We start from the raw sequence: 57,671 nt of genomic DNA, 5'->3' as shown, positions 1-57,671 counted from the left end.
CCGTTCAGCAGGGCGAGATCGGTGCCGGGCCGGATCCGCAGGAAGAGGTCGGCCTTGTCGGCGGTGGCGTTGCGGCGCGGGTCCACGACGATCAGCTTGGCGCCCGACGACTTCACCCGGTCCATCATGCGGAGGAAGAGGATGGGGTGGCAGTCGGCCATGTTGGCGCCGATGACGAAGAACGCGTCCGCGCGGTCGAAGTCCTGGTACGAGCCGGGCGGGCCGTCCGCGCCCAGCGACAGCTTGTAGCCGGTGCCCGCGGAGGCCATGCACAGACGGGAGTTGGACTCGATCCGGCTGGTGCGCACGAAACCCTTGGCCAGCTTGTTCGCCAAGTACTGCGCCTCCAGGGACATCTGCCCGGAGACGTAGAAGGAGAGCGCGTCGGGACCGTGCTCGTCCAGGATCGCCCGCAGCCGCCCCGCCACCGAGGCGACGGCCTCGTCCACGTCCGTCTCGACCGGCTCGGCGCCCCGATCGGCCCGGACCAGCGCCCTGCCCACCCGGCCGGGCGCCGACATCAGGTCGGCGCTGGTCGCCCCCTTGGTGCAGAGCCGGCCCGCGTTGGCGGGGTGCGCCTTGTCCCCGTACGCCTTGGCCACCCGGCGGCGGCCGTCGGCCGGGTCCCGTACCAGGTCGAGCACGATCCCGCAGCCGACGCCGCAGTACGAACAGACCGTACGGACGCTGCCGTCGTCCGAGCCAGATGCCACCGAACCCCCACCCCGCGGTGCGTGCCTTACCGGGCGGGACCCTCCGCCGAAGAACTGTCCCGAGGCGGTGATCCCGATGACAGCACCGTAGGAAGGGCGAATTTCCGGACGGTGACGCGCCGGAGGCTCGGGCGGTTACTCCCCGCGCACACGCCCGGGGCGAGAGGTGTGAGGCGGGCGGGGCGGGCGGCGGGCCGCGTCGAGGGCATCGCCCTCGACGCGGCCCGGGCGGAGGGCGGGCCCGGGCCCACGCTCACCCGTGCCAGGACCGCCAGAGCGCCGCGTAGGCGCCGTCCGCCGCGACCAGCTCGTCGTGGCTCCCGAGCTCGCTGATCCGGCCCTCCTCCACGACCGCGATCACGTCCGCGTCGTGCGCGGTGTGCAGCCGGTGCGCGATGGCCACCACCGTGCGGCCTTCGAGCACCCGGGCCAGCGACCGCTCCAGATGCCGGGCCGCACGGGGGTCCAGCAGCGAGGTCGCCTCGTCGAGCACCAGGGTGTGCGGATCGGCCAGCACCAGCCGCGCCAGCGCGATCTGCTGGGCCTGCGCCGGAGTCAGCGCCAGGCCACCCGAACCCACCTCGGTGTCCAGGCCGTCCGCCGTCGCCCTCGCCCAGCCGTCCGCGTCCACCGCCGCGAGCGATGCCCACAGTTCGGCGTCCTCGGCACCGTTCCGCGCCAGCAGGAGGTTGTCGCGGAGCGAACCGACGAACACGTGGTGTTCCTGGTTGACGAGCGCGACGTGCTGCCGTACCCGCTCCGCGGGCATCCGGGACAACTCCGCGCCGCCCAGTGTCAGCCCGCCCGTCCTCGGCGCGTAGATGCCCGCCAGCAGACGGCCCAGCGTGGACTTGCCCGCCCCCGACGGGCCGACCAGCGCGAGCCGGGTGCCCGGGGCCACCTCCAGCGACACCCGGTGGAGCACGTCCACCCCGGAGCGGTAACCGAAGTTCACCTCGTCCGCCCGGACCTCCCGGCCCTCGGGGCGTACCGACTCGTCACCGGCGTCCGGCTCGATGTCGCGCACCCCCACCAGCCGCGCCAGCGACACCTGGGCCACCTGCAACTCGTCGTACCAGCGCAGGATCAGCCCCAGGGGATCGACCAGCATCTGCGCCAGCAGCGCGCCCGTCGTCAGCTGACCGACGGTGAGCCACCCCTCCAGCACGAACCAGCCGCCCAGCATCAGCACGCTGCCGAGGACCGTCACGTACGTCAGGTTGATGACCGGGAAGAGCACCGACCGGAGGAAGAGCGTGTATTGCTCCCACCGGGTCCACTGCGAAACACGCAGCTCCGACAGGGCCACCCGGCGCGCGCCGAGCCGGTGCGCCTCCACGGTCCGTCCCGCGTCCACGGTCTCGGCGAGCATCGCCGCCACCGCGGCGTACCCGGCGGACTCCGAACGGTACGCGGACGGGGCGCGCCGGAAGTACCAGCGGCAGCCGGTGAGCAGCAGCGGCAGCGCCACCAGGACGGCGAGCGCCAGCGGCGGCGCCGTCACGGTGAGCGCGCCGATCAGCAGTCCGGACCAGACCACCCCGATGGCGAGCTGCGGCACGGCCTCGCGCATGGCGTTGCCCAGCCGGTCGATGTCCGTGGTGATCCGGGAGAGCAGGTCACCCGTGCCCGCCCGCTCCAGAACGCCCGGCGGCAGGCCCACCGCCCGTACGAGGAAGTCCTCGCGCAGGTCGGCGAGCATCTCCTCGCCGAGCATCGCGCTGCGCAGCCCCATCGTCCGGGTGAAGAGTGTCTGGACCACCAGCGCGATGACGAAGATCGCCACCGTGCGCTCCAGGTGCAGCTCGGTGACCCCGTCCGCGAGATCCTCCACCAGCCCGCCGAGCAGGTACGGCCCGACGACGGAGGCGATCACCGCGACCGCGTTGGCCGCGACGAGCACGGCGAAAGCCCTGCGGTGACGCCGCAACAGGTCCCGGACGTAGGCCCGCACGGTCGCGGCCGAACCCACCGGCAGGGTGGTGGCCGTCGTCGGTGCGGCCGGGTCGTACGTCGGTGGTGCGAGGCCGATCATGCCCTCTCCTCGATCTCTCCGGCTTCCCGGAGGCTGTTCAGCTCGTCCACGACACTGTCCGCACCGGCGCCGGGCGCGGGCCCGGTCCCTACGGCCGTCGTCGCCGCCGTCTCGTCCTCGGTCTCCCGGGTGACGACCGAGCGGTAGAGCGGGTCGGTGCGCAGGAGTTCGCGGTGTCTTCCGGCCGCGACGACCGTCCCGTCGTGGACCAGCACGACCCGGTCGGCGAGGTCGAGCAGCAACGGCGACGAAGCGAACGTCACGGTCGTCCGGCCCTGGCGCAACTCCTTGATCCCGGCGCCGACCCGGGACTCCGTGTGCGAGTCCACGGCCGAGGTCGGCTCGTCCAGGACGAGCACATCGGGGTCGGTGACCAGGGAACGGGCCAGCGCGAGCCGTTGCCGTTGTCCGCCGGAGAGCGAACGCCCGCGCTCGGTGATGTGGGTGTCCATCGGGTCGCCGTCCGCGTCGACGGACGCCTGGGCGAGCGCGGCCAGTACGTCGGCGCACTGGGCGGCCGCCAGCGCGTCCTCGGCGCGCACCGCTCCCGACGCGGGCACGTCGAGCAGCTCCCGCAGCGTGCCGGAGAGCAGCACCGGTTCCTTGTCCTGGACCAGGACGGCGGTACGCGCCCGCTCCAGCGGCAGTTCGTCCAGTGCGACACCGCCCAGCAGGACGGACGGCGCGGCGTTCCCCTCCGGCGTGCCGTCCGTCTCCCCGTCGGCCGGGGCGTGGCCGCCGAGGCGCTCGGCCAGCCGTCCGGCCTCGTCGGGATCGCCGCAGACCACCGCGGTGAGGAGGCCCTCGGGGGCCAGCAGCCCGGTGACCGGGTCGTACAGATCGCCCGAGGGGATCACGTCTCCGGCATCGACGGCGGCGGGACGCGTGTCCCGGCGCAGCGCCAGCACCCGGACCGCGCGTCGTGCGGAGGGACGGGAGAAGGAGTAGGCCATGGCGATCTCGGTGAACTGGCGCATCGGGAACAGCAGCAGCACCGCCGAGTTGAACACGGTGACCAGCTGCCCCACCCGGATCTCGCCGTCCCGGGCTAGCCCGGCGCCGTACCCGACCAGCGCGATCAGCAGCGCGCCGGGCAGCAGCACCTGGACCGCCGAGATCAGCGACCACATACGGGCGTTGTGCACGGCCGCGCGGCGGACCTCCTGGGAGGCGCGGCGGTAGCGGTCGAGGAAGAGGTCCTCGCCGCCGATGCCGCGCAGCACCCGCAGCCCGGCGACGGTGTCCGACGCCAGCTCGGTGGCCTTGCCCGCCTTCTCCCGCTGGAGATCCGCCCGCCGGGTCGCCCGGGGCAGCAACGGTATGACCGCCAGGGCGAGTACGGGTACGGAGAGCGCCACCAGGACGCCCAGCGACGGCAGGTACACCACCAGCCCCACGCAGATCAGCACCAGGGCCGCGGCCGCGGCGGCGAAGCGGGAGAGCGCCTCGACGAACCACCCGATCTTCTCGACGTCGCCGGTCGAGACGGATACCACCTCGCCCGCCGCCACCCGCCGGGTCAGCGCCGAGCCGAGCTCGGCGGTCCGCCGGGCGAGGAGCTGCTGCACCCGGGCGGCCGCGGTGATCCAGTTGGTGACGGCGGTGCGGTGGAGCATGGTGTCGCCGAGCGCGATGCCGATACCGAGGAGCAGGATCATCGCCCCGGAGAGCACGAGCCGGCCGCCGGACCCGTCGATGACGGCCTGGACCGCGAGTCCGGTCGCCAGCGGCAGACCGGCGAGGGCCAGTTGGTGGAACAGCCCCCAGGAGAGCGCCTTGAGCTGCCCCTTGAGCTGATTGCGGCCGAGCCAGAGGAGGAAGCGCGGGCCGGACCGGACATCAGGATCGCCGGGGTCCCGGTACGGAAGATCACGAATCTGCATGAGGTCCCAAGAATCGGAAAGGACGGAGTCCACCGGCGACGGGCCACAGGCCGTCCCGCCAGGAAGAGCGGGACAGCCTTGACCGAAGTGGTGAGGGGCAAACAACAAGGCTTGCCTCTCCTTCCGCTCCGGGCAAATGGTTTTCCGTGGATCGGTGCCTTTTCGCCCGATAGCCCGATTGCCCGACGGCCGAATCTCCCGATGGCCGAATCTCCTGGGAGCCGAATCGCCCGGCAGTCGAATCGCCGGAGACCTCGCGACCCGGAGCGCCTCAGACGGCAGCCGTGGCAGCCGTGGTGGCCGGGTCGCGGACGGGCGGTCGCGTGAGGAGCCGTGCCCCCGTCGCGGCGCGGACCTCGTCCTCGGTCACGCCCTCGGCGCACTCCACCAGGACCAGCCCGTCCCCGGTCACGTCGACGACGGCCAGATCGGTGATGATCCGGTGGACCACGCGGCGGCCGGTGGCGGGCAGCGTGAGCTCCTCGACGATCTTCGGGCTGCCGTCCCTCGCGGTGTGCTCCATCACCACCAGGACGCGCCGGGCCCCGTGCACGAGGTCCATCGCCCCGCCCATGCCCTTCACCATCCTGCCGGGCACGGTCCAGTTGGCCAGGTCGCCCCGGGCGGAGACCTGCATGCCGCCCAGCACGGAGACGTCGATGCGGCCCGCGCGGATCATGCCGAAGGAGAGTGCCGAGTCGAAGTAGGCGGCGCCCGCCAGCACGGTCACCGTCTCCTTGCCCGCGTTGATCAGATCCGGGTCCTCGTCCCCGGCGACCGGGTACGGCCCGACGCCCAGGATTCCGTTCTCGGAGTGCAGCACCACGTGCACGCCGTCCGGGAGATGGCCGGGGACCAGGGTGGGCAGGCCGATGCCCAGGTTCACGTAACTCCCGTCCAGGAGTTCACGGGCGGCGCGGGCGGCGAGCTGGTCGCGGTCGAGAGGCATCGTCAGTTCTCCGTCCCCGCCGGGGCGGCGGTCTCGTCGGGGTGCGGGGCGGCCCCGTCGGGACCGGCGGCCGTGGCGGCGGGCGTGCGGGCGCGGGACGGCCCGCCGACGGCGGGGGCCGGGACGCGGACCGTACGGCGTTCGATGCGGCGGTCCTCCGGATCGGCGGCGACCACCATGTCCACGAAGACGCCCGGCAGGTGCACCGAACCGGGGTCCAGCTCACCTGCCTCCACGATCCGTTCGGCCTCGACCAGGGTGACCCGGCCGGCCATGGCCACGAGCGGGTTGAAGTTCGAGGCGGCGGCGTGGAAGACGCAGTTGCCGTGGCGGTCGGCCACCGCGGCACGCACCAGGGCGAAGTCGGCGGTGATCGCCTCCTCCAGCAGGTAGCGCCCGCCGCGGAACTCCCGTACCTCCTTGGGCGGAGAGGCCACCGCGACCGTGCCGTCGGCGGCGTACCGCCAGGGCAGGCCGCCCTCCTCCACCTGCGTGCCGACGCCGGCGGGGGTGAAGAACGCGGGGATCCCCGCCCCGCCCGCGCGCAGCCGCTCCGCCAGAGTGCCCTGCGGGGTGAGCTCCACCTCAAGTTCCCCGGAGAGGTACTGACGGGCGAACTCCTTGTTCTCCCCGACGTACGACGAGGTCATCCGCGCGATGCGGCCGGCCCGCAGCAGGAGGCCGAGGCCCCAGTCGTCGAGGCCGCAGTTGTTGGAGACGACCCGCAGGCCCCCGGTCCCCGCCCCCACGAGCGCGGCGATCAGCGCGGACGGGATGCCGCACACGCCGAAGCCGCCGACGGCGAGCAACGCGCCGTCGGGAACGCCGGCCACCGCCTGCGCGGCGGAGTCCACCACCTTGTCCATGTTCTTGTGCCTGCTTTCCATGAGGGGGAGAGGGGCCCGGGCCGGCGGCGTCGGCGTCGGCGCGGTTCACGTGAGCGGGACGGCCCCGCGGCGGACCGTCGGCGCGGTCCTCACCGGGCGCACCGAGCACACCGGGCGTGCCGAGCACACCGGGCGTGCCGAGCACACCGGGCGTGCCGAGCACACCGGGCGTGCCGAGCACACCGGGCGTGCCGAGCACACCGGGCGTGCCGAGCACACCGGGCGTGCCGGGTCGGGTGACCGGGCGGCGGGGAACGCCGTGCCCGGGGCCGCCCGCCGTTCACGATCGCCGCCCCCGGGACGGAGCCGCCATGTGGGCCGGGCACATGAGTGGGGCCACAGGTGCGGTGCACGGCACCATGTCGGCGCCGGTGGCCAACTTTTACCGTCCCAACCGTCGGAAAACCGCGCCGCCACCGCCGTCCGCGCAGAAGTGCCCCGCCCGAAGGGAGCACGACCGGGACAGGACCGGTGCGGCCCCCACTTCCCCAGGAGCCGGTCCCATGCCTGCCAACCCAGCCCGCCCCCGCCGCACCGGAACCCTCGCCGCGCTCGCCGTCCTCGCGGTGTCCGCCCTCCTCGTCCCGGGCTGCGCCCGGGCGGGCACGGCCGGCTCCGACACGTCGGACTCCGGCGGCTCCAAGACCGTCGACGTCGGTCTCGTCTACTCCAAGACCGGTCCGCTCGCCGCCTACGGCAAGCAGTACATCGAGGGCTTCAGAGCCGGACTGGAGTACGCGACCAAAGGCACCGGCAAGGCCGGGGGCCGCACCATCGAGGTGACCGAACGCGACGACGCGGGCGACGCCTCCAAGGCGGTCGCCGCGGCCAAGGACCTCATCGGCAAGGGCACGAAGATCATCGCCGGCTCCACCGACTCCGGCATCGCGCTCCAGATGGCCCCGCTGGCCGCCCAGAACAAGGTGCTGTTCATCGACGGACCCGCCGCCACGGACGCGGTCACCGGCATCAACGAGTACACGTTCCGGTCCGGCCGCCAGTCCTACCAGGACACCCTGACCGCGGCGGCGATGCTCGGCGACGCCAAGGGCAAGAAGGTCACCGTCCTCGCCCAGGACTCCACCTTCGGCCAGGCCAACGTGGCCGCGGTCAAGGCCGTCCTCGGCGGCGAGGGCGCCCAGGTGTCGGCGGTGCTCGCACCGCCGAGCGCCACCGATCTGACCCCCTTCGCCCGCCAGGTCAAGTCCGCAGGGCCCGACCTGGTCTTCGTCGCCTGGGCCGGTGCGACCGCACCCGCCCTGTGGACCGCGCTCGACCAGCAGGGGGTCCTCTCCTCGTCCACCGTCACCACCGGACTGGCCGGCACTGCCTCGTACCCCGTCTTCGGCACCGGCGGCGAGAAGATCACCTTCCTCGCGCACTACTTCGCCGGAGCCGCGGGCACCGGGGCAGAGAAGGCCATGACCACCTCGGTCGAGAAGGCCGGCGGCACCCCCGACCTGTTCACCCCCGACGGGTTCAGCGCCGCGCAGATGATCGTGCGCGCCGTCGAGGAGGGCGGCGACGACGTGGACGCCATGGTGAAGGCCCTGGAGGGCTGGACGTTCGAAGGCGTCAAGGGCGAGCAGCGGATCCGCGCCGAGGACCACGCCATGCTCCAGCCGATGTTCCAGGCCAAGCTCGTCGGCAGCGGTGCCACCGCGGTGCCCGAGCTGATCAAGAAGCTCCCGATGGGCGATGTGGTTCCCCCCGTCAAGCCGCTGGCGGGCTGATCCATGACCGCAGCACCCCGGAGCACCGGGCGGGGGCCGGACGGGACCGCGACCGGTGCCCCCGTCCTCCGCCTGGAGTCCGTCGGCTGGACCGTCGGCGGCGCGACCATCCTCCAGGACGTCTCCCTCGACGTCCACGAGGGCGAGTTCCTCGCCTTCATCGGCCCCAACGGGGCGGGAAAGACCTCGCTGTTCAACCTCATCAGCGGCCTCGTCCCGGCGACCGCCGGCCGCGTCCTCCTCGACGGGACCGACATCACGGGCGAGGCTCCGCACGCCCGGGCGCGGCGCGGACTCGGCCGGACCTTCCAGACGTCGAGCCTGTGGCCCGCGATGAGCGTCGCCGAGCACGTCCGGCTCGCCGCGCAGGCCGCGGGCGGCGGCTCGTACCGCATCTGGCGGCGGGCCTCCCGCTACCAGGCACAGGTCGACGGGGTGCTGGCCCGGACCGGCCTGGAACACCGGGCCGACGCCCTCGCCGGCTCCCTCTCGCACGGCGAGAAGCGGAAGCTGGAACTCGCCGTCCTGCTGGTCGGCGAGCCCCGGCTGATGCTGCTCGACGAACCGATGGCGGGCGTCAGCGCCGAAGAGGTCCCCGCCCTGACCGAGTTGATCCGCGGCCTGCACCTGGACGAGGGCCGCACCGTACTCATGGTGGAGCACCACATGGACGTCCTGCTGGGCCTGGCCGACCGGCTCGCCGTGATGCACCACGGCAGCCTCCTCGCGCTGGACACCCCCGAAGCCGTGACCGCCGACGCCACCGTGCAGCGGGCCTACCTGGGAGCGGCCCTGTGAGCGCCGGCCGGAACACCCGGGGGCCGCTGCTCACCGTCCGCGGCCTGCGGGTGCTGATCGGCGGCCGGCACATCCTGCACGGTGTCGACCTCGACGTCGCGGCCCGGGGCGTCACCGCCCTGCTCGGCCGCAACGGCGCGGGCAAGACCACCACCGTGCGCGCCGTGCTCGGCCTGGTGCCGCGCACCGGCAGCGTGCTGCTGGACGGGGACGAGACCGTGGGCCTGCCCACGCACACCCTGGTGCGCCGCGGCATCGGCTACGCCCCCGAGGACCGGGGGGTGTTCGCCGGGCTGACCGTCGCCGAGAACCTCCGGCTGGCCGAACGCCCGGGCGGCGAACCGGACTACCCGCTCGTCCACGAACTCTTCCCCGAACTCCGCGTCCGGGCGAAGCAGTTGGCCGGAACGCTCTCCGGCGGCCAGCAGCAGATGGTGGCCATCGGCCGCACCCTGCTCAACAGCAACCGGCTGATCATCGCCGACGAGCCGACCAAGGGCCTCGCGCCGAAGGTCGTCACCGAGGTCACCGAGGTCCTGGAGCGCGCCGCCGAAGCCGTACCGGTCCTGCTCGTCGAGCAGAACCTCGCCATGGTCCGGCGGCTCGCCGCGCACTGCACGGTGCTCGCGGACGGCCGTACCGCCCACCAGGGGCCCGCCGCCGGACTGCTCGGCGACCCGGAGGCCACCCGCCGCCTGCTGGGCGTCGGCCGCGCGCCCACGCCCGCGACCCGGACCGCCGCACCCGGCATCCCGTACGCCGCACCCAGCACCCCGTCCGCCGCACCCGGCATCCCGTCCGCCGCACCCGGCATCCCGTCCGCCGACGCCGCCGCGTCCGCGCCGGTGCGGCCCGACCGTTCGGAGGCCGACGCCTGATGGACACCGTCGTCCTGCTCACCCTGACCGGCCTCGGCCTGGGTGCGCTCTACTTCCTCGTCGCCTCCGGGCTCTCGCTGATCTTCGGCCTGATGGACGTGCTGAACTTCGCCCACGGCGCGCTGCTGTCGATCGGCGCCTACGCGACCTGGTGGGCCGCCTCCGGCAACCTCCCCGGCGCGGGCTCCGGCGGATTCGGCTTCGTGTGGGCCGTCGTGTTCGGCGTCCTCGTCGGAACCCTCGCGGCGATCGTGCTCGAACTCGTCGTCGTGCGCCCCCTCTACACCCGTCCGCGCGAGCAGGTCCTCGCCACGGTCGGCGTCTCGCTCGGCGTGCCCGCCCTGCTCTCCGGCATCTGGGGCACCGACCCGCTGACCTTCCCCGGACCCGACGCGCTGAAGGACACCATCGGTGTACTCGGCGCGCACGTCCCCGCCAACCGGCTGCTCCTGATCGGCGCCGCCGTACTCGTCTGGGCGGGCCTGAAACTCTTCCTCGACCGCACCCGGCACGGGCTGGTGGTCCGCGCGGGCGTCGAGGACCGGGCGATGGTCACGGCGCTCGGCATCGACGTCCGCAAGGCGTTCACCCTCGTCTTCGCCATCGGCGGGGCCGCCGCCGCGCTCGGCGGCGCGCTGGGCGGCCTCTACTTCGGTTCGGTCGACCCCCGCCAGGGCACCTCGCTGCTGATCTTCGCCTTCGTGGTCGTCGTCACGGGCGGCATGGGCTCGGTGTCCGGCGCGTCCGTCGCGTCCGTCGCCATCGGACTCATCCAGCAGTTCGCCAACTACTACACCACCGCCGGCCTCGGCGACCTCGCGGTCGTCGTGCTGCTCGCCGCCCTGTTGCTGGTGCGCCCGCGCGGTCTCACCGGGAGGCTCGCATGAGCACCGTCACCGCCACGGCAAGCGCCCCGGCCCGCCGCCTGCTGCGCTGGTGGCCCGCCGGACTCTTCGTCCTGCTCTTCGTCCTGCCCTACGGCACCGTCGACGTCCCCGGGCTGCTCGACGGGCCGGTCGGCAGCGCGGGAAGCCTCCAACTCATCGCGCTCTGCCTGCTGTTCGGTGCCCTCGCCACCGGCTACGACCTGCTGCTCGGCCGCACCGGACTGCTCTCCTTCGGTCACGCGCTGTACTTCGCGGCGGGGAGCTACGCCACCAACACGATGATGCAGGAGGCCGGACTCTCCTTCGGGCTGTCCGCGGTGCTCGGCCTGGTCTTCGGCCTCGTCCTCTCCGTGCTGCTCGGCTCGGTCAGCCTGCGGGTCACCGGCATCGGCTTCTCGATGGTGACGCTCGCGTTCGCGCAGGCCGGCTCGATCGTGGTGGCCCGCGACCCCGGCGGCGTCACGGGCGGTGAGGAGGGCCGCGCGGTCGCCGCCGACGTCCTGCCCGCCGGACTCGTCGGCATCCAGAACACCGCCAACCTGTACTGGATCACCCTCGCCTTCCTCGGCCTCACCCTCGTCGTCGTGCACTGGACCACCCACTCCCCGACGGGCCGGGTCTGGGAGGGCATCAAGGAGAACGAGCGACGGGTCGAGGTACTGGGCCTGCGCCCGTACGGATTCAAGCTGGTCGCCTTCACCGTGGCGGGCGGCCTGGCCGCGCTCGGCGGCATCGTGCACCTGCTGCTGACCGGCGGCTCGACCCCGCACACCACCAGCTCCGAATTCACCCTGTCGCTGCTGGTCATGGTCGTCCTCGGCGGTTCCGGCACCCGCTGGGGCCCGATGCTCGGCGGCATCCTCTACACCTGGGCCGACCACCGCCTCGGCGACGTGGCGAACTCCGCCGCCGTCGCCGACCTGCCCGCCGTCCTGCGGGTGCCGCTCAGCCAGCCGCTGTTCCTGCTCGGCGCGCTCTTCGTGATCGTCGTCAACGTCCTGCCCGGCGGTCTCGCCGCACTGCCCGGCCGGGTCCGCGCCGCACGCACCGCCCGAAGCGGCGCCGGCGACCGCGCTCCCGGCGCCCGCACCCCGGTGGGCGCCCGCACCCCGGTGGGTGCCCGCACCGAACCGCACCACGGCGGCCCGGACACCGGAGGCGTTCCCGACGGGTCCGCCGTCCGGCAGAGTACGGCTCCGGGGGCGTCCGTCGAGGCGGCCCCCGACCCCGCCGGTCACGCCGATGCCGCTGCCGGCCCGAAAGAGAGGAACCTGTCGTGACCCCCGCCGAAACGGCGCCCGCCGCCGCACCCGCCGGCCCCGGCCCGCTGCCCCACGACGAACTGCGCGTCCCGGTCGACGGCGGTGACCTCGCGGTCCTGCGCTGGCCCGCCTCCCACCCGCAGGCACCGACGGTGCTGGCCCTGCACGGCATCACCGCCAACGGCCTCTCCTGGGGCGCGGTGGCACGCCATCTCGCGGGACGCGCCACCCTCGTCGCCCCCGACCTGCGCGGCCGCGCGGGCAGCGCGCACCTGCCGGGGCCGTACGGCATAGCAGCCCACGCCGACGACGCCGCGGCGGTCGCGGAGGCCCTCGCACCGGACCGGCCGGTGCTCGCGGGGCACTCCATGGGCGCCTTCACCGCAGCCCTCGCCGCGGTGCGCCACCCCGCGCTGTTCGGCCCGCTGCTCCTGGTGGACGGCGGGGTCGGCTTCCCCGCCCCCACCCACCTCTCCCCGGACGAGCTGATGACCGCCGTCATCGGGCCGGCCATGGACCGGCTGACCATGACGTTCCCGGACCGCGCCGCGTACCGGGCGTTCTGGCAGGGGCACCCCGCGTTCGCGGACCGGTGGACTCCCGAGGTGGACGCGTACATCCAGCGCGACCTGACGGGCCGCGAGCCGGACCTGCGGTCCTCCTGCCGCCTGGAGGCCGTCCGCACCGACGGCGTCGGCCTGTTCGACGAGGACGTGCTGGCCGCCGTCCGCCACCTGCCCGGCCCCGCCACCCTGCTCTGGGCGGACCGCGGCCTGATGGACGAACCCCAGGGGCTCTACGACCAGGACCGCCTGGACGCCGCGGCGCTGGGCGGCACCGGACTCACCACCCTGCGCGCGCCGGACACCAACCACTACACGGTGCTGACGGGCGAGGCGGGCGCGGCACGCGTCGCGCGGCTGCTGCTGGACGCGGCGGGCCGCGACGGCGCGGGCTCCGCCTGATCCGCCGTACGCTCCGGGGGCGGCGCTCCCGAAGGGCCCGGGTTCCGGAAGGCTTACGCTGAGGAGGCCCGGGCCCTGGAAGGCTTCTGCCTCCTCGCGCCTCACCTGCTCAACCGCGCCAGCCGCAAGGCGAGTTGCAGCTCCAGCGCGCGGTCCGGGTGGTTCCAGTCCGCGCCGAGGAGCGCTTCGATGCGGTCGAGGCGCTGCACGACCGTGTTGACGTGGACGTGCAGCGCGTCCTTGGCGCGGGTCAGACTGCCGCCCGCGCCGAAGTAGGCGGCGAGCGTGCGGACGAGTTCGGTGCCGCGCCGGGCGTCGTAGTCGAGCAGCGGGCCGAGCGTGCTCCGCACGAACCCGCCGACGTCCTTCGCGTCTCCCAGCAGCACCCCGAGGAAGCCGAGTTGGCGCGCGGACGCCCCCTCACCCTGCCGGCCCAGCACGTGCAGGGCGCGCAGACAGCGCACCGCCTCCCCGTGCGCCGTCGCGAGGGCGGCGGGCCCCGAGGCCGGACCGGCCGCGGCGACCGTGACCGGTGCCCCCGTGAGGTGGCCGAGCTGGACGGCCGCGCCGCGCGCCGCCTGCTCCGGGGTCTGCCGCCCGTCGGCGGTCACCAGCAGCACCACCGCCCCGGCGTGGTCGGCGCTCGCGCTCCCGCCCGGCGAGCCGAACAGATGGCGGGCGACGGCCGAACCGAGCCGGTCCCGGGCCTCCGGCACGGTGTCGGCGACCAGCACCAGATGCGGCTGGTCCAGGTCCACGCCCAGCCGACGGCCCCGTTCGGCCAGCAGCGCCGGATCGCGGCCCGCGTCGGTCAGCAGGTCGGTGACGAGCTCGCCCCGCACCCGGTTCTCCGTCTCGGCCACGGTGCGCCGCAGCAGCATGAGCAGACCGGTCACGACCCCGGCGCGTTCGAACATCCGCCGGTCGGAGTCCTCCAGCGCGACCCGCCGGTGCAGCACCATGATGGCCAGCAGCTCCTGACCCGCCAGGACCGCGCAGATCCACCGTCCCGAACGGGCCACCGCCCGGGCCGCCGTACGCGACTCCTCGGCCGTGTCGACCAGCCACCCCGCGTCCATCGAGTCGGCGGCGAAGGGACCGCCGTCCTGCCGGACGGCCGCGAGCGGGCGGCCCGCCGGATCGTGGACCGTGAGTGCCCCGTCGAGCAGTCCCGCCACGGCGGCGGCCACGTCCCGGACGTCCCCGCCGCGCAGCACGAGGTCGGTGAGCCGGTCGTGCGCCTCCTCGGCCCGCTGCACGGCGGCCGAGTGGGCCCGTACCAGCTCGTTCACCTCGGCGAGTTCGGCGAGCGCGGCACGGGTGTCGTGCAGGGCCCGGGCCGTGTCGATGGCGATGGCGGCGTGCGCGGCCAGGGAGGAGAGCAGCGCCACCTCCTCGGGGCCGAACGCCCGTGGCGTGCGGTCGGCGGCGAACAGCACGCCGATCACCTTGCGGTCCTCACCGTGCACCGAACCGAGCAGCAGCGGTACGCCGAGAATGGCGACCAGGCCCTCCTCGAACACCCCCGCGTTGATGTTGCGGGTGTGCCGGAACCGGTCGTCGGTGCGGTAGTCCGGGGTCGCGTACGGGCGGGTGGTCTGCGCGACGAGACCGCCGAGCCCTTCGCCGAGTTCGAGCCGGAGGTTCTGGAAGACCGGTGACACGGACCCGTCCGTGACCCGCATGTAGGTGTCCCCGGCCTCCTCGTCCGGCAGGGTCAGATAGGCGGTGTCCGTGCCGAGCAGCATCCTGGCCCGTCGGACGATGGCCCGCAGCACCTCGTCGAGGTCGTGGGAAGCGGCGAGGTCGCCCGCCGTGTCGAAGAGAGCGGTCAGTTCGAGCTCCCGGCGGCGGTGCGCACGCAGCGAACCGCGTACCCGCAGTGCCGTGGCCACCGCCCGCTCGGTCTCCGCGAGGTCGGCGCCACGGACGCCCGCCCGCCGCGCCTCCCCGGTGACGGCGCCCAGCGCCTCGGCGGGCGCGTCGTCGGCCAGCATCTCCAGCAGCCGCCGCAGATGAGGGGCCGCCGACGATTCCGCCGCCGCACCCGGCGCGGTCACCGGCACGGCGCCCGAGTGCGGGGGAGAAGGGTCGGCCTCGCGCCGTGGCGCACCGCCTGCCGTGCTGGTGTCCATCTCGGTCTCCCTGCTGTTCCCCCGCCCTTCCACCGGTCACCGGTCCGCGACGGAACCGGTACGGCCCGCGGAGGGGAGGGGGCGGGGCCGCGCCGGTCGGGGTGCGCGTCCCATGATGCGGACACCCTGCCAGCCCGGGCCCTCCGCGTCACCCCCTGCGAACTGGCCTTTCACCGACGGCCGCTCGCGTGCGGCGGACACCGTCGGCCACCTGGGGCCGCTTGATGCCCGGACACCGCTCAACGGGCCGTCCAGGCACCGTCCATCGGCAACGACGCCCCGCTCATCGACCCCGCGTACGGGCCGCACAGCCACAGCACGGCCGCACCGACCTCCTCCGGTTCGATCAGCCGCTTGACGGCGCTGCGCTCCAGCAGCACCCGCTCCAGCACCTCCTCCGGAGGAATGCCGTGCGCACGGGCCTGGTCGGCGATCTGGCCCTCGACGAGTGGCGTGCGGACGTACCCGGGGTTCACGCAGTTGCTCGTCACTCCGTACGGCGCGCCCTCCAGGGCGACCACCTTGCTCAGGCCCTCCAGACCGTGCTTGGCGGCGACGTACGCGGACTTGAAGGGACTGGCCCGCAGCCCGTGCACCGAGGAGATGTTGACGACCCGCCCCCAGCCGCGCGCGTACATCCCCGGCAGGGCGCGGCGCAGGATGCGGAACGGGGCCTCCAGCATGACCCGTTGGATCAGCGCGAAGCGGTCCGGCGGGAACTCGTGCACCGGTGCCACGTGTTGGAGACCCGCGTTGTTGACGACCACGTCCACCGCGTCGACGGCCAGCGCGTCCACCTGCTCGGGGTCGGACAGGTCGGCGGTCACGGCGGTCCCGCCGACGAGCCGGGCCACCTCCCGTGCCCCCTCGGCGTCGATGTCCACCACGAGGACGTGCGCGCCCGCCGAAGCCAGTGCCACCGCGCAGGCCCGGCCGATGCCGCTCGCGGCTCCCGTGACGAGAGCCGTGCGACCGGTCAGGAACCGCCCGTCGGGTGATGCGGGTCCGGTGGTCCGGTGGGGCCCGCCCGTGGCGGCGACGCCGGTGGGGGGTGGGGCCGGGGCGTCAGTCCGGCGGCCGGCCGCGGGACGCGAAGTGCTCTCCATGGGCGTCACCGTAGGAAGGCGGACGGGCCGCTCACACGTGGGCGGCCCACACAGTTCCCTCCGCCGTCATGGTGTCCCCCTCCATGGGGCCCGGCCGGACCACCGCGCGCCGCACGCGGGCGGGTCGCCGGCCCGGTGCAGGCCCGGCACCTCCCCGTACGCCGGTCCGGACAACGGTCCGCACGCACACATCCCGGAGTTCCGGATGGGGCGCGTCCACATGTCGGGCCCCCCGGCGCCACGCCTAACGTCCCCCCACGGCAGGCGACCGGCGCCCCTCGGACACGGACGGGGCCCGCACCGCCGGGACCGGGCGGGACCCGGGGCCCGGCGGGCCGCCCGCCGCACCGACCGCCCAGAGCCGCGTCGCCCGGTCACCCGGCGACGGCTCGCGCACCCCCGGAGGTACCCCGTGCGCCGCCCCACTCCTCTCGGCCGCCTCGCGCGGCGGATCGGACGCCTCGCCGTCTCCGGTCTGCTCCTCGCGGCCGCCGGCACCACCGTCCTCGCCCACCCGGCCGCCGCCGCCGGTCCGACACCGGTCACCGGTTTCGGCTCCAACCCCGGCAACCTGTCCATGTACACCTACGTCCCGGCGGGACTTCCGTCCGGCGCGCCGGTCGTCGTGGCGTTGCACGGCTGCGCCCAGACCGCCAACGACTACTACGCCAACAGCGGTTGGACCAAGCTCGCCGACACCTACCGCTTCGCCGTGGTGTTCCCGCAGACCAGCTCGGCGAACAACTCGCTCTCCTGCTTCACCTGGTTCAGCCCGGCGGACACCTCACGCGGCCAGGGCGAGGCGGCCTCCCTCGCCCAGATGGTCACCAAGGCCGAGTCGCTGTACGGCTCGGACGCGGACCGCGTCTACATCACCGGCCTCTCGGCGGGCGGCGGCATGGCGGCGAACATGCTCGCCGCGTACCCGGACCTCTTCGCGGGCGGCTCCATCGCCTCGGGCCTGCCCGCGCAGTGCGCGACGAGCCAGACCGCCGCGTCCACCTGCCAGTACGGCAGCCTGAACCTCACCCCGGCCCAGTGGGGCGACAAGGTCCGCGCGCAGTACCCCGGTTACGCGGGTCCGTGGCCGCGCGTCGCGATCTGGCAGGGGACGTCCGACTACACCGTCTACCCGGTCAACGCGACCGAGCTGCGCGACCAGTGGACCAACGTCCACGGCATCTCCCAGACCCCGTCCAGCACCGCGTCCCTCCCCGGCAGCACCACCCTGACCAGCTACGACGACGCCTCCGGGAAGCCCGCCGTGCAGCTGTACCAGATCAGCGGGATGGGCCACGGCCTCGCCGTCGACCCGGGCTCCGGCGCCGAGCAGTGCGGCACGTCCGCCGCCTACTTCCTCGACACCATCTGCTCCAGTTACTGGACGGCGAAGTTCTGGGGGCTCGACCAGGAGGGCGGCGGAACCGACCCCGGCCAGGGCGGCGAGAAGCTTCCCGCACCGGCCGGACTCGCGGCCGGCACGCCGACCGACACCTCGGTCCCGCTGACCTGGTCCGCCGTCTCCGGCGCTTCCTCGTACCGCGTGTACCGGGGCGGCACCCAGGTCGGCACGCCCACCGGCGTCTCGTACACCGACACGGGGCTGACCGCCGCCACGTCGTACACGTACACCGTCGCCGCGGTCGCCGCCGACGGTACCGTCGGTACGGTCTCCGCCGCGGTCACCGCCACCACCTCCGGATACACCCCCACCTGCACCACGGCCAGCAACTACGCCCACGTGACGGCGGGCCGGGCCCACACCAGCGGCGGGTACACCTACGCCAACGGCTCGAACCAGAACATGGGGCTGTACAACGTGTTCGTCACCCACACGCTGAAGCAGACGGCTCCGGGCACCTACGTCCTCGCCGACACGGGTTGCTGACACGGGTCGTCGGCACCGCCTGCTGACGGCGGTTGCTGACGCGGGTTGCCGGCACCGCCCGCTGACAGCGCGCGCCTGCCCGGCCGACCACGTCCCGGGCCCGGGGCGTCAGCCGGACGGGCGGGTCGCCCGCTCCAACTCCGTCAGGACGGAGCGGTACGGGCGCCCGGTGGCCCGGGTCATGCCGATCTCGCACATCCGGTTGGCCGAGAGATGGGCGCCGTCCTCACGGGAGCCGACCTCGGCGGCCTCCTTGGCCGTCGCCGAATCGGTCAGCTCCTTGTGGAGCATCCCGCGGTCGCCGGCGAACCCGCAGCACTTCGCGTCGTCCGGCAGGAACACCTCCTGGGCGCACGCCCCGGCCAGAGTTCGCAGCCGGTCCACCACGTCCAGATGCTCCATCGAGCACGTCGGGTGGACGACGGCCGTCGTGGTCCTGCGCTCCACCGTGAGACGGGGGAGCAGCTCGTCGGCCGCCCACACGAGGGAGTCCACCACCGTCAGTTCCCGGTGCAGGGCGCGGTTGTCCTCGGTGAGGTACGGGACGACCTCCCGCGCGATACCGAGGGTGCAGGAGGAGGCGTCGACCACCAGCGGCAGAGCGCCGCCGCCGGTCCAGCCCCACGCAGCCTCCACGATCCGGTTGGCCATCACGGCGTTGGCGGTGTCGTACCCCTTCGAGTGCCAGATCGTCGCGCAGCAGGTCCCGCCCACGTCGCCCGGGATCCACACCGGCCTGCCCGCGCGGGCGGAGAGGGCGACGACGGAGTGGGCCAGTGACGGCTCCCGGTCTCCCTCGGGACCGGCGAAGATGCGGTTCACGCACGCCGGGAAGTACACCGCGTGCGCTCCGGCACGCGCGGTGGGCGGGAGCCTGCGGGAGGCCGCCGGGGGGATCTCCGGCAGCCACTCGGGCACCAGGTCGGGGCGGACCACCTTGCGGGCGAGCCGGGTCACCGCCGTCAGCAGCGGGTCCCGTACCCGGTCGCCGAGCCCGTCCGCCACGGCCACGGCGAGCCGGGCGGCCGACTCCACCACCCGGAAGTGCCGCGCGGTGAGCGCCGCGATCCGCTCCTCGCGGGGCGAATGCCGCAGCGAGCGGAAGCCCTTCATCATCGCGCCGGTGTCGATGCCGACGGGGCACGCCAGCATGCAGGTGGAGTCGCCCGCGCAGGTGTCGACCGCGTCGTAGCCGTACGCGTCGAGCAGCGCGTCCTCGACGGGGGAGCCGTCCGGCTGGCGCAGCATCTCCCGCCGCAGCACGATCCGCTGGCGCGGCGTGGTGGTGAGGTCCTGGCTGGGGCAGGTGGGTTCGCAGAAGCCGCACTCGATGCACGGGTCCGCGACCGCCTCCACCGAGGGGATCGTCTTCAGACCGCGCAGGTGCGCCCGGGGATCACGGTCGAGGACCACGCGGGGGGCGAGCACCCCGTCCGGATCGATCAGCCGCTTCGTCCGCCACATCAGCTCGGTCGCCCGCGGGCCCCACTCCCGCTCCAGGAACGGGGCGATGTTGCGGCCGGTGGCGTGCTCGGCCTTCAGCGAACCGTCGAACCGGTCCACCACCAGCGTGCAGAACGCGTCCATGAACGCGGCGTACCGCTCGACGTCGGCGGGGAGGCCCGCGTCGAACGCCAGGAGGAAGTGGAGGTTGCCGTGGGCCGCGTGACCGGCCACCGCCGCGTCGAAGCCGTGGTGCGCCTGGAGCTCCAGCAGGGCCTCGCAGGCCTCCGCCAGCCGGGACGGCGGGACCGCGAAGTCCTCCGTGATCAACGTCGTGCCCGCGGGGCGCGAGCCGCCGACGGCGGTGACGAACGCCTTGCGGGCCTTCCAGTACCCGTTGATCGTCCCCGGGTCCCGGGTGAACGCATTGGTGACCGAAGCGGCCGGAGCGACGAGGGAGAGCCCCGCCACCACCTCGGCCGCCGCCCGCTCGTACGCCTCCTGCGCGGCCTCGTCCGGGGCCCGGAACTCGACGAGCAGGGCCGCCGTCTCCCGGGGGAGGGCCGCCCAGTCCGCCGGTACGCCCCGCACGCTGACCGAGGCGCGCAGGGTGTTGCCGTCCATCAGCTCCACGGCGAGGGCACCGGCCGCGTTGAACAACGGCACCGCCGCGGCAGCGGCGGTCAGCGAGGGAAAGAAGAGGAGCGCCGTGGAGGTCCGCCGGTCGAGCGGCAGCGTGTGGAAGACGACCTCGGAGAGGAAACCGAAGGTGCCCTCGGAGCCGACCATCAGCCCGCGCAGGATCTCCACCGGCGTCGCGCCGTCCAGGAACGCGTCCAGGCGGTAGCCGTTGGTGTTCTTGATCTCGTACTTGGCGCGGATGCGGGCGGTCAGCGCCTCGTCCGCCTCGATCTCCGCCTTCAACGCCATCAGGCCCTCGCAGAGGTGGGGCTCCGCGTGCGCGAGGAGTTCACCGGCGGCCGGGTCGGCGGTGTCGACCATCGTGCCGCCCGGCAGGACGAAGGAGAGCGAGGAGACCGTCCGGTAGGAGTTCCGGGTGGTACCGGCGGTCATTCCGGAGGCGTTGTTGGCGACCACTCCGCCGACCGTGCAGGCGATGGCGCTGGCCGGGTCGGGGCCGAGCACCCTGCCGTACCGGGCGAGGGTGGCGTTGGCCCGGGCGATCGTGGTGCCGGGGCGGATCCTGGCCCGCGCGCCGCCGTCCAGCACGGTCACCCCGCTCCAGTGGCGGCGCACGTCGACGAGGATGTCCTCGCCCTGGGCCTGGCCGTTCAGGCTGGTGCCGGCGGCCCGGAAGACGACGTTCCGCCCCTTGCCGTGCGCGTACGACAGCACCGCCGAGACGTCGTCGATGTCCTCGGCGACCACCACGACCCGGGGCAGGAAGCGGTACGGACTCGCGTCGGAGGCGTACTTCACCAGGTCGGAGACCTTCCAGAGCACCTTCCCCGCGCCCAGCAGGGCGACCAGCTCCGAGCGCAGGGGCTCCGGGGTGCCCGCCGCGCTCCGGTCGGACACGCGGTCGGGGGCCTCCTCGCGCGCCCGGCCAGGACGGAGGGCTTCCGGCTCCGGCTCCAGCAGCGGGAACTCCGGCAACTCCGGCAACTGTGGCATCTCGGCATCCCCTCGGGCGGCGGACGCGGTCCTCCCGCGTCCGGGTGCGACGGCTCAGCAGTGGCGCCCCGGCAGTCCGTCGACCAGGGCGGCCAGCAGCCCGCCGAGCACCTCGCGCTGATCGGCGGTCAACGGAGCCAGGATCTCCTCCGCGGCGGCCCGGCGCGCGTCGCGCAGCTCTCCGAGCGTGGCCCGGCCCTTGTCGGTGATCTCGATGCGCACCACGCGCCGGTTCGCCGGATCCGGGGCCCTGCGCACCCGCCCGCCCGCTTCCAGGCCGTCCACCAGGCTGGTCACCGCGCGCGGGACGACGTCCAGCCGCTGCGCGAGATCGGCCATCCGGGGCGGGGAGTCGTACTGCGCGACCGCGCGCAGCAGACGGAACTGCGCGGGCGTGATGCCGATCGGCTCCAGCTGGCGGCTCTGGATGCGGTGGAGCCGGCGGGTGAGCCGCAGGAGCTGTTCGGCGAGGTGGCCGTCGGAATCGGGGGAGTCCATGCCGGAACAATATCAGGACCAGGTTCATTGTGAGTATAGGTAACAGTGAGGTACGCTCTTCACGGTTCGGATCGCCCGGCTTTTTTTGGGTGGCGCCGGACCGCTGCCCCGCTGCGTACCGGCGCGTACCGCTCTCCTGAGGGTCGGACCGCCAGGACGCCGCACGGGCCGGACCCGGCCTTCCGCACTTCCACAGCCCCCATGAAGGAGCACATGAAACCCGACGAACCCACCTGGACGCCCCCACCCAAGGACGGCACGCAGCCGCCCCCCGAGGTGCGCCGCATCCTCCGCCTCTTCCGTCCCTACCGGGGCCGCCTCGCGCTGGTCGGGCTGCTGGTCGGCGCCTCCTCCCTGGTGTCGGTCGCCTCCCCCTTCCTGCTCCGCGAGATCCTCGACACCGCCATACCGCAGGGGCGCACCGGCCTGCTCACGCTGCTCGCGCTCGGGATGATCGCCACCGCCGTGATGAACAGCGTCTTCGGCGTCCTCCAGACCCTGATCTCCACCACGGTCGGCCAGCGCGTCATGCACGATCTGCGCACCGGCGTCTACACCCAGCTCCAGCGGATGCCGCTGGCCTTCTTCACCAGGACCCGTACCGGTGAGGTGCAGTCCCGCATCGCCAACGACATCGGCGGGATGCAGGCGACCGTCACCTCCACCGCCACCTCCCTGGTCTCGAACCTCACCGCCGTCGTCGCCACCGTCGTCGCGATGGTCGCGCTCGACTGGCGGCTCACCCTCGTCTCGCTGCTTCTGCTGCCCGTCTTCGTCTGGATCAGCCGCCGCGTCGGACGGGAGCGGAAGAAGATCACCACGCAGCGGCAGCGGCAGATGGCCGCGATGGCGGCGACCGTCACCGAGTCCCTCTCCGTCAGCGGCATCCTGCTCGGCCGCACGATGGGACGCTCGGACTCGCTGATCAAGGGCTTCGCCGAGGAGTCGGAGCAGCTGGTCGACCTCGAAGTCCGCTCCAACATGGCGGGACGCTGGCGGATGTCGACGATCGGCATCGTCATGGCCGCCATGCCCGCCGTCATCTACTGGGCCGCCGGCCTGACCCTGAGCTCCGGCAGCACGGCCGTCTCCATCGGCACGCTCGTCGCCTTCGTCTCGCTCCAGCAGGGGCTCTTCCGGCCCGCGGTGAGCCTGCTCGCGACCGGCGTCCAGATGCAGACCTCCCTCGCGCTCTTCCAGCGCATCTTCGAGTACCTGGATCTCAAGGTCGACATCACGGAGCCCGCGAGCCCCGTCCGCCTGGACCGTATCCGCGGAGAGATCGCCTTCGAACACGTCGGCTTCGGCTACGACGAGAAGAGCGGGCCCACCCTCGACGACATCGACGTGAAGGTGCCCGCGGGCAGCAGCCTGGCGGTGGTCGGCCCCACCGGATCCGGCAAGTCCACCCTGAGCTACCTCGTGCCCAGGCTGTACGACGTCACCTCCGGCCGTGTGACGATCGACGGGGTCGACGTACGGGACCTCGACTTCGACTCCCTCGCGCGGGCGGTCGGCGTGGTCTCGCAGGAGACCTACCTCTTCCACGCCTCGGTCGCCGAGAACCTCCGGTTCGCCAAGCCCGACGCCACCGACGAGGAGATCGAGGCAGCGGCGCGCGCCGCGCAGATCCACGACCACATCGCGTCGCTCCCCGACGGGTACGACACCCTCGTCGGCGAGCGCGGTTACCGCTTCTCCGGCGGTGAGAAACAGCGCCTCGCCATCGCCCGTACGATCCTGCGCGACCCCCCGATCCTGGTGCTCGACGAGGCGACCAGCGCCCTCGACACCCGTACGGAACACGCCGTGCAGGAGGCGATCGACGCCCTCTCGGCCGGCCGCACCACGCTCACCATCGCGCACCGCCTCTCCACCATCCGGGACGCCGACCAGATCGTCGTACTGGAGGGTGGCCGAACGGTCGAGCGGGGCACGCACGAGGAACTCCTCGCGCAGGACGGCCGCTATGCCGCCCTCATCCGCCGGGACACCCGCCTGGAGCCCGCGGCGGGGTGACCGTCGGCCGTACCGGCTGCCCCGGACGGGATTGGCCCGGACGGGATTGCCCCGGACGGGATTGGCCCGCTCGTCACCCGGCCGCAGGGTTCCTGGGTGTCGAGCGTCGTTCCGCAGATCCGGGGCATTTGTACGGTTATCGTGCCCGCATGGTGCGTGCCCGCATGGTAAACGAGCCCGATTCCCTCCGATACCGCCGGAGGCTGCGCCCCACGCGGCGGGGCAAGGCGATGCTGCTCTTCGGGGGCGCGCTCGTGGCCGCCGCCACGGTCGCGGCCCCCCTGCTGGTTCCGCGGGGCGCCCCCGAGCCGGGGACCGAGGCGACCGCGTCCCTGGTGATCCCCGAGGGATGGCGAGCGGGGCAGATCTACGCCGCCGTCGACCAGGCGCTAGGGGTTCCGCCGGGCACCACCGAGAAGGCCGTGCCCGAGGCGCACCTCCCGCTGCCCGAAGCCGCGCACGGCAATCCGGAGGGGTATCTCTTCCCGGCGACCTACCCCATCCGCCCCGGCACGACCCCCCGGAGTCTGCTCCGCTACATGGTGGACACGGCGGCCCAGAGGTTCGGGGGCGACCGGATCACCGACGGGGCGCTGCAGCACCACATCTCCGCCTATCAGACGGTGACGCTCGCCAGCGTCATCCAGGCGGAGGCGGACACCGCCTCCGACATGGGGAAGGTGGGCCGGGTCGTCTACAACCGCCTGCATCAGGACATGCCCCTGCAGATGGACTCGACGCTCAACTACGCCCTCAGGCGCTCCACGCTGGACACCACCACCGAGGACACCCGGATCGACAGCCCGTACAACACCTACCGCCGCAAGGGTCTCCCGCCCACTCCGATCGGCAACCCCGGCGAACAGGCGATGCGGGCCGCCATCGGCCCCACGGCGGGCCCGTGGCTGTACTTCGTGACGGTCCGGCCGGGGGACACCCGCTTCACCGAGAACTACGAGGCGCACCGGCGGAACGTCGCAGAGTTCAACCAGAGCCGGGAGAACGCGGTCGCGGCTCCCGGATGAAGACGGGATACGGGAGGCGGGATACGGGAGGCGGAACGCTCGGACGGTTCGGGCCGGGATCACGCCGGCAGGCGGGCGTCCACCGGTGCGGCGGAGGTCTCCGCCAGCAGCCGCACGACCGAACGCACCGCGGTGCGCCCGGCGCGGTTGGCGCCGATGGTGCTGGCGGAGGGGCCGTAGCCGACCAGGTGGACGCGCCCGTCCCGTACCGCCCGCGTGTTCTCCACCCGGATGCCGCCGCCGGGCTCCCGCAGCCCCAGCGGCGCCAGATGGTCGATGGCGGGCCGGAATCCGGTCGCCCAGAGGATCACGTCGACGTCGATGCCGGAGATCCGCCCGTCGTCCCAGGCCACCCCCGTCGGGGTGATGCGGTCGAACATCGGCAGCCGGTCGAGGATCCCGCGCGCCCGCGCGTCGCGGACGGCCTCGTTGAGGGGAAGACCGGTCACGCTCACCACACTCTGGGGCGCCAGCCCCCGTCGCACCCGTTCCTCCACCAACGCGACGGCGGCGCGCCCCTGTTCGGCCCCGAACGGGCCCTCGCGGAAGACGGGCTCGCGCCGGGTCACCCAGTACGTGGCCGCCGCGACGTCGGCGATCTCCATCAGGTGCTGCGTACCGGAGGCGCCGCCGCCGACCACCACCACCCGCAGCCCGGCGAACTCCTCCGGCCCCGGGTAGCGGGCCGTGTGGAGCTGCCGCCCGAGGAACGTCTCCTGCCCCGGATACCGGGGCCAGAACGGCCGGTCCCAGGTGCCGGTCGCGTTGATCACCGCCCGCGCCGCGTACGCCCCCTCGGACGTCTCGACCAGCAGGCGCCCTCCGCTCCCCTCTCCGGCCGCTTCCCTGACCGCCTCGACATCCACCGGCCGGTGCACCCGGAGCCCGAAACGGCGCTCGTACGCGTCGAAGTACGCGCCGATCACCTCGGAGGAGGGCCGATCCGGATCGGCGCCGGTCAGCTCCATGCCCGGCAGCGAGTGCATCCCGTGCACCTTGCCGTACGTCAGCGAGGGCCAGCGGAACTGCCAGGCGCCACCCGGACGCGGTGCGTGGTCGAGGACGACGAAGTCGCGGTCCGGCTCCAGGCCGACCCGTGCCAAGTGGTACGCGGCGGCCAGCCCGGCCTGCCCCGCACCGATCACCACCACGTCGGTGTCCCGCACCGCCTCAGAATCGTTCACGCTTCTACCAACTCCGGAAGCGCGGCGCCTCTTCCCGCGCGTCCGGCCGGCCGCCGCGTCCGCCGATGCGGTCGGGCATCCTGCGGCCGGGCATCCTGTGGCCGGGGGCGGCAAGATGGCGGCATGCCTGATTCCTTCACCACGCACGTCCTGCACCTCACCACCGGAAGGACGGAGACGGTCACCGACCTGACCGGCGACTGCGAGCAGTTCCTGTCCCGTGCCGCCGCCGGCCGGGACGGCCTCCTCAACATCTTCGTCCCCCACGCGACGGCCGGGATCGCCGTCCTGGAGACCGGAGCCGGCAGCGACGACGACCTGCTCGCGACCCTCCACACCCTGCTTCCCGCCGACGACCGCTGGCAGCACCGCCACGGCACCCCCGGCCACGGCCGCGACCACGTCCTCCCCGCCCTCGTACCGCCCCACGCGACCCTGCCGGTGATCGCGGGCCGCCTGGAACTGGGCACCTGGCAGTCGGTGTGCCTGGTGGATACAAATCGCGACAATGCAAACCGTCAGGTTCGGCTGAGCTTCTTCGGTGGGTGAGCCGATCCGGTTGCACGATAGGCGGGAAGTCCGGCCGCACCAACCGGACGCTCGGACCGTGTGTCCGAACCTGTCACGCAGGCCTGCATAAGCCCTCGACGTGCATTCGAAGCGCTGCTCCGCACACGCTTGTTCCGCCTCCCTGCTGCTCATTTTTTTGGGGGTAGCTTCTGAAGATCGTCGATCGGTTGACCAGTAAACTTCGTCACCGGCTCCCTCGGCAGGTGCCCGTGATGTCGGTACACCATCTCGTCGGGATGTCGTTTCACCCGTGCGAGCCGCCACGCCGCGTCGTAGGACATGCGGCGCGGTTCTTGAGCACGTAACCGCAGAGCTAGGAGGCTGGTTGCCTGGTCGAGGAGCCAGCGTGGGGCGATCGGCTTCATTGTCCTACGCCCGTCCCAGCGGGGGGGATCGGGCGTACCCCCGCCGCCACCGCTGTCAGATACGTCTACGGTGGCCATTTCGTCCGATGATGGCCAGGGAATATCGGCCCATGCCATAACCGCAGGCGGGCGTTGGTGCGGCCCTGTACGGTCGCGACATGGAAAAGTGGGTGGTCCCCGAGAACTCGAAGAAGCGCGTCCAACGCGCGAGCCGGACGATCGGGAAGGGGACGGGCACCCCCGAGGAGATCCGTGAGGCGCGGGACGTCCTGAGTAACTACCGTCTCGCCCATGCATTTCCTCTGAACGCGGTGACCGTGACCGTGCGGCTGCGAGCGCTCGACATCAACCCAAACGCCGTCGTGGCCCAGCGCCGGAAGCGCCTGCCCACGATCCTGGACAAGCTGAAGCGCCACCCCACAATGAGCGTGACCACCATGCAGGACTTGGGGGGTTGCCGGGTGGTCTTCGACACCGTTGCCGAGGTGGACGAGTTGGTCAGTGTCCTGAGGGACTTGCCACGGAGCAAGAACCGCGTCAACAAGGTCTACGACTATCTACGTGATGACCCGGGGCCACGCGACTCTGGCTACCGGGGCGTTCACCTGGTGTACGAGTACGGAGCCTCAAAAGAGGAATACCACGGCCTGCGGATCGAGTTGCAGGTGCGCACGCAGCTCCAGCACGCCTGGGCGACCGCCGTCGAGACCATGGATTTGTTCTCGGGCAGTGAGTTGAAGTACGGGAAGGGCGACGCGGACGTGCTCAGGTTCTTCGTCCTGGTCGGCTCGCTGATGGCGTACGAGGAAGGCACCACCCCGGTGCCCGGAGCCCAGGGGACGCGAGAGGATCTGGCGGCCGAGTTGGCACGCCTGGAGGCGAGCGTCGGCGTTCTGGAGCGGCTACGGGGCTACGCGGCGATCGTGGGCGAGCACGCCAAGACGGACCGCCGGAACACCCTGACCCTTGAGCTCTGGCGGACCAAGGGACAGCTCGCAGTGACGGTACACGAGACGCTGGCCGCCGCCGAGGCCCGGATCACTGAGTTGGAGGCATTGGACGACGAGGACTTGGACGCGGTGCTCATCAACATCGCCCGGATCAGCCAGCTGCGTGACGCGTACCCGAACTACTTCGCAGATACCGGCCGTTTCGCCGACTTCGTCATGGCGTGTCTTAAGGGCAGTTGAGACGGGCGGGCACAGTGTTCCCGGTCGACTGTGGGGTTGGATTCGCGAAGGCGCAGGTCCGAGTGCCGCGGTGTTCCTGAAGAGTAGCTGCCCGCCCCGCTACCTCAGGGGTGGCCGATCGGGGCGGGCAATGATCCGATACCTGTCTGAAAGACGTCGTAGCTGAGGTTTGCCACATTGCCTAACTCGTAGTGCTCATGGACCCTGGAAGGCTTGCCACGGTGGCGGGCGTTTGGGGGATGTGATGGTACGCCCGGCAGTACGCGACGGCAGCGATCCCAAGGCTGTCCGTGACACGCGCGTGTTGGTCGACTGCCTGCAGGAGCTGGTGCGAGGCGCTTACCGGCCTGTCAGGAACTGCAGCAAGTACCCCGAAACGGTGTGGCTTGCAGATGTTCCAGAGGGACTCGTCCGGCCCGTAAAGGACGCCGACTCCCGCATCATGGTGGTGAAGCACCGTCCACCCCTGGACGCGCCCCGGCTGCCAGCAGTTCTGCAGGGACGCGTATCAGTCGAGGCCACAGCGACCGCCGCCGCAGAGCCTCCCGAGCTGCTCGACGACATGGCAATGTTCAGTGAACGGACAGACCCCTTCAATGACGAGGCCGATGATCCGAAGGCATTGGATGTCGGCAGCTCAGATGTGCGTAAGGCCTACGAGGGCTGGGTCGGCCGATGGAAGCGATGGGCGCGGGAAGAGCTAGCTGCTGCGTCGCACCGCCGTCTGCACCAGCAGCTGTATCGGATTGCCAAGAAGATCCAACAGGACGGTGACTCCTTCGAAACCGTCCTGGCCGTAGGCCTCCTGCAAGTAGGAGCCGAGCGAGCTTCGGCTCGGGTACGCAGGCACATTGTGACGGTTCCTGTCACCCTTACGGTTGATCCGAATTCAGTCAACATCACGGTGTCTTTGGTGCCGGGTCAGTCAGGTCGCCTGGAAGATACCGAGTTTCTCAGCGAGTCCGATGGCTACACCTCGGAACTACTGGGGGTCGTACGTTCTGAGGTGGAGGAAGCCGCCTTCCACCCCTTGTCAGACCGGGCGTCTGAGGCCGTGCGCTCATGGGCCCAGCGTGCCTTCGGTGTCGAGCGAACACTTCCGTTCGACTCCGGCAGCGGGCACCCTGACCTCACCGCCGACCCCCAGGCACGGTCACTGCATCATGCGCCGGCGATCATCCTGCGCGAACATGGCCAGCGCTCGGTACTCGGTTTCTTCGAAAGTATCGCGCGAGTCTTGAAGCGTCCCGGAGCGCAGGCGCCTTTGGGGCTGGCACAGCTGCTGTACGACCTCGAACCCGAGCAACGCACCGCCTGGGAGAGTAGTAAGGGTCCCGTCCCTCCGGCACTGGGCCCGGAACCGCTATTCCCCATGCTCACCAACGCGGCCCAGCTGGACGTGCTGGACAGACTGCAGCACGACACCAGCGTGGTGGTCCAAGGCCCGCCGGGCACCGGAAAGACCCACACGATCAGCAATCTCATCGCGGCGCTTCTCGCGGATGGCAAGAGAGTCTTGGTCACCAGCGAAAAGGGACAAGCTCTCAAGGTACTGATCGACCAACTACCGCCCAAACTGCGCAGCATGTGCGTGCTCCAGCGCGATCAGTGGCAGGGCGGCAGCTCCGATCTGCGCCAGTCGCTCGGAGCTCTGGCCCACCTGAGCGCGACCACGAACACTGCGCGGCTTCAGCAGCACATCGAGACCCAGCAGGCTCAGCGACACCAACTTTTGGCTGAACGGGCCATGCTGCGAGAACGTCTGAGAGCGGTACGGGAAGTGGAGTGGTATGAGCACCCCGAGATCGCACCGGGATACCGCGGCCGCCTCGACGAGATTGTACAGACGGTCGAACGGGGCAATGCTGACTACCAGTGGCTGCCGCCGCTGCCTGCACAACCAGGGCAACTGCCACCATTGGATACTGATGAGGCTCAGCGGCTATGGCTGCTGGTGACCCAGCACGGCCCAGAGATCCTCGATGCTCACATTCAGTACTGCCCCGATCCAGGCACCTTGCCCGACCCCGAAGAGGTCTCAGGCCGCATCAGGGACATAGAGGCAGCGAACACAGCCCTCGGGTTGGAGCCCGCAACGCCACTTGCCCAGGCCCTGGCCGAACACGGGGAAGTGGAGCTTGCAGTGACGGAAGGCCTACTGGAGCAAGCCCAGCAGGCCCTTCAAGACATGGGGATGTCCGCAGACCCTGCAGCGTGGCAAGAGAAGAGCTGGCCCACTCGCGCGCTTGAGGACGGCATCGCACGACGCTCGCAACAGATGTGGGACAGCATCCGCAACGCCTCAAAGCGAGCCCAACAGACCCAACAAGAGATTGCGAACGCCTCCTTCCTGAATGTGGAAGTGCCCCAGCTACCCGAAGGCGAAGAACGAGAACTACTGGTAAGCAGCCGGGACGTTGAGAAGTACCTCCTGGGAAACGGTCAACTGAACAAACGATGGCCCCGGCCAGCTGTCCTCAAACAAGCCCGGGTCCTACTCGAACAATGTCGAGTCGAAGGCATGGCCCCAACCAACCGAGAGCAAGTTACCGCGGTGGTGCGCCATCTGGAGATGCGCTCCCACATCCGTACTTTGCGCAGCCGCTGGGCAGGGGTCGGATGGGACGTCGAGAAGAACACACCAGAATTGCTGTTCTCCGAACTCCTGGACAGAGCCTCCTTGCTGCAGGCCATCGACTGTTGCGTCGCGGCAATCCGCCAAGTCCACACGAGGCTGCTCACCAACGGTATCCCAGTACCTGTCACCACAATCGATCAGTGGCAGAACGTCCGACGAGCTACTTCACAGGCCAGGAACCTGTTACGGGTCAAGGCAGCAGACCGCCAGCTCAACGAGCTTCTCACTAGCCTTCCTCAGCCACAAGCTCAAGGCGTTCAGGAGCTTCGCCAGGCAGCTGATGCCGTAGCTGCCCGCGACGCCCAGGCCTATGCCAACGCAGTGCAAGCATTGACGCTGGCGTACCAGCGTGAAGCGGACCGTCGAGAGACAGGAAAACTGTTCCAGCGCCTGAGCGAAGCTCACGCTGAGTTGGCGCAGGTGTTCGCCTCCGACCCTCTCGCAGGACACTGGCGTGACCGATTCGCTGCATTCCCCCACGCGTGGGCTTGGCGGCAAGCACAGGACTTCCTCGACACCGTTCTCCTCCCCGGTCGTGAAGAACAGCTCGAAGGGGAGCTGGCGCAGATCGAAGGCAGACTCCACGAGATTGTAGAGGGCCTGGTGTGCGACCGAGCGGCCCTGCACTGCGTGAGCCGCATGACCACGAAACACAAACAAGCCCTGGCCGCTTACGCCAGCGCCATAGCCAATGCCGGCCAAGGGACAACGGACTACGGAAAACGCCACCAACGACACGCACGCTCAGCCATGCAGACAGCTCAGGGCGCGGTCCCCGCATGGATCATGCCGCTCAGGCAGGTAGCCGAGACGATTAGCCCGGAACCAGACTCCTTCGATGTTGTGATCGTCGACGAAGCCAGCCAGGTCGGTCTGAACGGCCTCCTGCTGCTGTGGCTCGCCCCGCGGATCATCGTCGTCGGGGACGACCGCCAGTGCGCGCCCTACTACACCGGCAGCAAACATGACCGGATCACCCAAATTTTCGACGAACGCATGGATGCACTTGAACCCTGGCAGCGCGAAGGTTTCGACCCCAAATCCAACCTGTACGAGCTGCTTTCCTCACGCTTCACCGAAGTGGTCCGTCTCACCGAACACTTTCGCTGCATGCCCGAAATCATCAAGTGGTCCTCAATGCAGTTTTACCCCGACAACGAGCTCATCCCGCTGCGTCAGCACGGCTCGGACCGGCTCTCCCCGCTGAAAGTTGTCCACGTACCAGAAGGCCACTGTGAAGGACGCAGAGATAAGCTGATCAACCGCCCCGAAGCAGAGGCAGTCGTTGACCAGCTCTGCCGCCTCACCCAAGACCCGGCCTACGCCGACCGCAGCCTAGGTGTCATCATCCTGCGCCAAGGCGCCCAGAGCCGGCTCGTACAAGACCTCGTTGACCTGCGCATCGACATGCCGGCCCGCGAGCGCCACAACATCCTGGTCGGTACTCCTGAGGAATTCCAAGGCGACCAACGCGATGTCATCCTGCTCGCCATGGTCGTCGACGGCACCAACGTCATCGCGGCAACTGGGCGCAGCCATGAACGGCGCTTCAATGTCGCAGCCAGCCGAGCTCGCGACCAGATGTGGCTCTTCCACTCGATGACCGTCGACCAACTGAGCAGCAAAGACCTGCGCCGCTCCCTGCTCACCTACATGCAAAACCCGCCCCCGCCCTACACCCACGCCCGCCAGCCGGCCAACGTCACCCCAGACCAGCTATGCGCCCCCTTCGACTCGCTCTTCGAGCAACGCGTCTACCTACGCATCAAGGAACGTGGCTACGACGTAGTGCCGCAGTGGGAAGTCAACGGCAAGCGCATCGACCTAGTCGTCACCGGGGGCCACGGACGCCTCGCCGTCGAGTGTGACGGAAGTCCCCACCACTCCACGAGGCAACAGATCCACGACGACGCGGAGCGCGAACGAGAACTACGCCGCGCAGGCTGGACCTTTTGGCGCGTGCGCAGCAGCGCCTTTGCTCTGTCGCCGGAGGCCGCCCTGGCCCCTCTGTGGAAACGCTTGACCGACCTCGGAATCTACCCGGATACCGCATCAGACGGAGGCGCAGATGGCACAGAACCTCTGGCGGTGTGGGCGCCGGTCGGTCTGGCTGAAGCCGAGACCGCAGAGGAAGAGGCAGACCCCTATGACGGTGAACTGGACGACGACAGTGAGGCAGTCTGACATGGAAAAATTCGACGAAAGCACTCTCGAAGAGCTGGCTGCCTTGATCAGCGGAGATGAGGCCGGCATGAAACGTCGCGGTGGCTGGGAGCTGGCGCCCTTCCTCCGCCGCGCTGGCTGGGAAGATGTTCCCGATCACGACGGCAGCCCACGACACACATGGCTTCTGGACCTCCTGCGTGAGCGTAAGGAAGACGACGCCGGAGACATCGAGCGTGTCGTACTGCGCCTGGCCGACCGGCGTGAGTACCAGCAACAAGCCAGTGAGTACACACCTGTCATCGAACGGCTCCAGGAAGTCCTGGCCCTCGAAGGCCTACGCGTCGACTATCGCAACGGGCATCCCAACCTCGTTGCGTACGATCCTGACAACCCACCCCGGCCACAGCGAGTTGAACTCAAGGTCACGATCACCGACATCGTCGCTGATCCCGACTTGGCCCGCGCCGTCCAGTTGCGTCTGGATGAGGCGCACACATGTCAGGAAAACGGCGCTTACACCTCTGCGGTCATCATGCTCGGCAGCCTCCTCGAAGGCGTGCTCGTACACGCAGCCGAAGTCAGGCCTGCCGCCACGCCACTTTCCAAGCCGCTCCGCGCGGCTGGCATGCAGGACCTTGTTCAGCATGCCCATGTGAATGGATGGATCGACCAAGACGCGAAAATGGCGTCGGAACTATTGCGAACCTACCGCAATCTGGTTCACCCGCTCGCGGAGAAGCGAGCGAAGCACAGCGCGGACTTCGACACAGCCGATCTGTGTTGGTCCACCGTGAACGCCGTCCTCAATGACCTGGCGGCCAGTCGCGTCTGACTACCTTCCCAAAGCCTGGCTGCGCCTCGGCGCTGCCGCGCAGCCCGCCACCAGGGCGCAGCCAGGCAGTGTCCAGGTTCAGTTCGTAGTGGTCACCTTCGTGTCCGGAGGGAGCCCGGCCACTTCTGGGAGCGGGTCCGCCGATCGATCCGTGGGGACGCGACCAAGTAGCGTGAGTTGCCTTAACGGAGTTTGGTGGACACGAATCGCGACAATGCAAACCGTCAGGTGCGTCTGACTTCCTCGACCAGTGAGCCGCTCTGGTACGACTGGAGAACCGCCCCTGCGGATCAGGCCGTAGCTTTTTGCTCGCGAAATCCAAGAGCCTTGCGGCGTCCTCCACGCTCCCCATTCCGTCCACATCTCAGAGAGTTGCTGGCCGAGCACGGTGAGGTCTGGCCCCAGCGATCGTGGATCGCTGGTGACGAGCGGGCACTTCCGGCGGGTGCTGGCCCCCTGGAGGTACAGGGCCGATCTACGGTTGCGGCCTGCCGTGGCAGCTCGGTGGCGCCGCATACCGCACACACCGGGGCTCCTCGCAACCGCGAGGAGCCCCGGCCCGCTTTTCACGTCAGGTCATTGCCCTATGGGTAGGCGACCACATTGCTGGGAGTCGTGTCCGAGGCGGTCACCGCCCCCACGTCGTTGATGACGTGGGTGATGGTGCCCACGCCGCCGAGCGAGACCGTCAGAGCGTTGTGGAACTTCACGCCGGGAGTGTTGGGCACTTCGAAGGCGTGGTAGCTGTTCACCGCGGGGTTGACGTTGAAGTAGCAGTAGCTGCCGAGCCCCCACGCCTCGTGGGTGGTGACGCCCGCGCCCACCTTGTAGGCGGCGTATCCGTTGACCCCTGCCGCGCTCATCCACGCGGCCTGATTGGGCACGTCGTACGGCATCTCGTTCTGGAAGAAGATCGTCTTGCCGTTCTGGCCGTTCCAGATGACTTCGTGCTTCTGGTAGTGCTCGACGAAGAGACCGGTCGCAAGAACGCTGTTGCCGTTGACGATCACGCCGGTGTCCGCCGTGTTGGTCGTCCAGCCGAAGGATCCCGCCTTGCCGTGGTCGGCCCGCCAGGCCCAGATGTGGTCGATGATCACGTTGTTGCTGTTGACGATCAGGCTGGTCGTCGCCTTGCCGGCGATCTGGCCACCGATCCGGAAGAACACGTCCTGGATGGTCGTCGGGTTGCCCGCGTGGCTCGCGGACGATCCGGACGGGCCGACGGTCAGCAGCGCCGCCGAGTTGGTGGTTCCGGCGTCGATCAGCAGGCCCTTGAGACGGACTCCGTCCACGTCGGCGACCTGGATCGCGTTGACGCCGTTGTCCGGGACGAAGGTCGGGTAGCCGATGCCGAGGACGACCGTGTTGGCCCGGGTGACGTTCAGCGTCTGGTTCAGGTGGTAGACGCCCGGCGTGACGAACAGGTTGCAGCCCTGAGACAGGGCGTTGTTGATGGTCGCGGCGGTGTCGCCGGCCTTGACCACGTAGAACTGGCTCATCGGCTGAGAGGTACCGGGAGTGCTGCCGTTCGCCCAGCTCGCCCCCGATGCGTCGGTGCGCAGCGACGGAAGGAACACCCGGTATTTTCCGGCGCCGTCGACGTACAGATACGGCACGTCACGGGAGACCGGGGTGGTGGCCAAGGTGGTTTCGGGCGGGTTGGGGAAGGTGTTCGCGGGAGCACCGGCGGTGCCGGAGAAGACCATGTTCCACACGCCGCCGGCCCAGCTGCCCACGTTGCTGTCCCGGGTGTACCACTGCTGCTGCGAGATGGACGCCGCCTGGCCGCTGACTTTGGTGTCGGCGATGTAGCCGCCGCTCGCCCAGCCGTAACTGGCCGGGTAGAGCTGCAGGTCGCCGCGGACGTCGATGCGGCGGAACGGGGCCGCCTGGGCCACGGCCCAACGGTTCCCGCCCACCGGATTGATGGCCAGATTCTCGGCCGAGCGCCAGAAGTTCTGCGTCGCGTTGCCCGCGTCCGAGGCGTTGAAGGCGTCCACGGTGACGTGTCCGTTGATCGTCACGTCGCCCGGATTCTGCCCGAGACCCGCCACCGAGGTGTAGTAGCCGACATTGTCGTCGACGGCGTACGTACCCGGCTTGAAGAGCTGTGCCACCCGGTTCTCGCTGAACTGCGCGGAGGCGGTGTCCTTCATCTGGGCGAACTGCGCGTCGAGCTGCGCCTGAATGGTGGCACTCGACATGCTCGGGTCGTAGATGTGGACGTTCGGACCGAAGTCCGGCGTGTCCGACTGGGCGGGGCAGCTCGCCGCTGCGCCGATCGTGTAAGTCGCACTGGCGACGGCGGAGTCGGCGAGTCCGGACTTGATGGCGATGGCCTTGATGGTGGCGGTGGCCGTGACGCTGATCGGCGCGCTGTACAGAGTGGACGCCGCGGTGGGGGTGGAGCCGTCACGTGTGTAGCGGATGCTCGCGCCCGCGGTCGCGTCGGCGAGCGTCACGCTCTGGGCCGATGCGTAGGTGCCCGCTGCGGGAGTGAAGGTGGGTGTGGCGACCGTGCCGGTTCCACTGCCGCCCTGGGTGTACGTGAAGTGGGGCGTGTCGTACTGCGGCCCGCTCTTCTCGTAGGTGAACCAGTACTCCAGGACCGTTCCGTTGGCGAGCGAGCCGACGGTCTGAGTCCACGTGCCCGCATTGTTGGTCATACGGACGTTCTGTTGGTTGGCGCTGTTGACCAGGTAGTGCACATCGACGTAGACCGCGGACGTGGTCGGTGTGAACGAGATCTGAGCTTGCGTGGAGCTCAGTTGAGTGACGCTCTGGGTGTAGTCAGCTGTGGCTGCCGAGGCGGGAGCGGCGCTCTGATCGAGGCCGAGCAGTCCGACGAGCGCGAGGAGGAGCGCACTCAACAGTGCGATGACGCGGTGCTTCGGACCTGGCAGGCGTCTCGTGCGGCCGGGCGGGACGGTAGTGCGCATGGGGGGAGTCCTTTCACCTGGTTTCGTGAAGTGAACACCGGATCAACGCGGAAAAATGGGTGCAGACGGTCTCGACGCTGTGCAGTGCATAGCCTTGACAACTCTGCAGACCTTTGAATGAACCTCTTGGAAGCGCTCTCAATCTGCGGATGAGCGAGGTGCTGGGGTCGTCAAGGAAGTGTTGAGTGACAACGGTGAACCGTCAAGAAGATGCACAAGCTTCAAGTCTTGAACGCTTGTTGCGTGCCAAGTCGCATCCAAGTTCGGTCACAAGATGAGGTGAGTTCGCGAGTTGTCGCACCTGGCCTCAGGGATCGACTTCCAGGATTCGGGCCCTGCGCGGAAAGTGCTCTTTCAGGACGGGGACAAGCTGCTCGTGGTCGGTGTCGGAGTCTTCCTGGACGAGGACCGTTCCCGCGCCCGGTCAGGTGCGAGGCAGGGATCGCTCTTCCGCGTCCCGGGTTCGCCGTACGTCGCGAGCATGCGCAGGCTCGGTTTCCCCGACGACGAGCTGGGAGCCGAACCGTCGGACCGGGTGTTCGACGCGATGTTCGCCTGCGGTGACGAGCAGGTCGTCGCCGCACGTGTCCGCGAGCAACTCGACGCGGGCGCGGATCACGCGGTGGTGCAACCGATGGGCGTCGGCCTCGGCACGCTGGTCGGCCATCTGGAGCGCATCGCGGTCGAGCTGACGTGAAGAAGGCGGGCCCGGGGCTCGCGCCCCGCGCCCGCCCGAGGGTATTACGGGACCAGGAGGACCCGGCCCAGCGCGGCCCTGTCGTCGAGCAGCCGGTGCGCCTCGGCCGCGTCGGCGAACGGCACGGTGGCGTGCACGGCGGTGGTGAGCTTGCCCGCGGCGAAGTAGCCGGCGAGCTCGTCCATTTCCGCGCGTGCCTGCTCGGGCCTGGTCATCCGCCATGCCGTCAGATTGAAGCCCGCCAACGACTTCAGCGCGAAGATGCTCGTGACCGGTACGGAGATCAGGTCACCGCTGGCCGCACCGTAGGTCACGGCCCGGCCGTACGGTGCCAGCACCTCGAAGCTGCGCTGCAGGATGTCTCCACCGACCGCGTCGAGCACGACGTCGATCCCGTCCGGCACCGCCGCGCGCACCTGGTCGGTCCAGTTCTCCTCGGTGTAGTTCACCGCGACGTCGGCGCCGTACTCGCGGGCGAACTCCAGTCTGGCGTCCGAGCCGGCGGTGGCGACCACTGTGCCGGCCCCGAGCAGCTTCGCGATCTGTACGGCGAGGTGCCCGATGCCGCCTGCCGCGGAGTGCACCAGTACCGACTCGCCGGCGGTGAAGTTGCCCGTCCGCAGCGCGCGCAAGGCGACCGGCGCACCCATCGGCAGCATGGTGGCCGAGCCGTTGTCGATTCCCTCGTCCACCTTGACGGTCCACTGCGCCGTGGCGAGCACGTAGTCGGCGTAAGCGTCCTCCGCCGCAAGGGCCGCGACCCGTTCTCCGACCGTGAACCCCTCGACACCCTCGCCGACGGCCTCGATCGTGCCGACGACGTCGCCGGTCGGCTTGCCGGGCAGCGGTCGCTGGAAGATCGCTCCCGCCCCCGGCCCCTGCCGGTACTTGGTGTCGACGAAGTTGGCGCCGACCGCCTCGGTCTTGATGAGCACCTGCCCCTCACCGGGAACCGGTACTTCGGCCTCCTCGATCTGCAGGACCTCAGGTCCCCCGTATGCGTGGTAGCGGACGCGCCGCATGGCAACCCCTCTTTCCCAGCTAAAGTGGACTACCAGTCAAGTTGCGGCAACGTACTGGACCGCTGGTCCAGTTGTCCAGGAGGTTCCCCCGATGGCGGAAGTCCGACGTGAACGCGCCGACGCGGCCCGCAACCGCCGCGCGATCCTGCGCGCCACCGAGGAACTCCTGGCCCTGCACCGCCCGGAAGAGATCTCGATGGAGCAGGTCGCCGCCGCAGCCGGCGTCGGCAAGGGCACCGTGTTCCATCGCTTCGGCAGCCGCATGGGCCTCATGCACGCCCTGATTCAGGACCGTGCGCTGGCCCTGCACGACGCTGTCGTCTCCGGCCCGCCTCCGCTGGGTCCCGACGCCGACCCGCGGTCGCGCCTCCTCGCGTTCCTCGACGGCATCGTGGACGTGGTGGCCCGCAACAAGGGACTGCTCGCGGCCCTGGGCCACGCCGGCACCACCGCCCAACGCCCCAGGGCGGACGAAGGCCATCCTGTCTACCGCTTCTGGCACAGTCACCTCAGCACGCTGCTTGCCGAGCTGCGCCCCTCGCTGGACGCCGAGCTGATGGCACACGTTCTGTTGTCGACTCTGAGCAGTGAGGCCATTCTGCGACTCCTGGAGAAGGGAGAGGGAGAACGGCTGGCGGTCACGTTGCGGCTGATGGCGGTGACCCTGCTGGACGCGTGATCCGGCCGGCCTTGGTCCCCCTTCGCGGCCCCTCCGACGCGGGCTCACGCCGTGTCGCTCACCCCTCGTCGGACAGCGGCACCTCGGCCCGGACGGTTTTGTCCCGTGCTTTCGGCCGGGTGCCCCAGCGGGTGCTGATCTGCGAGGTGATGGAGAGGCCGCGCCCCGGAACCGCACCAGCGCGGCCATGCCGTGGTCGGCTGCGCGCTTCCGGTTGCGCCGACCGCCGAGGAGATCGCTCACTTGCTGACGTCCGTGGACGAGAAGCCGCTGCTGCTTGCTGAGTGGGCTGATTCGCACGTGGGAGCAGTGCTCGCAGGGACGGCCATGGTGGTGACCGAACGCTGCGACTCGTGATCCGGTCGGCAAGGAAGCCGTGACGCCGGCGTGGTGGGACCGGGAACGGCCCTCCACCGCATGCCGAGTGGGTGCTTCAGCCGTGCGTCGCCATCCGGACAGGCTGGGGTTGTCTTGACGGATGTTGGTGGACACGAATCGCGACCATGCAAACCGTCAGGTCCGTGCGGAGGATGTGGGCCCTGACCTGCGCGTGCGATTCCGTCGTCGGCTGCGGCCGCGTTGGTCCGGCCCTCTCGCGGGCGGGTGCGAGCAGTCGATCGGATCGCTCAATTCCGTTCGTGAATAAGGAAGTTGTATTGACTCGCACGTGTGCTGTTCATAACATCGAAACATCTGAAGCCAGGTTTGGCTTGATCTCGTCGGCTTCGACGTCGCCGGATCCCCAAGTGCCTTCGTACCACCTGGCTCCCGCTCATCGTTCGTTCTGCTCGATCTTCAAGCATCCGCTCATCACGCCCCGCGGCGTGCGCGCCCGGGGGAGCCCGATGAGTGTTCCAGTTCTGTGTCCGGACATGACCCATGGTCAGAGACGGCTGTGGTTCCTGCACCAGATGGAGCCGGACGACCCCTCGTACAACATCCCCCTCGTGCTGCGGCTGACCGGTGACCTGGAGCAGTCGGCCCTCGGGGCCGCGTTCGACGAGGTGGTGGCCCGGCACGAGTCGCTGCGCATGCGCTTCCCGGACGAGGACGGCGCCCCCGCCGTGGTGGTCGGCGCGCCCGCTCCGGTGGCCATCGAGCACCTCGACCTGAGGGCCGGGAGCCACCGGCTGGAAGCGTTGCTGGCCGAGCGCACCAACCGTGGCTTCGACCTGGGGCAAGGGCCTCTGCTGCGGGTGTCCCTCTTCCGGACGGGCGACAGCGAGCACATCCTGTGTGTGGTCCTGCACCACATCGTCGCCGACGGCTGGTCGCTCAACATCCTCCGCGACGAACTGGCAGCGCACTACACCGCCCACCAGCAGGGTCGTGCCGCCGGCCTGCCCGTGCCGCCCCCCTACCGTGCGCAGGCCACCGCTGAGGCACGGGAGGCGGACGGTCCGCAGACGCGCGAAGCACTCGCCTACTGGCAGGAACGCCTTGCCGACGCCCCCGCCCTGGAGCTCCCCCTCGAACGGCCGCGACCCGAACAACCCTCCACGCACGGCGCTTTCCACACGCAGGTGATCACCGGCGCCGGGCCCGTGGTGGACGCGCTGGCCCGTGCCCGGCGCTGCACTCCGTTCATGGTCCTGCTCGCCGCCTACCAGGCGGTCCTCCACCGCTGCACCGGGCAGGAGGACTTCTGCATAGGCGTGCCCACCGCAGGTCGCACCGAGCCGGAGACCGAGCAGGTCATCGGCTACTTCTCGCGGACGCTGGTGCTGCGCTCCGACCTCTCCGGCGACCCGGGGTTCGCCGATCTGCTGCGCCGGGCCCGCAGCACCGTCCTCGGGGCCTTCACCCACGAACGGATCCCCTTCGAGCGTCTGGTCGAGTCCCTGGGCCTGGACCGTGATCCGGGGCGGACGCCTCTGTTCCAGACCCTGTTGACCGTGCACACCCAGGACGCGGGTCTGCTGCGTGCCACACCGTTCGCCGACCTCTCCTGCACCGAGCTCGACCCGGGCATGGAGGCCTGCAAGTTCGACCTCACCCTGGACGTACGGCGGGACGGCGAGGACGTCGTCGCCGTTTTCGGCTATCGGACGGACCTCATCGACGCCGCATGGGCGGCCCGGCTCGGCCGGTGGTTCGAGACGCTGCTGCGCGCGGCGGTGGCCGACCCGGACACCCGGGTCCGCCGGCTGCCGATGCCGGACGCGTCGGAGCTCGCGGCCCTCCGGGAGCGGGGCCGGGGACCGGTCCTGGCCGCAGGACCGCCGACCGTGCTCGCCGCCGTCGAGGAGGCGGTGCGCAACGCACCCGACAGGACCGCGGTTCGGGGGCGCGACGAGTCACTCGACTACGCCACCCTGTGGTCGCAGGCCGGCCGGCTGGCCGTGCGGCTGGCGGCCCACGGGATCCGGCAGGGGGACACCGTCGGCGTTCTCCTGCCGCGCGGCCCGCGCGCGGTCGTGGCGATGCTCGCCGCCTGGCGGGCCGGTGCGGCGTACGTGCCGCTCGATCCCGACTACCCGCCGGCCCGGATCGCCTTCATGATCGAGGACAGCGGAACCCGGCTCGTCCTCACATCCGGACGGGCAGGATCGCGCCAGGTTCCGGAAGGCGTGCGGACGCTGACCACCGACGGGCAGGACGCCTTCGGTGATCCTGTGAGCACAGACCCGGCCCGCGGTGGCGAACGGACCGGTGCTCCGAATGGGTCCGGCGGTTCCCCTGCCGCCGTTCTTCCCATTGCCCACCCCGACGACCCTGCCTACGTCATCTACACTTCGGGTTCGACCGGTACCCCCAAAGGCGTCCTCGTACCGCACCACGCACTCGCCGAACGGGTCCGGTGGATGCGTGAGGGCTACGGCATCACGCACACCGACCGAGTCCTGCACTGCGCCTCGCTCAGCTTCGACACCAGCGCCGAGGAACTCTTCCCGGCGCTGGCCGCCGGCGCCACCCTGGTCGTCGCCGAAGCCGGTGCCGCCCTGCCGGACCAGCTCGGCCACGCCTTCACCGCCGACGTCACGGTCATGGACCTGCCCACCCCTTACTGGCACCAACTGGTCGGCGACCTCGACGCGGTGGCATGGCCCGACTCGCTGCGGCTGATGATCCTGGGCGCCGACCAGGTGAAGTCCACCGCGGTCGGCGCCTGGCGGGCCCGGTTCGGGGACCGGGTCCGGCTCGTCAACTCCTACGGCCCCACCGAGACCACGGTCATCGTGACGACCGCCGACCTCGCGGCGGCCGACAGCCGCACCCGCCCGCCGATCGGCGCACCGGTCGGCGGGGTCCATGTGGTGGTCTGCGACGCGCGGGGCGGCCTTGTCCCGCCAGGCACCCCCGGGGAACTGCTGATCGGCGGCGCGGGGGTGAGCCACGGATACACCGGCAGACCCGGCGCCACCGCCCGTGCCTTCGTTCCCGACCCCGACGGACCGCCCGGGTCCCGCCGCTACCGGACCGGTGACCTCGTCCGGCACCGGCACGACGGCGCGCTGGAGTTCCTCGGCCGCCTGGACGGCCAGGTCAAGGTGCGCGGCTACCGGGTGGAGCCGGGCGAGGTCGAGAACGCGCTGATGCGGCAGCCGGGGGTCGCGGAGGCGGTGGTCGTCGCCCGTGGGGACGCCCTGGTGGGATACGTGGTCCCGGCAGCTCCCGCCGAGGGCCCGCACGCTCCCGGTGCCGGCCTCCGCCCCCGGGCGGACACCCGGCCCTCCGGTCCCGCAGTGCCCTCCGGTCCCGCAGTGCCCTCCGGTCCCGCGGGCGCGTACGCGGGCACCGCTCAGAGCGACCCCGCAGCTGTCGCGGACACCGGCCCCGGCAGCGAAATCCTCGACCCTACCGCCCTGCGGGCCGCGCTCGCCGCGTCCCTCCCCGCACACCTGGTGCCCAACGCCGTACTCGTCCTGGAGCGGCTGCCGCTCACGCCCAACGGGAAGCTCGACCGCGCCGCCTTGCCCGCCCCCGACCAGCGCCCCGCGCTGCGCGAGGCGTACGTGGCCCCGCGCACCGAGGCGGAGGAACTCGTCGCGGACATCTGGCGCGAGGTCCTCGGCATCGACCGGGTCGGGGCGATGGACGACTTCTTCGACCTCGGCGGGCACTCGTTGCTCGCCACCAGGGTGATCGCCCGGATCCGGGCGACCGTCGACCTCACCGTCCCCCTGCGCACCCTGTTCACGCACCGGACGGCCGCAGCCTTCGCCGAAGCGGTGGAAGCCGCCCTGGTGGCCGAAATCGACGCACTCTCGGACGACGAGGCCGCGAGCCTCCTGTCCGCCGGTGACGACTCCCTGGAAGGAACCGGTTCGCCGTCATGAGCGAAACCACCACATCCTCCGCAGGTCTCTCGGAGGCCAAGCGTGCCCTGCTGAGCCGCCGGCTGCGGACCGGCCTCACCACCGCGCCCCGGCCCGTCGTCCCCCGGCGGAACGACGGGGAGGTGCCCCCGCTCTCCTTCGCCCAGGAACGCCTCTGGTTCATGGAGCAGTTCGCACCGGGCACCGCCGCCTACAACATCCCGGTGGCCCGGCGGCTGCGTGGCCCACTGGACCACGCGGCGCTGGAGCGCGCCCTGGACATGGTGGTGGCCAGGCACGAGACCCTGCGCTCCCGGTACCCGGCGACCGACGACGGCAAGCCCGTCCTGGAGATCGCCGAGCCCGCGCCCGCTCCGCTGCCCGTGGCCGACGCGATCGACGAGGCGCACGCGGCACGGCTGGTGGACGAGGCGGGAGCCCGGCCCTTCGACCTCGTCGCGGGCCCCCTGCTGCGGACCCTTCTGGTGCGGTGCGCACCCGAGGAGCACATCCTGCTCCTCGTGGTGCACCACAGTGTCAGCGACGGCTGGTCCAGCGAGATCCTGATATCCGAGATCCTGCGCTGCTACACCGCCCAGGTCGCCGGCGGCCCGGATCCGCTGCCCGAACTCCCGGTCAGATACGGAGACTTCGCGCTGTGGCAACGCGACCGGCTGAGCGGGGACGCGATGACCGCGGAGGTGGCCTACTGGGCTCGGGAACTGGCCGGCGTGGAGCCCCTCGTGCTGCCCACCGCCCGGCCGCGGGCCGCCCGGCAGACGTTCGACGGGGCCGGATACGGCTTCCAGGTGGACCGAGGGCTGCTCGACCGGCTCACCGCTCTCGGCAAGGCCCACGGCGCCACCGTCCACATGGTGATGCTCGCCGCCTTCCAGGTGCTCCTCGCCCGCTTCAGCGGACAGCGCGACTTCGCGGTGGGCTCACCGGTGGCCGGCCGGACGGAGCCCGAACTCGAAGGCCTCGTCGGCATGTTCGTCAACGTGCTGCCCCTGCGGGCCCGGCTCGACGGGGATCCCGGCTTCGCCGCGCTGCTGGAGCGGACGCGGGAGACCTGCCTGGAGGCCTACGCCCACCAGGAACTGCCGTTCGCCCAGCTGGTGACCGAACTGGGCGTCGAGCGTGACGTCTCCAGGCCGCCGGTGTTCCAGGCCGTGCTCGCCGTACAGAACTACGCGACCGCACAGCAGCGGGACGCGAAGGGGGCGCTGGACGCGGAGACCTACGGCCTGCGGGCCGCCGGCACGCGGTTCGACATCGAGCTGTTCCTGATGGAGTGGCCGGACGGGCTGCGGGGAGCCTTCAACTACAACACCGACCTCTTCGACGAGGCGGACGTCGCCCGCATGGCAGGACACCTGGACCGGCTGCTGCGCGCGGTGACCGAGCACCCCGACGTGCCCCTGTCCGAACTGGACGGCCTGTCGGGCGCCGAACGCGGGCTGGAGCTGGAGGAGTTCAACGCCACCGACGTCACGATCCCGGCCGACGCCACCCTGGTGTCCCTGATCGACGAGCAGATCGCGCGTACCCCCGAAGCGGTGGCGGTGACCGGCGACGAGGGGACGCTCACCTACGCGGCACTCGACGAGGCCGCCGACCGGATCGCCGGCCGGCTCGTCGCGGCCGGAGTCACCCGCGGTGACGTGGTCGCCGTCGGCGCCGAACGCTCGCACGCCCTGGTCACGGCGCTGCTCGGCGTGATGCGTACCGGCGCCTGCTACACCCCGCTGGACACCGAGTACCCGGCGGAGCGGCTGCAGTTCATGCTCGCCGACAGCGGAGCGCGCGTCCTGCTCACCCGGCGCGGTCTTCCCGTACCCGAGGCCTGCGATGCGGCTGTGCTGTACCTGGACGACGACGCGCATCGTGGGAGCGCTCCCGCCACGGGTCGGGGTGCGGGGCCGCAGCCGGACGATCCGGCGTACCTGATCTACACCTCCGGCTCCACCGGCCGCCCGAAGGGAGTGCCGAACACCCACCGTGCCCTGGTGAACCGGCTGCTCTGGATGCAGCGGAGCTACCCGATCGGCCCCGACGACCGGGTACTGCAGAAGACTCCGGCCGGGTTCGACGTGTCGGTCTGGGAGTTCTTCTGGCCCCTGATGACCGGGGCGCGTCTCGTCCTGGCCCGCCCCGGCGGACAGAAGGACGCCGCCTACCTCCAGGAACTGATCCGCTCGGTCCCCGTCACCGTCGCCCACTTCGTCCCCTCGATGCTGCCGCTCTTCCTCGCCGAGGAGGGAGCCGGCCGGTGCACCGGGCTGCGGAGGGTCGTATGCAGTGGCGAGGCGCTGCCACCGGACACCGCACGTGCTTTCCGCGCCCTGCTGCCGGACTGCGCGCTGGCGAACCTCTACGGCCCGACCGAGGCGGCCGTCGACGTCTCCTCGTGGGAGTGCGAGGGGATCCTGGACACGGTGCCGATCGGGCGGCCGATCGACAACATCAGGCTGTACGTCCTGGACGGAGCGCTGCGGCCGGTACCGCCCGGCGCCCCTGGCGAGATCCACATCGGGGGGACCGGTGTCGCCCTCGGCTACCACCGCCGACCCGGCCTGACCGCGAGCCGCTTCGTCCCCGACCCCTACGGTCCGCCCGGCTCACGGCTCTACCGGACCGGCGACCTGGGCAGGCGCCGCCCAGACGGGACGCTGGAACACCTCGGCCGGATCGACCAGCAGGTCAAACTGCGCGGGCTCAGGATCGAGCCCGGTGAGATCGAGTCCGCCCTGCGCGCGCTGCCGGCGGTGACCGAGGCGGCCGTCGTCGTACGCGAGGACAGTCCGGGGGACAAGCGGCTGGCGGCCTACCTCGTCACGGAGGACGGACCGGACGGCCTCGACGCACAGGCGCTGCGGACACGGCTCAAACTCGTGCTCCCCGACTACATGGTGCCCGTCTCCTTCACCGCCCTGCCCGCCCTGCCGCTCACCCCCAACGGGAAGCTGGACCGCCGGGCGCTGCCGAAGCCCGAGCTGCACCGGGCCCCGGGAGCCGCCCTCGCACCCGAGAGCCCCGCCGAGCGGGTGCTCGCCGCGATCTGGGCCGAGGTGCTCGGACTGGACGAGGTCGGGGCGGACGAGGACTTCTTCGACCTCGGCGGGCACTCGCTGCTCGCCACCCAGGTTGTGGCCCGGGCACGGACCCTGCTGCCGGAGGCCGGGGGCCGCCCGGTCAGCGTGATGGACCTGTTCACCTGCCGGACCGTCAGAGACCTGGCGGCGCTGTCGGAACTGCCCGAGGACGCCCGGGGCCCCCGCAGGCTGCTGCACCGGCTGACCCCCGAGGTCCCGGCCGGGCGCCGGCGCGCCACCGTGGTCTGCGTGCCGTACGGAGGCGGCAGCGCGGTCGTCTACCAGCCCGTCGCCGACCTGCTTCCCGACGACCACGAGCTCTGGTCCGTCGCGATACCCGGTCACGACGTCGGCGTCACCGAGGAGCACCTGCCGTTCGGAGAACTGGCCGGGAAACTCGCCGCCGAGATCGAGGAACGTGTCGAGGGCCCCCTGGTCGTGTACGGGCACTGCGGCGTCGGCACCGCGCTGGCGGTGGCGACGGCACGCCTGCTGGAGGCGTCCGGCCGGGAACTCGAAGCGGTCTACGCCGGAGCGCAGTTCCCCTTCGCGCGGCCGCGCAGCCGCGTGCTCGGCGCGCTGAGCCGGATCGCCTCCCTGGAGGCCCTGCTCGGAAACCGGGTCTACGTCAACTGGCTCACCGGGATGGGGGTCGACACCTCCCAGCTCGACCGCGAACAGACCGCGTTCATCGTGGGCAACATGCGCCGCGACTCGCAGGCCGCGGAGGAGTACTTCACCGGCGCGATCGCCGATGTGGAGGCGGGGGCACCACGGCTGCGCGCACCCCTGGTGTCGCTGGTGGGCGACCGCGATCCGGCTGCCGACTTCTATCCCGAGCGCTACCGGGAGTGGCTGCTGCTGGCCGAGCGCTCGGCGGTCGCGGTGATCGACCAGGGCGGCCACTTCTTCGTCAAGTACCGGGCCACGGAGGTCGCCGAGGTGGTCACCACGGTGCACCGCGCCCTGCGCGAGGAGGCCACCGCGTCGCTGCCGGAGCGGACCCCGGACGCGGCGTGGTGGTTCCACGGGGAGACGGGACCTCCGGAGCAGGTCGCCGGTCCGTCCGACCGGACCGGCGCCCCGGCGCGGGACACGGCCGGGCCGGACGGTGCGGACCCGAAGCAGGCCGCCGGCCAGGAACCGGACGGCGCCCCCGGCCCGCGCCGGCCACGCGCGGGCGGTAGCCCGTCCGACCGGACCGGCGCCGCGGCGCGGGACACGGACGGGCCGGAACCGGGCATGGCCCGCTTCCTCACGGTCGTGCTCGGCCAGCTCGCCTCCATCATGGGGTCCGCGCTCACCGAATTCGCCCTGCCCATCTGGATTCTGCTGGAGACCGGGTCGATGACCCGGTTCGCGCTCTACTCCGTCGTCGCGATGCTGCCGGGCATTCTCATCGGTCCGCTGGCCGGAGCCGTGGTCGACCGCTTCGACCGCCGCAAGGTCATGCTGGCCGGTGACCTCACCGCCGGACTCAGCCAGGTCGCCATGCTCGCCCTCCTGCTGGCCGGGCGACTGGACACCTGGTACCTGTACGTACTGCTCGCCGTGCTGTCCGTCGCGCTGACCTTCCAGCGCCTCGCCTACAGTTCGGCCGTTCCGCAACTGGTCCCGAAGCAGTACCTCGGACACGCCAACGGAGCCGTACAACTCGCCTTCGGCGCGGCGCAGTTCGTCGTACCGCTGGTGGCGGTCGCACTCATGGCGGGCATCGGGCTGCGCGGCGTGCTCATCCTCGACATCCTCAGCTACGTCGTCGCCGTGGGCGTGCTGCTGTGCGTCAGATTCCCCCGGACGCTGCCGTGGAGCCGCCGGGAACCGGTGGTCGAGGAGATCAAACACGGGTTCACGTACACCTGGCACAACCGTGGATTCCGCTCGATGCTGCTGTGGTTCGCCGTCCTGAACCTCTTCCTCTCCCCTCTCTTCCTGCTGGTGACACCGCTGGTGCTGTCCTTCGGCACCCTGGACGACGCGGCCGGGGTGGCGATGGCGAGCGGCGCCGGAGCTGTCGTGGGCGGACTGCTCATGGGGGTGTGGGGCGGACCCCGCAGACACCGGGTGCGCGGCATGCTGGCGCTGGCCGCCGTGTTCGCCCTGGCGAGCGCGGTGACCGGACTGCGCGCCGACCTCTGGGTGATCGGCGCCGGAGCCTTCGGGATGGCCTGCGCCATCTCGATGGTCAACGGGGTGTACTCGACGATCGTGCAGGTGAAGGTGCCGCAGCGGTTCCACGGCAGGGTCTTCGCACTGAACACGCTGGTGGCCTGGTCCACACTGCCGATCGGCCACGGCCTCATCGCTCCCCTCGGCGTCAAGCTGTTCGACCCGCTGCTGGCCGAGGACGGGGTGCTGGCGGACAGCGTCGGCCGGGTGCTCGGGACCGGCCCGGGACGCGGAATCGGCCTGATGTACCTGCTGTTCTGCCTCGTCATGCTGGTCCTGGTGGCCTTCGCCCTGCGCTGGCCGGTGCTCGCCCGCTTCGACCGGGACGTGCCGGACGCCGAGCCGGACGACCTCATCGGGCTCAGGGAGCGTGCCCAGGCCCTGGCGGCGGCGAAGAAGAAGCGCGAAGCGTCCCCGGAGGCCGACACCGCTCCGGTGCCGGCCGGGGCACAGCGGTGACCGCGCCCCGGCGCGCGGCCGCCGCGCCGCCTCCCGGATCCCTGCTGGAGGTGCTGGCCCACCGCGCCGCACTCCACCCCGACCGCACCGCGCTGCACAACGGCGGCAGCAGCCTCGACTTCGGCAGCTGGCAACGCCGCTCCGCCGCCCTCGCCGCAGGCCTCCTCGCGCGCGGGCTGAGCCCCGGGGAGCCGGTGGGGCTGTGGTACGGCAGTACCCGCTGGACGGAGTACGCCGTCGCCTACTGCGCGGTCCTGCGGGCCGGCGGGGTCGCCGTACCGCTCAGCGACCGCATGGCACCGGCCGCCGCCGCGCACGTCCTGAGCGACTGCCGGGCGGTCGCCGTCCTGCACGCACCGGACGGACCGCCGCCACGGCTGCCCGAGGGGGTGTGGGCGGCGCCGGGCGACCTGATCGAGGCCGAGGGCGGCGAGGAGGCGCCGGACATCGCGCTGCCCGCTCCCGGCGCGCCCGCGCAGTACCTCTACACCTCCGGCACCACCGGCCTGCCCAAGGGGGTCCGCGCGACCCACGCCAACCTGGCCCACGGGTGCACCCTCGACGAACGACGCAGGCCGCTGAGGCACTCCCGTACCTTCCTGCACAGCTTTCCCATCGGTACGAACGCGGGCCAGACGATGCTCGTCAACTGCCTGAACGCGGCGGCCGCCGGTGTCGCGGCCCCGCAGTTCACCCCCTTGCGGTTCGCCCGGCTGATCGAGGAGCACACGGTCGGCAGCGTGTTCCTGGTGCCGGCGACCGCCATCGAACTGCTGGCCTCCCCGGCCCTGTCGCGCTGCGACCTGAGCTCGGTCCGGCTGGTCGGCTCCACCGCCGCCGCGCTGCCGCAGCCCGTCGCGCTGCGCCTGTCGCAGGTCTTCGACGGTGCGCAGATCGTCAACTACTACACCTCCACCGAGGCCGCGCCCGCACAGATCACCCTTCTCTTCGATCCCGGCCGTCCGGGCTCGCCCGGTCTGCCGGCCGCGCTCGACCAGCTGCGGATCACCGACCGTGACGGCCGCCCCGTTCCCGCCGGTGAGGCCGGTGAGATCTGGCTGCGCTCTCCCGCCTCGCCCCGCTCCTACCTCGGACCGGAGGAAAGCGGCACGGACGTCTTCCAGGGCCGGTGGGTGCGGATGGGCGACCTCGGGATGCTGGACGACGACGGCTACCTCCACCTGCTGGACCGGGAACGCGACGTGGTGAAGTCCGGGGCGTACAAGGTCTCCACGATCCAGGTGGAGAACGCGCTGCACGCCCATCCCGAGATCGCCGACGCCGCGGCCTTCGGGATCCCGCACCCGGTGCTCGGCAGTGTGGTGGCGGCCGTCGTGGTACCCCGGCACGGCGAGCCCGACGTCCCCGGTCTGCGGTCCTTCCTGCTGGACCGGCTGGCGGCGCACGAGCTCCCGGCCCGGTTCCTCTTCCGCGACACCCTGCCCCGCAACGAGGGCGGCAAGGTCCTCAAACGTGAACTGCACCGGCTCCTGGACGACGAGGCGATCTCATGACCCTGCCCACACCCTCCGCGGCCACGGCCCCGCTCGGCCGGGCCGCGCCCGAACCCGTCCCGTTCGATCCGGCCCCGCTGGACCCGGCCCAGCACGGTGTCTGGGTCACCGAACAGACGATGCCGACCGGTTCGGCCTACCACCTCAGCGTCGCGCTCCACTTCCGGGGGCCGCTGGACCTCGCGGCGCTGCACACCGCGTGGACCCGGTTCGTGCACGACAACCCGGTGCTCGCCGCCCGCGTCGACCCCGCCGGACCGCGTCTGGTCCCCGGGCCGGTTCCCCCCGTGCGCCACCACACCTGCGCCCCCGCGGACCTGGAGAAGCTCCAGGAGGAGGAGACCGCCGCCGCGTTCACCCCGGGCGGTGCCCTGGTCCGCCCGACCCTCTTCACCACCGAACCCGGCCGCCACACCCTGCTGCTGGTCGCCCACCACATCGTCTTCGACGGCGAGTCCAAGGACGTGTACGTGTCCGGGCTGGCGCGTCACTACCGGGCCGCGACCCGGCAGGAGCCCGACCTCGCCACCGCGCCCTCCGAACGGCACACACCCCACTCGTCCGCGCCCGCCCCCACCGGGCAGGCCGTCGACGCCGCGGCCCGGTTCTGGGCCGGCCGCTGGCGGGAGAGCTCCGCTCCGGCCCTTCCGGGACAGGCCGCACACCCCCTGGCGGACCCGGTCGCACCCGCTCCCGGGAGCGCCGCCGGCTTCCGGCTCGACGGCCGCCGGCACGCCCGCCTGACCGCCACCGCGCACGCGCTCGGCCTCACCCGGTTCGAACTGCTGACCGCCGCCTGGCACGCGCTCCTGCTGCGCTACGGCAACAACGGGCCCGCCACCGCCGTCGAGCTCTCGACCCGCGCCCCGGCCACACCCGGACGGGCCGGGCTCCACGTCAACGAGCTGCCGCTCTTCACGCACCCCCGGCCGCACGCCCCGTTCCGGGAGTTCGCCCACGAGGTCCGGGAGGAACTGCGCGCTCTGTACGCCCACCGACCGGTGCCGCTGAGCCGTGCCGTCCGTGGGCTGACGCCGCGCACGGCGCTGTGCCCGCTCTCCCTCAGCTACCGGCGCCGCACCACCTCGGCGCAGGCCGACTTCGGTGACGCGCTGGACGTCCGCACCGAATGGATCGGCTTCGCCCGTACCGCACGCAACCTCGCCCACCTCCAGCTCGTCGACTCACCGGACGCGCTCGAAGGCAGCCTGCAGTACCGCACGGCCGCCTTCGCCCCCGAAGCCCCCGCACGTATCCTGACCCACTTCCTCACCCTGCTCGACGGCGTGCTGGACACGCCGGACACCCCCCTCGCCGGGCTGCCGTTGCTCCCCCAGCAGGAGCTCGCGCTCCTGCTCACCGACACCACGTCCGCGCCCGGCAACGCCGACATCACCCTGCCCGCCCTGTTCGCGGCCCAGGCAGCGGCCACCCCGGACGCCGTCGCCGTCGTCGACGGTGACGACGAGATCAGCTATGCCCGACTCGACGCGGCGGTACGCCGCTTCGCGCACCGGCTGCGCGAGCGGGGCGCCGGCCCCGGCAGCCTGATCGGCATCGCTCTGCCCCGGTCCGCCGCCCAGCTCGTCGCCGTGCTCGGGGTGCTCACCGCCGGCGCGGCCTATCTGCCGCTCGACCCCGACCACCCCGAGGAGCGGCTGGCGTTCATCCGCGGCGACTCCGGTCTCACCCTCCAGGTCTCCGAGGATCCCGGGCCCGGCGTCCTCGCCCCGGAACCCCTCGGCGAACCCGGCGAGCCCGGCACCCCACCCCCCGCCCCGGCCCCGCCGGCCCTCGGAGACCCCGCGTACGTGCTGTACACCTCGGGCTCCACCGGCAGGCCCAAGGGAGTCGAGGTGCCGCACGGGGCGCTGGCGAACCTGCTGGCCGCGATGGGCGAAGCAGCCGGCGCACGGCCCGGGGACCGATGGCTGGGCCTCACCTCGCTCTCCTTCGACATCTCCACCGTCGAGCTCTTCGTCCCGCTCGTCACGGGCGGCCGCGTCGTCCTCGTACCGGAGGGGCGGCACCGCGACGGCGACGCGCTGACCGGCCTCGTCGAACGTCACGCGCTCACCCACGTACAGGCCACGCCGAGCGGCTGGCGGCTGATGCTCGCTGCCGGACTGCACGCCCCCGGCCTCACCGCACTCACCGGCGGGGAAGCGCTGCCCGCGCCCCTCGCCGCCTCGCTGTGCCGCGCCGTGGGGCGGCTGGTCAATGTCTACGGTCCGACGGAGACCACGGTCTGGTCGACCTCCGCCGACATCGAGGCGGACGGCCCGGTCACCATCGGCGGCCCGCTGGCCAACACCCGTACGTACGTCCTGGACGAGCGCCTGAATCCGCTGCCGTACGAGACGACCGGCGAGCTGTACATCGGAGGCAGCGGCGTCGCGCACGGGTACCGCGGGCGGGCCGGGCTCACCGCGAGCCGGTTCGTGCCCGACCCCTACGGCCCGCCCGGCTCCCGCCTCTACCGCACCGGGGATCTGGTCCGGCTCCGGACCGACGGAAGGCTGGAGTTCGCGGGCCGGTCCGACACCCAGGTCAAGATCCGCGGACACCGGATCGAACTCGGCGAGGTCGAGACCGCGCTCTCGGGACATCCGGAGGTGGCCCAGGCCTCGGCCGTGCTCCGCGACGGTGCGGACGGCGAACAGGACCGGCTCGTGGCATACGTCGTGCCCGCACCGGCCGGCCCGGTGCCGTCTCCCGACGCCCTGCGCGCCCATCTGGCCCGGAGCCTGCCGGCCGCCGCGCTGCCCGCCGTGTACGTGATGCTCGACGCCCTTCCGCTCACTCCCAACGGGAAGCTCGACCGGGCCCGTCTGCCCGAGCCGCCGCGGAGCCGCGACACGACGGACGAGCAGGTCACCGGTGGCGGGGAGCAGGGAGTCGTCGCCGCCGTGCTGGCGATCTGGCGGCACGTGCTCGACCTGGACGACCTCGGACCCGACGAGGACCTGTTCGACCTGGGCGGCCACTCACTGACGATCACCTCCATCGCGGGCCGCATCCGCAAGGAGTTCGGCGTGTCGGTCCCCTTCGACGTCTTCTTCGACAGCCCCACCGTCCACGGTGTCGCGGCCTGCGTCACCGACCTCATGGAGGAGAACAGATGAACGCGAGCATCCGGTACCAGGTAGTGGTCAACGAGGAGGAGCAGCACGCCCTGTGGCCGGCCGAGTCGCTCCCGCCGCAGGGGTGGCAGCCGGACGGATTCAGCGGCACGGAGGACGAGTGCGTCGTCCACGTCGACGAGGTCTGGCCCGACATCAGGCCGCTGAGCCTGCGCCGCCGGCTGGCAGAGCAGGAACAGCGGTGAGCGCCGCCGCCCCCGCCACCGGGACGCGTGCCCGGCTCGCCGCGCTGATCCACGAGGCCATGGACGGGCAGATCGGCACGGCCGAACTCCTCACGTCCCGGGCGACCCTGACCGAGGTGGGAGTCACCTCGCTGGGCCTGCTGAGGCTGGCCGACGCCCTGGAGGAGGAGTTCGGAGTCGAGGTCGACCTCGCCGACCCGTCGTTCTACCGGGAAACCGTGGACACGCTGGCCGCCCGGGTGGACGCCGCGGACGCCGGACAGCCCCGTGAATGAGCCGGAGGTCCCGGCGGCGGACCTCGCCGCCGAGGTGGTCGAGGTCCCCTTCGCCGGGGACCGCTCGGGGACGGCGCCGCTGACCTGGGGGCAGCAGGCGATCTGGAACGCGATCCTGCGGACCGCCCCGAACGACATCTACTTCAACATCGGTCGGCTCCTCCCCCTGGGGGAGCGCGGCCGGTCGACCGAACTGGCGCAACTGGCCGCCGCGGTGGCGGCGTTGATGGAACGCCACGAGGCCCTGCGGACCAGGCTGCGGGGGACGGGGCGGACGCCGGACCAGTCGCTCTCGGACTCGGGCCGGCTGCCGCTGACCGTGGTCGACGAACCACGGCCGGAGCACGCGGACGCGGCCGCGCAGCGTCTGCTCGACCGGCTGAGTGCCACCCGGTTCGACTACGAACAGGAGTGGCCGCTGCGGGTCGGCGCGGTGCGCAGCGGGGGCAGGGTGACGCACGCGGTGCTGGTGCTGTGTCACCTGGCCTGCGACGGACACGCCGCCGAACAGGTGGTGCGCGACCTGCGGCTGTTGGTCGTACGCGGCTCCGCCGGCCGGAAGCCGCGCGCCACCCCGATGGATCTCGCCGTGGAACAGCACGGACCGGTGGGGGTGCGCCGCAGCGAGCGGGCGCTGGCCCACTGGGAGTCCTTCTACCGCAGCATCCCTCCGACGATGTTCCCCCAGCAGGCCGCAGCCCCCCGGACACCCCGGTTCTGGAGCGGCCTGCTGGTGTCGGAAGCCCTCGCCGCGGCCACCGACGCGCTGGCCGCCGCGCACCGCGTCAGCGGGTCGACGGTGCTGATGACCGGCATGGCGGCTCTCGTCGCGGCCGACGGCGGGCACCGCACGGCTGCGATGATGCCCATCGTCGGCAACCGCACCTCCGCGGACCACCGGGATCTGGTGGCGATGCTGTCCCAGGACGCTCCGTTCCTCCTCGACACCACCGGAGCCGTACGGTTCACGGACCTGCTGCCGGTGGCGTGGCGTGCGGCGTTGGCCGGGTACCGGGCCGCCGCGTACGACCCCGTCGCGTGGGAGGCGCTCCGTGAGCGGATCGGCAGGGAACGCGGCACGCCCGTGCACCCGTACTGCTGCTACAACGACCAGCGGTTCTTCACGCGCCCGCCCGCGGGCGGACCCCCGCCGGGAGCCGACGAGTTGAGGGAGGCCCGGAGGCGTACGCGGTTCTCCTTCCCCGCCACCCAGGAACGGCTGGGCTGCCGCTACTGCGTCCATGTGACCGAGGAACAGGGCACGCTCGCCGTCATGTTGACCGCCGACACCGCGTACCTGCCGCCGGCGGCGATCCGGGCGCACCTGGAGGCGCTGGAGGAACTGATCACGGCCGCCGCGTGCGGGTCCTCCCCGCTGCTGGCCGATCTGCCCGGGCTGCTGGGGCGCGGGGACGGCGCCCGCACCTGACCCTCGCTCCGGACCGGGAGGCTCGGGCCACCCCGTGGCCCGAGCCTCCGGAGACAGGACCGGTCAGACGGACCCGGGCAGTGCTGCGGTGCTCGCCCCGGCCGGTGCGGTTCCGAAGATGTCCACCGCGTGGTAGTACGTCCAGGCCGTGGCGTTGCACGAGGTCAGCGTCGCGCCGGAGTAGGCGGCACAGACGCGCTTGAGGTCGGCGTAGAGGGCGGAGTCGAGGCGCGCCTTGTTGGCGGAGAACGTGCCGGCTGCCTTGTAGTTGCGGTAGCCGAAGTCGTGGCGGGCGCAGGCCGTCTGGAACGGGAAGCCGAACGGGTTGTCGGGCGAGGTGCTGCAGTAGTCGGTCGACCAGTCGAAGCCGTAGGCGGCCCACGCGCCCTGGTTGTTGCGGGCGGCGTTCCAACTGTTGTAGCTGGCGGCGCTCGTCTGCGTCCAGGAGCTGAGCACCTGGGGCTTGTCCGCAGGCGCGGCCGAGGCGGATGCGGCGGGCAGCAGGGCGAGCGGGAGCGAGAGGGCGACGGTGCCGAGCAGCATGGCGACCTGGCGACGCATGGCAATCTCCTCTGGGCGTGGGGGAGTCCGGCTGAGCGTGCACCTCGTGGGTTCATGAGGTCCATCCCGAGAATGCCGTCATGAACCTGTCATGCCTAGTCATTGCGCGGACTGGACGCCGAGAATTGAAGTGTTCGTCGAGCGACGGCCATGGGGGCGCCGCTGCCGCTCCCGCCCGGGTGGACTCCTGCGCCCCGGTACCGCGACATGAGCAGGGAACAGAAGCGGCGGTCCGCGCCGGCCCGGTCGATCCGGCCGGCGCGGACCGGGCCCGACGGCCCCCCGGCACACGAGTGCAACGGCACGCGGTTACGAGGCCTTGCAGTTCACCTTGACCGGCGCGGCGGCGGCGTGCCGGTTGCCGGAGATCTTTCCGCGGTTCTCCAGCACGATGGAGATCTTGCCCGTGCTCACCGGGAACGTTCCGGCGTTGACCCACTGACCCAGGTGCGAGGGCTGGTCGATCTCGAAGGTGTCTATCTGGGTGCTCGGCTTGGCCTCGAAGTAGCGGTGGACGGCGTAGTGGGCCGGGTTGCCGCCGACCCGGGTGATGTCCTTGACGTTCGGGATGTAGACAGAGACCTGGCAGGTGCCGTTGGTCACCGACCCGGTGGGGAACTTCCACTGGGCGTAGCCGTTGGACGTCGTGGTGCTGTTGGACAGCGGAACGCTGTAGTAGAAGCCGCTGCAACCGTAGGACGTCTGGCTGCCGGTTCTGCCGACCCAGCCCTGGAGGCCGTCGCGCCACTGGTCGGACGTGGCGAAGCCGGGGGTGTCGCAACCGGGGCCGATGAGATGGCTGTACGTGACCGCGGCCACCGGCTCCTGCTGGGGCGCTGCGGGTTTCGCGGTGCTGCCCTTCGTCGGCGCCGGAGCGTCGGCCGCTCCAGCGTCCTTCCCGGACGCGGCGCTCGCATCCCCGGGGCTCGGGGTCACTTCGGTACTGCCCGTGGGGAGGCTCTTCGATCCGGTCTCGTGGATCGCGTCCGTCGCCGTTCCGCCCGTACCGGAGCCGCCTGCAGCGGAGCCGGTGGAGTCGGTGGAGCCGGTGGTGGACTTGCCGTCGGGCTTCTGCGGGGTGTCACTGGGGGCGTTCTGCCGGCCCGGCACGAAACCCGGGCCGGAACCGTCGGGGCCCATCCGGCTGCCTGCGGGCGCGAGTGCGGTGGGCACGGAGGTGTCGTCGCCGGATCCGGACAGGCCGGAGATCAGGAAGGGCACACCGACGAGGGCCAGCCCACCGGCCACGGCTGCGGCGATCAGCGGCTTGCCGGGGCGGCCCAGGGGGAGCCCACCGGTACGGCGGGTGCGGGTGGCACCGGCGGTCGTGGCCGTGGTGGCGCTCTCGGCGGAGTCGTCCCTGCTCGCCCCGGCGACAGCGGGGACAGTCGTGCCGGAGGCGGCGGTGGCGGCTTCCGGCTGCGTCTCGGACCCGGGCTGCTCCTCGGTCTCCCCTTCGGGCCGCACCTCGGCCGCCGCCCGGGGCGTTTCCGCCTCCTCGCCCTCGCCCTCGCTCTCGCCTTCGGCGACCGGGGCGGCGGAACCGGACACCGTGGCGGGG

General features: G+C 71.4%; 34 protein-coding genes and 3 pseudogenes (2 of these 37 cut by a window edge). 22 read left to right on the top strand and 15 right to left on the bottom strand.

Translation table 11 applies throughout. The annotated features are described in order from the left end of the window. The 5 genes from ACWCWD_RS27725 to ACWCWD_RS27705 form a co-directional block, all read right to left on the bottom strand. On the bottom strand, positions 1–713 hold the 5' end (the start) of the coding sequence (locus tag ACWCWD_RS27725; RefSeq protein WP_450776792.1) for a molybdopterin-dependent oxidoreductase. It extends 3,577 nt beyond the left edge of the window; 713 of the gene's 4,290 nt are visible here — the first part of the coding sequence; the start codon lies at positions 711–713; its stop codon lies beyond the left edge, outside the window. Between the two features lie 253 nt (positions 714–966). Then, complete coding sequence (locus ACWCWD_RS27720) at positions 967–2,748, bottom strand: ABC transporter ATP-binding protein (RefSeq protein ID WP_450776790.1); 1,782 nt, start codon at positions 2,746–2,748, stop codon at positions 967–969. Continuing rightward, on the bottom strand, positions 2,745–4,631 hold the full coding sequence (locus tag ACWCWD_RS27715) for an ABC transporter ATP-binding protein (protein WP_450776788.1): 1,887 nt from the start codon (positions 4,629–4,631) through the stop codon (positions 2,745–2,747). The genes ACWCWD_RS27720 and ACWCWD_RS27715 overlap by 4 nt, the downstream gene beginning before the upstream one ends. Positions 4,632–4,902: 271 nt before the next feature. After that, positions 4,903–5,580, bottom strand: coding sequence for a 3-oxoacid CoA-transferase subunit B (locus ACWCWD_RS27710; protein ID WP_450776786.1), 678 nt, complete (start codon positions 5,578–5,580; stop codon positions 4,903–4,905). Between the two features lie 2 nt (positions 5,581–5,582). Further along, positions 5,583–6,446: a CoA transferase subunit A gene (locus ACWCWD_RS27705; RefSeq protein ID WP_450776827.1), complete on the bottom strand. Its 864-nt coding sequence runs from the start codon at positions 6,444–6,446 to the stop codon at positions 5,583–5,585. Between the two features lie 524 nt (positions 6,447–6,970). Between ACWCWD_RS27705 and ACWCWD_RS27700 the strand changes: the two genes are divergently transcribed. From ACWCWD_RS27700 to ACWCWD_RS27675, 6 genes and pseudogenes are all read left to right on the top strand, one after another. Continuing rightward, positions 6,971–8,200 carry a substrate-binding domain-containing protein gene (locus ACWCWD_RS27700; protein WP_450776784.1) on the top strand — a complete coding sequence of 410 codons (1,230 nt, stop codon included), beginning with the start codon at positions 6,971–6,973 and terminating at the stop codon, positions 8,198–8,200. Positions 8,201–8,203: 3 nt separating this feature from the next. Then, on the top strand, positions 8,204–8,998 hold the full coding sequence (locus ACWCWD_RS27695) for an ABC transporter ATP-binding protein (protein ID WP_450776782.1): 795 nt from the start codon (positions 8,204–8,206) through the stop codon (positions 8,996–8,998). Then, positions 8,995–9,723 (top strand): annotated as a pseudogene (locus tag ACWCWD_RS27690) (ABC transporter ATP-binding protein); the annotation flags it as partial. The gene ACWCWD_RS27695 and the pseudogene ACWCWD_RS27690, both read left to right, overlap by 4 nt. Positions 9,724–9,875: 152 nt before the next feature. Continuing rightward, positions 9,876–10,763 (top strand): branched-chain amino acid ABC transporter permease, encoded by an 888-nt coding sequence (locus tag ACWCWD_RS27685; protein ID WP_450776780.1) that lies wholly within the window; start codon positions 9,876–9,878, stop codon positions 10,761–10,763. Beyond that, positions 10,760–11,827: pseudogene (locus tag ACWCWD_RS27680) on the top strand (branched-chain amino acid ABC transporter permease); the annotation flags it as partial. The gene ACWCWD_RS27685 and the pseudogene ACWCWD_RS27680, both read left to right, overlap by 4 nt. A gap of 212 nt (positions 11,828–12,039) precedes the next feature. Further along, positions 12,040–12,990, top strand: coding sequence for an alpha/beta fold hydrolase (locus ACWCWD_RS27675; RefSeq protein ID WP_450776778.1), 951 nt, complete (start codon positions 12,040–12,042; stop codon positions 12,988–12,990). Between the two features lie 101 nt (positions 12,991–13,091). On the opposite strand, the gene ACWCWD_RS27670 is transcribed toward ACWCWD_RS27675, so the two are convergent. After that, complete coding sequence (locus ACWCWD_RS27670; protein ID WP_450776825.1) at positions 13,092–14,987, bottom strand: helix-turn-helix domain-containing protein; 1,896 nt, start codon at positions 14,985–14,987, stop codon at positions 13,092–13,094. 377 nt (positions 14,988–15,364) lie between these two features. Further along, positions 15,365–16,231, bottom strand: coding sequence for a 3-hydroxybutyrate dehydrogenase (locus ACWCWD_RS27665; RefSeq protein WP_450776776.1), 867 nt, complete (start codon positions 16,229–16,231; stop codon positions 15,365–15,367). A gap of 412 nt (positions 16,232–16,643) precedes the next feature. Here ACWCWD_RS27665 and ACWCWD_RS27660 point away from each other — a divergent pair, with 412 nt between their 5' ends. Then, on the top strand, positions 16,644–18,119 hold the full coding sequence (locus ACWCWD_RS27660) for an extracellular catalytic domain type 1 short-chain-length polyhydroxyalkanoate depolymerase (protein ID WP_450776774.1): 1,476 nt from the start codon (positions 16,644–16,646) through the stop codon (positions 18,117–18,119). Between the two features lie 108 nt (positions 18,120–18,227). Here ACWCWD_RS27660 and ACWCWD_RS27655 read toward each other — a convergent pair whose 3' ends face one another. Together ACWCWD_RS27655 and ACWCWD_RS27650 are read right to left on the bottom strand one after the other, a co-directional pair. Continuing rightward, positions 18,228–21,197 carry an FAD-binding and (Fe-S)-binding domain-containing protein gene (locus ACWCWD_RS27655; RefSeq protein WP_450776772.1) on the bottom strand — a complete coding sequence of 990 codons (2,970 nt, stop codon included), beginning with the start codon at positions 21,195–21,197 and terminating at the stop codon, positions 18,228–18,230. 54 nt (positions 21,198–21,251) lie between these two features. Continuing rightward, on the bottom strand, positions 21,252–21,695 hold the full coding sequence (locus tag ACWCWD_RS27650; protein WP_450776770.1) for a MarR family winged helix-turn-helix transcriptional regulator: 444 nt from the start codon (positions 21,693–21,695) through the stop codon (positions 21,252–21,254). 213 nt (positions 21,696–21,908) lie between these two features. Between ACWCWD_RS27650 and ACWCWD_RS27645 the strand changes: the two genes are divergently transcribed. Together ACWCWD_RS27645 and mltG are read left to right on the top strand one after the other, a co-directional pair. Further along, the gene (locus ACWCWD_RS27645) at positions 21,909–23,714 is read left to right on the top strand and encodes an ABC transporter ATP-binding protein (RefSeq protein WP_450776768.1); all 1,806 of its coding nucleotides are present in this window, start codon (positions 21,909–21,911) and stop codon (positions 23,712–23,714) included. A gap of 164 nt (positions 23,715–23,878) precedes the next feature. Further along, complete coding sequence (gene mltG, locus ACWCWD_RS27640; protein WP_450776766.1) at positions 23,879–24,739, top strand: endolytic transglycosylase MltG; 861 nt, start codon at positions 23,879–23,881, stop codon at positions 24,737–24,739. Between the two features lie 59 nt (positions 24,740–24,798). Here mltG and ACWCWD_RS27635 read toward each other — a convergent pair whose 3' ends face one another. Then, complete coding sequence (locus ACWCWD_RS27635; protein ID WP_450776823.1) at positions 24,799–25,905, bottom strand: NAD(P)-binding domain-containing protein; 1,107 nt, start codon at positions 25,903–25,905, stop codon at positions 24,799–24,801. Positions 25,906–26,046: 141 nt separating this feature from the next. Here ACWCWD_RS27635 and ACWCWD_RS27630 point away from each other — a divergent pair, with 141 nt between their 5' ends. The 4 genes from ACWCWD_RS27630 (at position 26,047) to ACWCWD_RS27615 (ending at position 33,684) form a co-directional block, all read left to right on the top strand. Next, on the top strand, positions 26,047–26,472 hold the full coding sequence (locus ACWCWD_RS27630; RefSeq protein WP_450776764.1) for a secondary thiamine-phosphate synthase enzyme YjbQ: 426 nt from the start codon (positions 26,047–26,049) through the stop codon (positions 26,470–26,472). A gap of 544 nt (positions 26,473–27,016) precedes the next feature. After that, positions 27,017–28,048: a RelA/SpoT domain-containing protein gene (locus tag ACWCWD_RS27625; RefSeq protein WP_450776762.1), complete on the top strand. Its 1,032-nt coding sequence runs from the start codon at positions 27,017–27,019 to the stop codon at positions 28,046–28,048. 562 nt (positions 28,049–28,610) lie between these two features. Then, positions 28,611–32,870 carry an AAA domain-containing protein gene (locus tag ACWCWD_RS27620; protein WP_450776760.1) on the top strand — a complete coding sequence of 1,420 codons (4,260 nt, stop codon included), beginning with the start codon at positions 28,611–28,613 and terminating at the stop codon, positions 32,868–32,870. A 1-nt stretch (position 32,871) separates the two neighbouring features. Continuing rightward, the gene (locus ACWCWD_RS27615; protein ID WP_450776758.1) at positions 32,872–33,684 is read left to right on the top strand and encodes a hypothetical protein; all 813 of its coding nucleotides are present in this window, start codon (positions 32,872–32,874) and stop codon (positions 33,682–33,684) included. Between the two features lie 584 nt (positions 33,685–34,268). Here ACWCWD_RS27615 and ACWCWD_RS27610 read toward each other — a convergent pair. Both ACWCWD_RS27610 and ACWCWD_RS27605 read right to left on the bottom strand, forming a co-directional pair. Continuing rightward, positions 34,269–36,146, bottom strand: coding sequence for a chitobiase/beta-hexosaminidase C-terminal domain-containing protein (locus tag ACWCWD_RS27610; protein ID WP_450776821.1), 1,878 nt, complete (start codon positions 36,144–36,146; stop codon positions 34,269–34,271). A 108-nt stretch (positions 36,147–36,254) separates the two neighbouring features. Further along, a pseudogene (locus ACWCWD_RS27605) lies at positions 36,255–36,623 on the bottom strand (hypothetical protein); the annotation flags it as partial. Positions 36,624–36,969: 346 nt separating this feature from the next. On the opposite strand from ACWCWD_RS27605, the gene ACWCWD_RS27600 reads away from it, so the two are divergent. After that, positions 36,970–37,320: a hypothetical protein gene (locus tag ACWCWD_RS27600; protein ID WP_450776756.1), complete on the top strand. Its 351-nt coding sequence runs from the start codon at positions 36,970–36,972 to the stop codon at positions 37,318–37,320. A gap of 44 nt (positions 37,321–37,364) precedes the next feature. Here the strand turns inward: ACWCWD_RS27600 and ACWCWD_RS27595 are convergent, their stop codons facing one another. Further along, on the bottom strand, positions 37,365–38,342 hold the full coding sequence (locus tag ACWCWD_RS27595) for a quinone oxidoreductase family protein (RefSeq protein WP_450776754.1): 978 nt from the start codon (positions 38,340–38,342) through the stop codon (positions 37,365–37,367). 91 nt (positions 38,343–38,433) lie between these two features. Here ACWCWD_RS27595 and ACWCWD_RS27590 point away from each other — a divergent pair, with 91 nt between their 5' ends. From ACWCWD_RS27590 to ACWCWD_RS27555, 8 genes are all read left to right on the top strand, one after another. Beyond that, the gene (locus tag ACWCWD_RS27590; RefSeq protein WP_450776752.1) at positions 38,434–39,021 is read left to right on the top strand and encodes a TetR/AcrR family transcriptional regulator; all 588 of its coding nucleotides are present in this window, start codon (positions 38,434–38,436) and stop codon (positions 39,019–39,021) included. Between the two features lie 872 nt (positions 39,022–39,893). Continuing rightward, positions 39,894–43,301, top strand: coding sequence for an amino acid adenylation domain-containing protein (locus tag ACWCWD_RS27585; protein WP_450776750.1), 3,408 nt, complete (start codon positions 39,894–39,896; stop codon positions 43,299–43,301). Then, positions 43,298–49,003, top strand: a complete 5,706-nt coding sequence (locus ACWCWD_RS27580; protein WP_450776748.1) for a non-ribosomal peptide synthetase/MFS transporter — start codon at positions 43,298–43,300, stop codon at positions 49,001–49,003. Before ACWCWD_RS27585 ends, ACWCWD_RS27580 begins: the two co-directional genes overlap by 4 nt. Continuing rightward, complete coding sequence (locus tag ACWCWD_RS27575; protein WP_450776746.1) at positions 49,000–50,517, top strand: class I adenylate-forming enzyme family protein; 1,518 nt, start codon at positions 49,000–49,002, stop codon at positions 50,515–50,517. The genes ACWCWD_RS27580 and ACWCWD_RS27575 overlap by 4 nt, the downstream gene beginning before the upstream one ends. Continuing rightward, a complete protein-coding gene (locus ACWCWD_RS27570; RefSeq protein ID WP_450776744.1) occupies positions 50,514–53,642 on the top strand; it encodes a non-ribosomal peptide synthetase in 3,129 nt (1,042 codons plus the stop codon). Before ACWCWD_RS27575 ends, ACWCWD_RS27570 begins: the two co-directional genes overlap by 4 nt. Beyond that, positions 53,639–53,845 (top strand): MbtH family protein, encoded by a 207-nt coding sequence (locus ACWCWD_RS27565; protein ID WP_450776742.1) that lies wholly within the window; start codon positions 53,639–53,641, stop codon positions 53,843–53,845. The genes ACWCWD_RS27570 and ACWCWD_RS27565 overlap by 4 nt, the downstream gene beginning before the upstream one ends. Beyond that, the gene (locus ACWCWD_RS27560) at positions 53,842–54,120 is read left to right on the top strand and encodes a phosphopantetheine-binding protein (RefSeq protein ID WP_450776740.1); all 279 of its coding nucleotides are present in this window, start codon (positions 53,842–53,844) and stop codon (positions 54,118–54,120) included. The genes ACWCWD_RS27565 and ACWCWD_RS27560 overlap by 4 nt, the downstream gene beginning before the upstream one ends. Continuing rightward, on the top strand, positions 54,113–55,549 hold the full coding sequence (locus ACWCWD_RS27555) for a condensation domain-containing protein (RefSeq protein WP_450776738.1): 1,437 nt from the start codon (positions 54,113–54,115) through the stop codon (positions 55,547–55,549). Before ACWCWD_RS27560 ends, ACWCWD_RS27555 begins: the two co-directional genes overlap by 8 nt. Before the next feature lie 63 nt (positions 55,550–55,612). Here the strand turns inward: ACWCWD_RS27555 and ACWCWD_RS27550 are convergent, their stop codons facing one another. Beyond that, on the bottom strand, positions 55,613–56,110 hold the full coding sequence (locus ACWCWD_RS27550; RefSeq protein ID WP_450776736.1) for a phospholipase: 498 nt from the start codon (positions 56,108–56,110) through the stop codon (positions 55,613–55,615). 309 nt (positions 56,111–56,419) lie between these two features. After that, positions 56,420–57,671, bottom strand: partial view of a hypothetical protein gene (locus tag ACWCWD_RS27545; RefSeq protein WP_450776734.1) — the 3' portion only. It continues 164 nt past the right edge of the window; only the last 1,252 of its 1,416 coding nucleotides appear in the window; its start codon lies beyond the right edge, outside the window; it ends in the stop codon at positions 56,420–56,422.

Source organism: Streptomyces sp. NPDC001493, from assembly GCF_053597235.1.
This window is presented reverse-complemented; position numbering and strand designations above follow the sequence as displayed.

What these genes read in the sequence shown, in the direction of transcription:
- ACWCWD_RS27630 (WP_450776764.1), top strand. Translation starts at nt 26,047, where the DNA reads ATGCCTGATTCCTTCACCACGCACGTCCTGCACCTCACCACCGGAAGG.
- ACWCWD_RS27615 (WP_450776758.1), top strand. Translation starts at nt 32,872, where the DNA reads ATGGAAAAATTCGACGAAAGCACTCTCGAAGAGCTGGCTGCCTTGATC.
- ACWCWD_RS27710 (WP_450776786.1), bottom strand. Translation starts at nt 5,580, where the DNA reads ATGCCTCTCGACCGCGACCAGCTCGCCGCCCGCGCCGCCCGTGAACTC.
- ACWCWD_RS27705 (WP_450776827.1), bottom strand. Translation starts at nt 6,446, where the DNA reads ATGGACAAGGTGGTGGACTCCGCCGCGCAGGCGGTGGCCGGCGTTCCC.
- ACWCWD_RS27655 (WP_450776772.1), bottom strand. Translation starts at nt 21,197, where the DNA reads ATGCCACAGTTGCCGGAGTTGCCGGAGTTCCCGCTGCTGGAGCCGGAG.
- ACWCWD_RS27550 (WP_450776736.1), bottom strand. Translation starts at nt 56,110, where the DNA reads ATGCGTCGCCAGGTCGCCATGCTGCTCGGCACCGTCGCCCTCTCGCTC.
- ACWCWD_RS27650 (WP_450776770.1), bottom strand. Translation starts at nt 21,695, where the DNA reads ATGGACTCCCCCGATTCCGACGGCCACCTCGCCGAACAGCTCCTGCGG.
- ACWCWD_RS27585 (WP_450776750.1), top strand. Translation starts at nt 39,894, where the DNA reads ATGACCCATGGTCAGAGACGGCTGTGGTTCCTGCACCAGATGGAGCCG.
- ACWCWD_RS27565 (WP_450776742.1), top strand. Translation starts at nt 53,639, where the DNA reads ATGAACGCGAGCATCCGGTACCAGGTAGTGGTCAACGAGGAGGAGCAG.
- ACWCWD_RS27720 (WP_450776790.1), bottom strand. Translation starts at nt 2,748, where the DNA reads ATGATCGGCCTCGCACCACCGACGTACGACCCGGCCGCACCGACGACG.
- ACWCWD_RS27570 (WP_450776744.1), top strand. Translation starts at nt 50,514, where the DNA reads ATGACCCTGCCCACACCCTCCGCGGCCACGGCCCCGCTCGGCCGGGCC.
- ACWCWD_RS27580 (WP_450776748.1), top strand. Translation starts at nt 43,298, where the DNA reads ATGAGCGAAACCACCACATCCTCCGCAGGTCTCTCGGAGGCCAAGCGT.
- ACWCWD_RS27625 (WP_450776762.1), top strand. Translation starts at nt 27,017, where the DNA reads ATGGAAAAGTGGGTGGTCCCCGAGAACTCGAAGAAGCGCGTCCAACGC.
- ACWCWD_RS27700 (WP_450776784.1), top strand. Translation starts at nt 6,971, where the DNA reads ATGCCTGCCAACCCAGCCCGCCCCCGCCGCACCGGAACCCTCGCCGCG.
- ACWCWD_RS27715 (WP_450776788.1), bottom strand. Translation starts at nt 4,631, where the DNA reads ATGCAGATTCGTGATCTTCCGTACCGGGACCCCGGCGATCCTGATGTC.
- ACWCWD_RS27620 (WP_450776760.1), top strand. Translation starts at nt 28,611, where the DNA reads ATGGCAATGTTCAGTGAACGGACAGACCCCTTCAATGACGAGGCCGAT.
- ACWCWD_RS27590 (WP_450776752.1), top strand. Translation starts at nt 38,434, where the DNA reads ATGGCGGAAGTCCGACGTGAACGCGCCGACGCGGCCCGCAACCGCCGC.
- ACWCWD_RS27670 (WP_450776825.1), bottom strand. Translation starts at nt 14,987, where the DNA reads ATGCTGGCCGACGACGCGCCCGCCGAGGCGCTGGGCGCCGTCACCGGG.
- mltG (WP_450776766.1), top strand. Translation starts at nt 23,879, where the DNA reads ATGGTAAACGAGCCCGATTCCCTCCGATACCGCCGGAGGCTGCGCCCC.
- ACWCWD_RS27685 (WP_450776780.1), top strand. Translation starts at nt 9,876, where the DNA reads ATGGACACCGTCGTCCTGCTCACCCTGACCGGCCTCGGCCTGGGTGCG.
- ACWCWD_RS27645 (WP_450776768.1), top strand. Translation starts at nt 21,909, where the DNA reads ATGAAACCCGACGAACCCACCTGGACGCCCCCACCCAAGGACGGCACG.
- ACWCWD_RS27595 (WP_450776754.1), bottom strand. Translation starts at nt 38,342, where the DNA reads ATGCGGCGCGTCCGCTACCACGCATACGGGGGACCTGAGGTCCTGCAG.
- ACWCWD_RS27665 (WP_450776776.1), bottom strand. Translation starts at nt 16,231, where the DNA reads ATGGAGAGCACTTCGCGTCCCGCGGCCGGCCGCCGGACTGACGCCCCG.
- ACWCWD_RS27695 (WP_450776782.1), top strand. Translation starts at nt 8,204, where the DNA reads ATGACCGCAGCACCCCGGAGCACCGGGCGGGGGCCGGACGGGACCGCG.